General features: G+C 43.5%; 58 protein-coding genes. 32 read left to right on the top strand and 26 right to left on the bottom strand.

What is annotated here, in order from left to right; translation table 11 throughout:
• Positions 1 to 158 precede the first annotated feature (158 nt).
• From ftsY to rpoH, 4 genes are all read left to right on the top strand, one after another.
• The gene (ftsY, locus tag BA1DRAFT_RS03205; RefSeq protein WP_036776030.1) at positions 159 to 1,481 is read left to right on the top strand and encodes a signal recognition particle-docking protein FtsY; all 1,323 of its coding nucleotides are present in this window, start codon (positions 159 to 161) and stop codon (positions 1,479 to 1,481) included.
• A gap of 6 nt (positions 1,482 to 1,487) precedes the next feature.
• Complete coding sequence (gene ftsE / locus BA1DRAFT_RS03200; protein WP_036776029.1) at positions 1,488 to 2,153, top strand: cell division ATP-binding protein FtsE; 666 nt, start codon at positions 1,488 to 1,490, stop codon at positions 2,151 to 2,153.
• Positions 2,146 to 3,120 (top strand): permease-like cell division protein FtsX, encoded by a 975-nt coding sequence (gene ftsX / locus BA1DRAFT_RS03195; protein ID WP_036776027.1) that lies wholly within the window; start codon positions 2,146 to 2,148, stop codon positions 3,118 to 3,120. Before ftsE ends, ftsX begins: the two co-directional genes overlap by 8 nt.
• Positions 3,121 to 3,556: 436 nt before the next feature.
• Complete coding sequence (gene rpoH / locus BA1DRAFT_RS03190) at positions 3,557 to 4,414, top strand: RNA polymerase sigma factor RpoH (protein WP_036776026.1); 858 nt, start codon at positions 3,557 to 3,559, stop codon at positions 4,412 to 4,414.
• 250 nt (positions 4,415 to 4,664) lie between these two features.
• On the opposite strand, the gene BA1DRAFT_RS21175 is transcribed toward rpoH, so the two are convergent.
• Entirely contained in the window at positions 4,665 to 5,045 is a 381-nt protein-coding gene (locus tag BA1DRAFT_RS21175; RefSeq protein ID WP_051560632.1) for a DUF2599 domain-containing protein, read from the bottom strand.
• Between the two features lie 314 nt (positions 5,046 to 5,359).
• On the opposite strand from BA1DRAFT_RS21175, the gene BA1DRAFT_RS03180 reads away from it, so the two are divergent.
• Positions 5,360 to 6,499, top strand: a complete 1,140-nt coding sequence (locus BA1DRAFT_RS03180) for a glycerate kinase (protein ID WP_036776025.1) — start codon at positions 5,360 to 5,362, stop codon at positions 6,497 to 6,499.
• Here the strand turns inward: BA1DRAFT_RS03180 and panM are convergent.
• A complete protein-coding gene (gene panM, locus BA1DRAFT_RS03175) occupies positions 6,487 to 6,885 on the bottom strand; it encodes an aspartate 1-decarboxylase autocleavage activator PanM (RefSeq protein WP_036776024.1) in 399 nt (132 codons plus the stop codon). The two genes, BA1DRAFT_RS03180 and panM, sit on opposite strands and share 13 nt — an antisense overlap.
• 390 nt (positions 6,886 to 7,275) lie before the next feature.
• Between panM and BA1DRAFT_RS03170 the strand changes: the two genes are divergently transcribed.
• From BA1DRAFT_RS03170 to BA1DRAFT_RS03140, 7 genes are all read left to right on the top strand, one after another.
• Positions 7,276 to 8,388, top strand: a complete 1,113-nt coding sequence (locus BA1DRAFT_RS03170; RefSeq protein WP_036776023.1) for a branched-chain amino acid ABC transporter substrate-binding protein — start codon at positions 7,276 to 7,278, stop codon at positions 8,386 to 8,388.
• Between the two features lie 61 nt (positions 8,389 to 8,449).
• Positions 8,450 to 9,376, top strand: coding sequence for a high-affinity branched-chain amino acid ABC transporter permease LivH (gene livH, locus BA1DRAFT_RS03165; protein ID WP_036776022.1), 927 nt, complete (start codon positions 8,450 to 8,452; stop codon positions 9,374 to 9,376).
• Positions 9,373 to 10,650, top strand: coding sequence for a high-affinity branched-chain amino acid ABC transporter permease LivM (locus tag BA1DRAFT_RS03160; protein ID WP_036776020.1), 1,278 nt, complete (start codon positions 9,373 to 9,375; stop codon positions 10,648 to 10,650). The genes livH and BA1DRAFT_RS03160 overlap by 4 nt, the downstream gene beginning before the upstream one ends.
• Positions 10,647 to 11,420 (top strand): high-affinity branched-chain amino acid ABC transporter ATP-binding protein LivG, encoded by a 774-nt coding sequence (gene livG, locus BA1DRAFT_RS03155; RefSeq protein ID WP_036776019.1) that lies wholly within the window; start codon positions 10,647 to 10,649, stop codon positions 11,418 to 11,420. Before BA1DRAFT_RS03160 ends, livG begins: the two co-directional genes overlap by 4 nt.
• Positions 11,421 to 11,422: 2 nt before the next feature.
• Entirely contained in the window at positions 11,423 to 12,124 is a 702-nt protein-coding gene (livF, locus tag BA1DRAFT_RS03150; protein ID WP_036776018.1) for a high-affinity branched-chain amino acid ABC transporter ATP-binding protein LivF, read from the top strand.
• 947 nt (positions 12,125 to 13,071) lie between these two features.
• Positions 13,072 to 13,473 (top strand): hypothetical protein, encoded by a 402-nt coding sequence (locus tag BA1DRAFT_RS03145; RefSeq protein WP_036776017.1) that lies wholly within the window; start codon positions 13,072 to 13,074, stop codon positions 13,471 to 13,473.
• Positions 13,474 to 13,502: 29 nt separating this feature from the next.
• Entirely contained in the window at positions 13,503 to 14,762 is a 1,260-nt protein-coding gene (locus BA1DRAFT_RS03140) for an insecticidal delta-endotoxin Cry8Ea1 family protein (protein WP_051560631.1), read from the top strand.
• Positions 14,763 to 14,909: 147 nt separating this feature from the next.
• On the opposite strand, the gene BA1DRAFT_RS03135 is transcribed toward BA1DRAFT_RS03140, so the two are convergent.
• On the bottom strand, positions 14,910 to 15,689 hold the full coding sequence (locus tag BA1DRAFT_RS03135) for an AraC family transcriptional regulator (RefSeq protein ID WP_036776016.1): 780 nt from the start codon (positions 15,687 to 15,689) through the stop codon (positions 14,910 to 14,912).
• Between the two features lie 102 nt (positions 15,690 to 15,791).
• On the opposite strand from BA1DRAFT_RS03135, the gene BA1DRAFT_RS03130 reads away from it, so the two are divergent.
• Positions 15,792 to 16,955 carry a Bcr/CflA family efflux MFS transporter gene (locus tag BA1DRAFT_RS03130; RefSeq protein WP_036776015.1) on the top strand — a complete coding sequence of 388 codons (1,164 nt, stop codon included), beginning with the start codon at positions 15,792 to 15,794 and terminating at the stop codon, positions 16,953 to 16,955.
• A 204-nt stretch (positions 16,956 to 17,159) separates the two neighbouring features.
• Here the strand turns inward: BA1DRAFT_RS03130 and fis are convergent, their stop codons facing one another.
• From fis to BA1DRAFT_RS03105, 5 genes are all read right to left on the bottom strand, one after another.
• On the bottom strand, positions 17,160 to 17,456 hold the full coding sequence (fis, locus tag BA1DRAFT_RS03125) for a DNA-binding transcriptional regulator Fis (protein ID WP_010847912.1): 297 nt from the start codon (positions 17,454 to 17,456) through the stop codon (positions 17,160 to 17,162).
• A 25-nt stretch (positions 17,457 to 17,481) separates the two neighbouring features.
• Positions 17,482 to 18,447: a tRNA dihydrouridine synthase DusB gene (dusB, locus tag BA1DRAFT_RS03120; protein WP_036776082.1), complete on the bottom strand. Its 966-nt coding sequence runs from the start codon at positions 18,445 to 18,447 to the stop codon at positions 17,482 to 17,484.
• A gap of 283 nt (positions 18,448 to 18,730) precedes the next feature.
• Positions 18,731 to 19,621: a 50S ribosomal protein L11 methyltransferase gene (gene prmA / locus BA1DRAFT_RS03115; protein ID WP_036776014.1), complete on the bottom strand. Its 891-nt coding sequence runs from the start codon at positions 19,619 to 19,621 to the stop codon at positions 18,731 to 18,733.
• A gap of 13 nt (positions 19,622 to 19,634) precedes the next feature.
• Positions 19,635 to 21,080 carry a sodium/pantothenate symporter gene (gene panF, locus BA1DRAFT_RS03110; protein ID WP_036776012.1) on the bottom strand — a complete coding sequence of 482 codons (1,446 nt, stop codon included), beginning with the start codon at positions 21,078 to 21,080 and terminating at the stop codon, positions 19,635 to 19,637.
• A complete protein-coding gene (locus BA1DRAFT_RS03105) occupies positions 21,070 to 21,312 on the bottom strand; it encodes a YhdT family protein (RefSeq protein WP_036776011.1) in 243 nt (80 codons plus the stop codon). Before BA1DRAFT_RS03105 ends, panF begins: the two co-directional genes overlap by 11 nt.
• 897 nt (positions 21,313 to 22,209) lie before the next feature.
• On the opposite strand from BA1DRAFT_RS03105, the gene lhgO reads away from it, so the two are divergent.
• Complete coding sequence (lhgO, locus tag BA1DRAFT_RS03100) at positions 22,210 to 23,397, top strand: L-2-hydroxyglutarate oxidase (protein WP_036776010.1); 1,188 nt, start codon at positions 22,210 to 22,212, stop codon at positions 23,395 to 23,397.
• Positions 23,398 to 23,475: 78 nt separating this feature from the next.
• Here lhgO and accC read toward each other — a convergent pair whose 3' ends face one another.
• From accC to acuI, 4 genes are all read right to left on the bottom strand, one after another.
• Complete coding sequence (gene accC / locus BA1DRAFT_RS03095; RefSeq protein ID WP_011148198.1) at positions 23,476 to 24,825, bottom strand: acetyl-CoA carboxylase biotin carboxylase subunit; 1,350 nt, start codon at positions 24,823 to 24,825, stop codon at positions 23,476 to 23,478.
• A 12-nt stretch (positions 24,826 to 24,837) separates the two neighbouring features.
• Positions 24,838 to 25,308, bottom strand: a complete 471-nt coding sequence (gene accB, locus BA1DRAFT_RS03090; protein WP_036776009.1) for an acetyl-CoA carboxylase biotin carboxyl carrier protein — start codon at positions 25,306 to 25,308, stop codon at positions 24,838 to 24,840.
• 29 nt (positions 25,309 to 25,337) lie between these two features.
• Complete coding sequence (aroQ, locus tag BA1DRAFT_RS03085; RefSeq protein ID WP_036776008.1) at positions 25,338 to 25,790, bottom strand: type II 3-dehydroquinate dehydratase; 453 nt, start codon at positions 25,788 to 25,790, stop codon at positions 25,338 to 25,340.
• A 208-nt stretch (positions 25,791 to 25,998) separates the two neighbouring features.
• A complete protein-coding gene (gene acuI / locus BA1DRAFT_RS03080; protein WP_036776007.1) occupies positions 25,999 to 26,976 on the bottom strand; it encodes an acrylyl-CoA reductase (NADPH) in 978 nt (325 codons plus the stop codon).
• A 684-nt stretch (positions 26,977 to 27,660) separates the two neighbouring features.
• Between acuI and mreB the strand changes: the two genes are divergently transcribed.
• From mreB to BA1DRAFT_RS03030, 10 genes are all read left to right on the top strand, one after another.
• The gene (mreB, locus tag BA1DRAFT_RS03075) at positions 27,661 to 28,704 is read left to right on the top strand and encodes a rod shape-determining protein MreB (RefSeq protein WP_011148194.1); all 1,044 of its coding nucleotides are present in this window, start codon (positions 27,661 to 27,663) and stop codon (positions 28,702 to 28,704) included.
• A 109-nt stretch (positions 28,705 to 28,813) separates the two neighbouring features.
• Positions 28,814 to 29,848, top strand: coding sequence for a rod shape-determining protein MreC (gene mreC, locus BA1DRAFT_RS03070; RefSeq protein ID WP_036776005.1), 1,035 nt, complete (start codon positions 28,814 to 28,816; stop codon positions 29,846 to 29,848).
• Complete coding sequence (gene mreD / locus BA1DRAFT_RS03065) at positions 29,848 to 30,336, top strand: rod shape-determining protein MreD (protein WP_036776004.1); 489 nt, start codon at positions 29,848 to 29,850, stop codon at positions 30,334 to 30,336. The genes mreC and mreD overlap by 1 nt, the downstream gene beginning before the upstream one ends.
• Before the next feature lie 165 nt (positions 30,337 to 30,501).
• Positions 30,502 to 31,089 (top strand): Maf family protein, encoded by a 588-nt coding sequence (locus BA1DRAFT_RS03060; RefSeq protein ID WP_036776003.1) that lies wholly within the window; start codon positions 30,502 to 30,504, stop codon positions 31,087 to 31,089.
• Complete coding sequence (rng, locus tag BA1DRAFT_RS03055) at positions 31,086 to 32,555, top strand: ribonuclease G (RefSeq protein WP_036776002.1); 1,470 nt, start codon at positions 31,086 to 31,088, stop codon at positions 32,553 to 32,555. The genes BA1DRAFT_RS03060 and rng overlap by 4 nt, the downstream gene beginning before the upstream one ends.
• A 48-nt stretch (positions 32,556 to 32,603) precedes the next feature.
• Complete coding sequence (gene yhdP / locus BA1DRAFT_RS03050) at positions 32,604 to 36,401, top strand: AsmA2 domain-containing protein YhdP (RefSeq protein WP_036776001.1); 3,798 nt, start codon at positions 32,604 to 32,606, stop codon at positions 36,399 to 36,401.
• Positions 36,398 to 37,255, top strand: coding sequence for a deaminated glutathione amidase (gene nit1, locus BA1DRAFT_RS03045; protein WP_036776000.1), 858 nt, complete (start codon positions 36,398 to 36,400; stop codon positions 37,253 to 37,255). The genes yhdP and nit1 overlap by 4 nt, the downstream gene beginning before the upstream one ends.
• Positions 37,256 to 37,260: 5 nt before the next feature.
• Entirely contained in the window at positions 37,261 to 38,706 is a 1,446-nt protein-coding gene (gene tldD, locus BA1DRAFT_RS03040) for a metalloprotease TldD (RefSeq protein WP_036775998.1), read from the top strand.
• A gap of 42 nt (positions 38,707 to 38,748) precedes the next feature.
• The gene (locus BA1DRAFT_RS03035) at positions 38,749 to 39,213 is read left to right on the top strand and encodes a ribonuclease domain-containing protein (protein ID WP_036775997.1); all 465 of its coding nucleotides are present in this window, start codon (positions 38,749 to 38,751) and stop codon (positions 39,211 to 39,213) included.
• Between the two features lie 4 nt (positions 39,214 to 39,217).
• On the top strand, positions 39,218 to 39,487 hold the full coding sequence (locus BA1DRAFT_RS03030) for a barstar family protein (RefSeq protein ID WP_011148185.1): 270 nt from the start codon (positions 39,218 to 39,220) through the stop codon (positions 39,485 to 39,487).
• Positions 39,488 to 39,518: 31 nt separating this feature from the next.
• On the opposite strand, the gene yjgA is transcribed toward BA1DRAFT_RS03030, so the two are convergent.
• A complete protein-coding gene (gene yjgA, locus BA1DRAFT_RS03025) occupies positions 39,519 to 40,058 on the bottom strand; it encodes a ribosome biogenesis factor YjgA (RefSeq protein ID WP_036775995.1) in 540 nt (179 codons plus the stop codon).
• A 201-nt stretch (positions 40,059 to 40,259) separates the two neighbouring features.
• Here yjgA and pmbA point away from each other — a divergent pair, with 201 nt between their 5' ends.
• Positions 40,260 to 41,600: a metalloprotease PmbA gene (gene pmbA, locus BA1DRAFT_RS03020; RefSeq protein WP_036775994.1), complete on the top strand. Its 1,341-nt coding sequence runs from the start codon at positions 40,260 to 40,262 to the stop codon at positions 41,598 to 41,600.
• A 53-nt stretch (positions 41,601 to 41,653) separates the two neighbouring features.
• On the opposite strand, the gene rnk is transcribed toward pmbA, so the two are convergent.
• The 12 genes from rnk to BA1DRAFT_RS02960 all read right to left on the bottom strand — a co-directional run bounded on the left by rnk (position 41,654) and on the right by BA1DRAFT_RS02960 (position 50,217).
• Positions 41,654 to 42,064: a nucleoside diphosphate kinase regulator gene (gene rnk, locus BA1DRAFT_RS03015; RefSeq protein WP_036775993.1), complete on the bottom strand. Its 411-nt coding sequence runs from the start codon at positions 42,062 to 42,064 to the stop codon at positions 41,654 to 41,656.
• 188 nt (positions 42,065 to 42,252) lie between these two features.
• On the bottom strand, positions 42,253 to 42,525 hold the full coding sequence (gene npr, locus BA1DRAFT_RS03010) for a PTS phosphocarrier protein NPr (RefSeq protein ID WP_036775992.1): 273 nt from the start codon (positions 42,523 to 42,525) through the stop codon (positions 42,253 to 42,255).
• A gap of 3 nt (positions 42,526 to 42,528) precedes the next feature.
• The gene (gene rapZ / locus BA1DRAFT_RS03005) at positions 42,529 to 43,380 is read right to left on the bottom strand and encodes an RNase adapter RapZ (RefSeq protein ID WP_036775991.1); all 852 of its coding nucleotides are present in this window, start codon (positions 43,378 to 43,380) and stop codon (positions 42,529 to 42,531) included.
• Between the two features lie 74 nt (positions 43,381 to 43,454).
• Positions 43,455 to 43,922, bottom strand: coding sequence for a PTS IIA-like nitrogen regulatory protein PtsN (gene ptsN / locus BA1DRAFT_RS03000; RefSeq protein WP_036775990.1), 468 nt, complete (start codon positions 43,920 to 43,922; stop codon positions 43,455 to 43,457).
• A 125-nt stretch (positions 43,923 to 44,047) separates the two neighbouring features.
• Entirely contained in the window at positions 44,048 to 44,335 is a 288-nt protein-coding gene (gene hpf / locus BA1DRAFT_RS02995) for a ribosome hibernation promoting factor (RefSeq protein WP_036775988.1), read from the bottom strand.
• 23 nt (positions 44,336 to 44,358) lie between these two features.
• On the bottom strand, positions 44,359 to 45,798 hold the full coding sequence (gene rpoN, locus BA1DRAFT_RS02990; RefSeq protein WP_036775987.1) for an RNA polymerase factor sigma-54: 1,440 nt from the start codon (positions 45,796 to 45,798) through the stop codon (positions 44,359 to 44,361).
• Between the two features lie 26 nt (positions 45,799 to 45,824).
• Positions 45,825 to 46,550, bottom strand: coding sequence for an LPS export ABC transporter ATP-binding protein (gene lptB, locus BA1DRAFT_RS02985; RefSeq protein ID WP_036775985.1), 726 nt, complete (start codon positions 46,548 to 46,550; stop codon positions 45,825 to 45,827).
• A 6-nt stretch (positions 46,551 to 46,556) separates the two neighbouring features.
• Positions 46,557 to 47,090, bottom strand: coding sequence for a lipopolysaccharide ABC transporter substrate-binding protein LptA (gene lptA, locus BA1DRAFT_RS02980; RefSeq protein ID WP_036775984.1), 534 nt, complete (start codon positions 47,088 to 47,090; stop codon positions 46,557 to 46,559).
• Positions 47,071 to 47,649 carry an LPS export ABC transporter periplasmic protein LptC gene (gene lptC, locus BA1DRAFT_RS02975; protein WP_036775982.1) on the bottom strand — a complete coding sequence of 193 codons (579 nt, stop codon included), beginning with the start codon at positions 47,647 to 47,649 and terminating at the stop codon, positions 47,071 to 47,073. Before lptC ends, lptA begins: the two co-directional genes overlap by 20 nt.
• 20 nt (positions 47,650 to 47,669) lie before the next feature.
• Positions 47,670 to 48,233, bottom strand: a complete 564-nt coding sequence (kdsC, locus tag BA1DRAFT_RS02970; protein WP_036775980.1) for a 3-deoxy-manno-octulosonate-8-phosphatase KdsC — start codon at positions 48,231 to 48,233, stop codon at positions 47,670 to 47,672.
• A 17-nt stretch (positions 48,234 to 48,250) separates the two neighbouring features.
• The gene (gene kdsD / locus BA1DRAFT_RS02965) at positions 48,251 to 49,219 is read right to left on the bottom strand and encodes an arabinose-5-phosphate isomerase KdsD (protein WP_036775979.1); all 969 of its coding nucleotides are present in this window, start codon (positions 49,217 to 49,219) and stop codon (positions 48,251 to 48,253) included.
• A 23-nt stretch (positions 49,220 to 49,242) separates the two neighbouring features.
• Positions 49,243 to 50,217: a calcium/sodium antiporter gene (locus BA1DRAFT_RS02960; protein WP_036775977.1), complete on the bottom strand. Its 975-nt coding sequence runs from the start codon at positions 50,215 to 50,217 to the stop codon at positions 49,243 to 49,245.
• Between the two features lie 228 nt (positions 50,218 to 50,445).
• On the opposite strand from BA1DRAFT_RS02960, the gene mlaF reads away from it, so the two are divergent.
• From mlaF to murA, 7 genes are all read left to right on the top strand, one after another.
• Positions 50,446 to 51,249, top strand: a complete 804-nt coding sequence (gene mlaF, locus BA1DRAFT_RS02955; RefSeq protein ID WP_036775976.1) for a phospholipid ABC transporter ATP-binding protein MlaF — start codon at positions 50,446 to 50,448, stop codon at positions 51,247 to 51,249.
• Between the two features lie 10 nt (positions 51,250 to 51,259).
• Positions 51,260 to 52,042: a lipid asymmetry maintenance ABC transporter permease subunit MlaE gene (gene mlaE, locus BA1DRAFT_RS02950; RefSeq protein ID WP_036776080.1), complete on the top strand. Its 783-nt coding sequence runs from the start codon at positions 51,260 to 51,262 to the stop codon at positions 52,040 to 52,042.
• 4 nt (positions 52,043 to 52,046) lie between these two features.
• The gene (gene mlaD, locus BA1DRAFT_RS02945; protein WP_036775974.1) at positions 52,047 to 52,553 is read left to right on the top strand and encodes an outer membrane lipid asymmetry maintenance protein MlaD; all 507 of its coding nucleotides are present in this window, start codon (positions 52,047 to 52,049) and stop codon (positions 52,551 to 52,553) included.
• 33 nt (positions 52,554 to 52,586) lie between these two features.
• Positions 52,587 to 53,216 carry a phospholipid-binding protein MlaC gene (gene mlaC, locus BA1DRAFT_RS02940; protein ID WP_036775972.1) on the top strand — a complete coding sequence of 210 codons (630 nt, stop codon included), beginning with the start codon at positions 52,587 to 52,589 and terminating at the stop codon, positions 53,214 to 53,216.
• Position 53,217: 1 nt separating this feature from the next.
• Positions 53,218 to 53,511: a lipid asymmetry maintenance protein MlaB gene (mlaB, locus tag BA1DRAFT_RS02935; protein ID WP_036775971.1), complete on the top strand. Its 294-nt coding sequence runs from the start codon at positions 53,218 to 53,220 to the stop codon at positions 53,509 to 53,511.
• A gap of 398 nt (positions 53,512 to 53,909) precedes the next feature.
• Positions 53,910 to 54,164 (top strand): BolA family iron metabolism protein IbaG, encoded by a 255-nt coding sequence (ibaG, locus tag BA1DRAFT_RS02930; protein WP_011148158.1) that lies wholly within the window; start codon positions 53,910 to 53,912, stop codon positions 54,162 to 54,164.
• 50 nt (positions 54,165 to 54,214) lie between these two features.
• Complete coding sequence (gene murA / locus BA1DRAFT_RS02925; protein WP_036775969.1) at positions 54,215 to 55,474, top strand: UDP-N-acetylglucosamine 1-carboxyvinyltransferase; 1,260 nt, start codon at positions 54,215 to 54,217, stop codon at positions 55,472 to 55,474.
• Positions 55,475 to 55,784: 310 nt separating this feature from the next.
• On the opposite strand, the gene BA1DRAFT_RS02920 is transcribed toward murA, so the two are convergent.
• Positions 55,785 to 56,177, bottom strand: a complete 393-nt coding sequence (locus BA1DRAFT_RS02920) for a hypothetical protein (RefSeq protein WP_036775968.1) — start codon at positions 56,175 to 56,177, stop codon at positions 55,785 to 55,787.
• Positions 56,178 to 56,285 lie beyond the last annotated feature (108 nt).

Here is a 56,285-nt window from a genome sequence, read left to right as displayed (position 1 = left end):
AATTTGCGTAACAGTTGTTAAGACTTACAGGCATTAATTTACCATGAAATTCATGATTGATATGTGTTGAGCTATTACGAAAATGTTAGACTGACTCTAATTTCGTTATTATTCCTTGTTGTAACGCCATGATTTAACCTTGAGGAGTGCAGTGGCTAATGGCAAAAGAGAAAAAAAGAGGCTTTTTCTCCTGGTTCGGGCGTGGCCGTCAGGAAGAGCAGCAAAAAGAAGAACAATTGGCAGCGGAGCAGGCAGAACAACAGCGTTTAGCTGAGGAAGCTGCAAGATTGGCGGCAGAGCAGGCAGAACAGCAACGTTTAGCTGAGGAAGCTGCAAGATTGGCGGCGGAGCAGGCAGAACAACAGCGTTTAGCTGAGGAAGCGGCAAGATTGGCGGCGGAGCAGGCAGAACAACAACGCCTTGCCGAGGAAGCCGCAAGGTTGGCGGAGGAGCAGGCAGAACAACAGCGTGTTGCCGAGGAAGTTGCAAGATTGGCCGCGGAGCAGGTACAAACTGAACAGCCGAAGCCAGTTATATTAAAAGAGCAAGAGCGCCCGACTAAAGAGGGCTTTTTCTCTCGTTTGAAACGCAGTTTGGTTAAAACTCGTCAGAATCTAGGGTCCGGTTTTCTCAGCCTATTCAGTGGTAAAAAGATTGATGATGATCTGTTTGATGAATTGGAAGAGCAGTTATTGATTGCCGATGTTGGTGTCGATACTACCCGTAAAATCATTAGCAGTTTGACAGAGCATGCCAGCCGTAAAGAGCTAAAAGATGCAGAAGCGTTGTATGCCAAACTAAAAGAAGAGATGTCTGATATTCTGACTAAAGTAAATCAGCCCTTGGACATTGAAGGAAAAACACCGTATGTCATTCTGATGGTTGGTGTTAATGGTGTGGGAAAAACGACGACCATTGGTAAATTGGCGCGTCAATTCCAGGCACAAGGTAAATCTGTCATGTTGGCAGCCGGAGATACTTTCCGTGCCGCCGCCGTTGAACAGCTACAGGTGTGGGGGGAACGTAACCATATTCCGGTGGTAGCGCAACATACTGGCGCAGATCCAGCTTCTGTGATTTTCGATGCTATTCAGTCAGCTAAAGCTAAAGGTGTAGATGTACTCATTGCAGATACCGCTGGTCGTTTGCAAAATAAATCTCACCTGATGGAAGAATTGAAGAAGATTGTCCGGGTGATGAGAAAACTGGACGAAAATGCTCCACATGAAATTATGCTGACATTGGATGCCAGTACCGGTCAGAATGCGATAAGTCAGGCTAAACTATTCCATGAAGCTGTTGGATTGACAGGTATCTCATTGACAAAATTGGATGGTACTGCCAAAGGTGGGGTAATTTTCGCCATTGCTGATCAGTTTGAAATTCCTATCCGTTATATTGGTGTTGGTGAAGGAATTGAAGATCTACGGCCATTTAAGGCAGACGACTTTATAGAGGCACTTTTTGCCCGAGAGGATTAATTACCTATGATTCGCTTTGAACAGGTCAGTAAAGCTTATCTGGGGGGACGGCAAGCCCTGCAAGGGGTGGATTTTCATTTGCGCCCTGCGGAAATGGCATTTCTAATCGGTCACTCAGGGGCAGGTAAAAGTACCTTGCTGAAACTCATCTGTGGCATTGAGCGGCCTAGCGCCGGGCATATCTGGTTTGCCGGTCATGATATCAGTCGGTTAAAAAGCCGTGAGGTACCTTTTCTGCGTCGTCAGATTGGTATGATTTTCCAGGATCATCATCTGCTGCTGGATCGGACGGTATACGATAATGTGGCAATGCCGCTGATTATTTCAGGCGCCAGTTCGGAAGATATCCGTCGTCGGACTTCTGCGGCTCTGGATAAGGTTGGTCTGCTGGACAAAGCGAAAAATTTCCCAATTCAGCTTTCAGGGGGAGAACAACAACGTGTCGGCATTGCTCGTGCCGTTGTGAATAAGCCGACTGTTTTATTGGCGGATGAACCTACCGGTAATTTGGATGGTGAGTTGTCAGAGGGGATTTTACGACTATTTGAAGAATTTAATCGGGTAGGGGTGACAGTGCTGATGGCGACCCATGACATGGCACTGATTGAAAGACGGAAGTATCGTATTTTGACTCTGAGCCAAGGCCGTATGGCGGGAGAGCATCATGGTTAAAAATGTGCGTAAGGCAGCGGGGAAAGCAACAAGATCGAAAAGTAAAGTTTTACAAGGCGGATGGCGTGAGCAGTGGCGCTATGCTTGGATGAATACGTTGACAGATATGTCACGTCAGCCGTTGGCAACTTTGTTGACCGTGATGGTGATTGCGATCTCCCTGACATTACCAAGTGTTTGTTACATTGTATGGAAGAATGTCAGCCAGGCTGCGGAAAAATGGTATCCCACCCCTCAACTGACGGTATATCTCGATAAGTCACTCGATGATAGCGGCGCTCAGAAATTAATAAGTGAGCTGAAAGCACTTGATGGTGTGGATAATGTCAACTATCTCTCACGTCAGGAAGCTATGACAGAATTCCGCGCCTGGTCTGGTTTTGGTAACGCGCTGGATATGCTGGAAGAGAATCCGTTGCCCGCGGTGGCTATTATCACACCGAAAATCGATTTTCAGAGTTCACAGACGCTGACCACGCTGCGCGATAGAGTTTCTCAGGTTAAAGGTATTGAAGAAGTTCGGATGGATGATAGCTGGTTTGCTCGCTTGGCGGCGCTGACCGGTCTTATTGGTCAGATTGCGACAGTAATTGGTATTCTGATGATCGTTGCGCTGTTTTTGGTTATTGGTAACAGTGTGCGTCTCACTATTTTCAGTCATCGTGATACGATTAACGTGATGAAGCTTATTGGTGCAACGGATGGCTTTATTTTGCGTCCATTCCTCAATGGTGGTGCTTTGTTAGGGGCTTTGGGGGCAATTTTATCGCTAATTTTGTCTGCGCTGTTAGTGTGGAAACTTTCTGATGTTGTCACCCAGGTTGCCAGCGTGTTTGGCACGACATTTAATTTACATGGGCTTTCATGGGATGAGTCCCTGCTGCTAGTTTTGCTCTCCGCGATGATTGGTTGGGCCGCTGCTTGGTTGGCGACAACTCAGCATTTGCGCCATTTTACGCCAGAATAAAATGGTAATTTTTTCAACAGGCTGAGCGAGATCAGCCTGACAACGCAATAATCATCTCCTTTTTTCCTTAGGTAAGAATTTCTTATTCACTAACTTAAATCCAAAATCATGATTTTCTACTGTGTAGAATTAATTAAAAAGGTGTTTGTACTATCTTAGTGAACCTTACGGGCGCTTTTATGAAATGGAATTAATATTTGTAGGAGATAGTACAAATAAAGTTAGTTGCATAAAGATAAAACTATCTGTTATTTTTTGTTCTGCGATCCCGTTATAGGGATGGTCGGTGCTGAAATTATTACTCTTCCACGGATCTGTAACTTGAATATGCACATTCTGGTGATAGACTGTACCGCTGTATGTTGAATGTTGGTTCATATACACTGATGTAATCTAATCCATACTAACGATTTGAGCCTTATTTGAGAGGATTTGAATGGCCAAAGAAATGCAAACCTTAGCGTTAGTTCCTCAAGGAAGTCTAGAGGGCTATATCCGTGCCTCTAATACCTATCCAATGCTGACAGCAGAGGAAGAGAAGGAACTGGCTGAAAGGCTGCATTACCAGGGAGATCTGGATGCAGCTAAGAAGCTGATTCTGTCTCATCTGCGCTTCGTTGTTCATGTCGCTCGTAGCTATGCTGGTTATGGGCTGCCTCAGGCGGATTTAATTCAGGAAGGGAATATTGGCCTGATGAAAGCAGTACGTCGTTTTAACCCGGAAGTTGGGGTGCGTCTGGTTTCTTTTGCCGTTCACTGGATTAAAGCTGAAATCCATGAATATGTACTGCGTAACTGGCGTATTGTTAAAGTTGCAACAACTAAAGCACAGCGTAAGCTGTTCTTTAACCTGCGTAAAACTAAACAGCGCTTAGGGTGGTTCAATCAGGACGAAGTAGAAATGGTCGCCAAAGAACTTGGTGTGACCAGCAAAGATGTGCGTGAGATGGAATCTCGTATGTCAGCGCAGGATATGGCGTTTGATATGTCTGCCGATGATGATGGTCAGGAAGGTCAACCAGTTGCGCCAGTGCTGTATCTTCAAGATAAAGCTTCTGATTTTGCAGACGGCATTGAAGAGGACAATTGGGAAAACCATGCGGCTGATAAATTATCGGTAGCGATAGAAAGTTTAGACGAGCGCAGTCAGGACATTATCCGTTGCCGCTGGTTAGATGATGACAATAAATCTACCCTGCAAGAGCTGGCGGATAAATATGGTGTTTCTGCGGAGCGTGTACGTCAGCTTGAAAAAAATGCCATGAAAAAATTGCGTGTAGCCATTGAGGCATAAATAGCGTGATTTTGCGTTAACGCATTCACAATGAATAAATTAAAAGGGCGATAATGGTTTATCGCCTTTTTTATTTCATTTTTCACAGTTGTCATCTCACTCAGTTAATTCTATGAAATATGTGTCTTGCAGGCGTTACGATCCCCATTCGCACTGGACGAAGGCTTACGGCGGTTTTTGCTAAATTGGGAGCATCGCCAGAAAAGCAAAGGAGCTGATTCAGCTCCTTTGCTCCTTTTTTACGATATTATTATGGATTGCAGCCAGCTTTTTTCGTTGCGCTATACCCCACATGTTTACGGTAAGGATCGAGATTCCATTTATCTTTGTTACGGGCAATATCCACGTGGCAGTCGAACTGATTACGCATACCTTTCGTATTGTACCAGTGTGGGCTGTTGCTGAACTTACGCTCTAGTTCTTTGAATGCCTCATTGGTTCTACCGAAGTGAAGATTGCGGCCACATTTGGTTGGCACAACCGCCAGTGTCATCTTGCCAAAGCGCTTTATCCACTTGCCCGATTCAATATACGGCCCATGACGGCAGTTATTGTGCCCATTGTTAGCGCTCGCAGGGAAAACAGCCATGCCGAAGAATAACACCAACAATACAAACCCTATTCTTTTCATATCACCTCCTAAATTACCCATAAATTGTGGTCAATGTGTATACCCAGTTATAATGGGAATACCCATTTATGATTATAATATTGAAAAATATTTTTTTACCATATGTACATTATGTACATTAAATGTCACACATGAAACATTGTGGATCACTCTGGTTTTATTGGATCATAATTTATCAGATCCCGCTGGCCAGTATGGTGCCTAGTCTGGCGCCACATAGGCCCAGGGTTTTTTATACACAATCTGTGGGTTTATTTTCAATGCTGGCTTTTTGCGACACTCTCTAAAGTCGAGGGTTTCCTTGCGGAGGATCTATGAAAATTATTATTGCGCCTGATTCATTTAAAGAAAGTCTCAGCGCCTTACAGGCCGCTGAAGCGATAGAGCAAGGATTTAGGGAAATCTATCCACAAGCCGAATACATTAAATTGCCGATGGCAGATGGCGGTGAAGGTACGGTTGAATCGATGGTTGCAGCCACCAATGGGAGAGTTGTACACCTGTCGGTTACTGGTCCGTTAAATCAGCCGGTGGATAGTTTTTTCGGCGTACTAGGTGATGGAGAAACCGCTGTTATTGAAATGGCGGCGGCTTCTGGCTTACATCTGGTGCCGATGGAAAAGCGTAATCCGTTGATAACCACGACTTATGGTACCGGTGAGCTGATGTTGGCCGTTTTAGATCAAGGTGCCAGAAAGGTAATTTTAGGGATTGGCGGTAGCGCGACTAATGATGGCGGTGCCGGTATGATGCAGGCGTTGGGGGCCTGTTTGCTTGATTCTGATGGAAAAGAGCTGGAGCTTGGCGGGGCTGCGTTAAGTCGGCTTGCTAAAATTGATCTTTCTGGTTTGGATGCGCGTTTGAGTCAGACTGAAATTATCGTCGCCTGTGATGTGACTAACCCGTTATGTGGCGAGTTTGGAGCATCTGCTATTTTCGGGCCACAGAAAGGGGCAACACCAGAGATGGTGAAAGAATTGGATGCGGCTCTGCGCCATTATGGTGAAAAAATTGAATTACTGACCGGCATTAAGGTCATTGACGTACCCGGTGCGGGAGCGGCAGGGGGAATGGGCGTTCCTCTACTTGGTTGGCTGGGCGCTAAATTGCAACCGGGCATTGATATTGTTATCTCCACGCTGGAATTGGAAAAGGCAGTCCAAGGCGCTGATCTGGTTATTACTGGTGAAGGCCGAATGGATAGCCAGACTATTTACGGTAAAACGCCGATTGGTGTTGCTCGTATCGCCAAAAAGTATGCTATTTCAACCATCGCATTGGTTGGCAGTATAAGTCAGAACTATAGCATCGTTCATGAGCACGGATTGGATGCTGTTTTCTCAATTATGCCCGGCGTTTGTTCTCTTTCTGACGCTCTTGCTTGCGGGCATGAGAATTTGAGGGTGACTGCCCGCAATGTGGCGGCGGTCTGGAAAATGGGTCAGCTAGAATAAGAACTTGACTTGGGATCGTAGTAAAAACCACAGGCACTCATAAAACCTTTTAATGTTGGTTCGTTAGCATCGGAGAACCCTTCAAGGCTTAATTTCCACTGGTTAACTGTGGGATGCTGAGCTTTTATTTCATTTATCAAATATAAACCCACTCCCCGGCGGCGTGTTATTTCACGGACACATAAATCTTTAAGCAGGCCGGATTGATCATTGAAAGTCACTTTTACTGCGGCTAGTAATCTATCATTAAAACGGGCAGCGAACAGTTTATTGCCGTTTTTTAGATAGATTTGCCACTGTTCAGGTGTTTGCTGAGGCCATATTTTTTTCAGATCAATTGTATCTTGTGTTGATAAAACAGTAAGTTGTTCAATAGTTAGCTTCATGGTTTTTCCATATTAATTTTAGTTGAATAGCTCAATGGAGTGTCGTGTAACCGCTTTTATACATTACTGGAAAAATGTTTTTAACATGATCGATATTTCGAGCGAAAGATTGCTTTACTAATATTTAACCAGAATATCACACTATATTTTGTCTAAATTCCAATCAATTTTGGCGGTATTTTATTCTGTAATTAATGCTTTTAGCTACCTTGTTCATTTGATTTTAAGCATGAAATGCTATTTTAATAACATGAAAAATAAAATCTTATTCATAAAAATTACTTTATCTAATCAGAGATCACAAAAGATCACGGTTATCCCATTAGATAATCGGAGATCTAAAAGGTAAGCACAATAAATTAGATTAATAACAACACGGGGATAAATAAAATGAAAGTCATAACAGGTAAAAGCCTATTAGCAGGTTGTATTGTCATGATGATGAGTCACTCACTGTGGGCGCAAGAGATCAAAGTGGCGATTGTGGGGGCAATGTCTGGTCCAGTTGCGCAATATGGTGATATGGAATTTACTGGCGCCCGTCAGGCAATTGCAGATATCAATGCTAAAGGGGGCATTAATGGCAATAAGCTGGTGGGCGTTGAATATGATGATGCGTGTGACCCGAAACAGGCTGTGGCCGTCGCGAATAAAGTGATTAATGATAACATTCGTTATGTTATCGGCCACTTATGCTCTTCGTCTACTCAACCGGCATCTGACATCTACGAAGATGAAGGTGTCATAATGATTACACCAGCGGCAACCAATGCCGATCTGACAACTCGTGGCTACCAGATGATTCTGCGTACTACCGGGCTGGATTCTGATCAGGGACCAACGGCAGCGAAATATATTGCTGAAAAGATTAAACCTCAGCGTATAGCTATTGTTCATGATAAACAGCAATACGGTGAAGGATTAGCGCGATCTGTTCTCGATAAGTTGAAAAAAGCGGGAGCCAATATTGTCCTGTTTGAAGGCGTCACGGCTGGTGATAAAGATTTTTCGGCTCTGGTTGCCCGCCTGAAAAAAGAAAATGTGGATTTTGTCTATTTTGGCGGCTACTACCCTGAAATGGGGCAAATTCTGCGGCAGGCTAAGCAGTCCGGTCTGAATATTCGTTTTATGGGGCCGGAAGGTGTAGGTAACTCCTCGTTATCCAATATCGCCGGAGCCGCTTCCGAGGGCATGTTAGTCACATTACCTAAGCGTTACGATCAGGTGCCGGTGAACAAAGCTATTGTTGAGGCGATCAAAGGTAAGAAAAGCGATCCGACAGGCCCGTTCGTCTGGACCACCTATGCCGCTCTGCAATCTCTGGCCGCGGCAATGAACCGTACCGGTAGTATGGAACCGACTGATTTGGTGAAAGACTTGAAAGCGAATCCAGTGGATACCGTAATGGGAACACTGAGCTGGAATGCTGTTGGCGATCTAAAAGGATTCGAATTCGGTATTTTTGAATGGCATGCAGATGGTTCTTCCACTTCTGTGAAGTAAAGTCATTAGAACGGTCATCAGCGTCTGTTTGCCAGGCGCTGCTATTCCAGAGGTACAACGTATGTCGGAGCAATTTCTCTATTTTTTACAACAGATGTTAAATGGAGTGACTCTGGGTAGTACTTATGCATTGATTGCCATTGGTTATACGATGGTTTACGGCATTATCGGGATGATTAACTTCGCTCATGGTGAAGTTTACATGATTGGTAGCTATGTCTCCTTTATTGTGATTGCGGCTCTTATCATGATGGGAATTGATTTGGGCTGGTTGCTGATTACTGCCGCTTTTTTAACATCAATTGTCATTGCTGCTGCTTATGGTTGGAGTATTGAACGAGTGGCTTACAGACCTGTTCGCCATTCCAAACGCCTGATTGCCCTGATTTCAGCGATTGGGATGTCTATTTTCTTGCAAAACTATGTCAGCCTGTCACAAAGTTCTCGCGATCTGGCCTTGCCTAGCCTGATTACCGGACAGTGGGTATTAGGTGAAAGCGATGGATTTTCTGCCAGTCTTAGCGCAATGCAACTGACCATCTGGATAGTGACATTTCTTGCCATGCTGATATTGACACTGTTTATTCGCTATTCCCGTATGGGACGTGCCTGCCGTGCTTGTGCGGAAGATCTGAAAATGGCCAGTTTGTTGGGGATCAATACTAACAGAGTGATTTCCTTGACCTTTGTTATCGGAGCGGTAATGGCCGCGGTAGCTGGTGTTTTGTTGGGGCAGTTCTACAGTGTGATAAATCCGTATATCGGTTTTATGGCAGGAATGAAAGCTTTCACCGCAGCGGTATTGGGAGGAATTGGCAGTATCCCGGGAGCGATGATTGGTGGCTTGATCTTGGGAATTTCAGAAGCCCTAACTTCTGCTTATTTGAGCACAGAATATAAAGATGCCGTTTCCTTTGCTTTACTCATTGTTGTGCTGTTGTTTATGCCCACTGGAATTTTAGGCCGTCCAGAGGTAGAAAAAGTATGAAACATGCCAATTGGATGAATGCCGTTATCGCCTCAGTCGTTTTATTTGTGTTGTCTGCCTTTATGATGGGAATGCAGTTGTCGCTGGACGGCACGAAGTTGGTCGTCCATCGTGCTGATGAAGTGCGATGGTTATGGATTGGTATTGGCTGTGCGATTGTTTTTCTGTTCCAGCTATTGCGTCCGGTTGTTCAGCAGACAATGAAGAAAGTGCCAATTAAAAGCTGGTCGTTGCCGGATTTCGATGGCTCAACTAAAAGGCAAAAGTTACTGGCAATATTGGTCATTATTGCTGCAATTGTCTGGCCGTTTATTGTCTCCCGTGGTAGTGTTGATATTGCTACGCTGACGTTAATTTATGTCATGCTAGGGTTGGGTTTGAATGTCGTGGTTGGTTTGTCGGGGTTGCTGGTACTTGGGTATGCAGGTTTTTATGCTATCGGTGCTTATACCTACGCTTTGTTAAGTCACTATTACGGATTAGGATTTTGGCAGAGCTTACCGCTGGCGGGGTTAACGGCGGCTTTATCGGGGCTGTTATTAGGCTTTCCGGTATTGCGATTGCGAGGTGACTATCTGGCAATTGTTACCCTTGGTTTTGGTGAAATTGTTCGCATTCTACTGTTGAATAATACTGAAATAACCGGTGGTCCGAATGGTATCAGCCAAATCCCAAAACCGACTTTCTTCGGATTGGAATTTAACCGCAGTGTGAAAGAGGGAGGTTGGGATACTTTCCACGGCTTCTTTGGCTTGAAATATGATCCCAGTGATCGGGTCATCTTCCTCTATCTGGTGGTGTTACTGTTGGTAATACTGACAGTATTTATTATTAATCGGCTACTGCGTATGCCATTAGGCCGGGCATGGGAAGCGCTGCGTGAAGATGAGATTGCTTGTCGCTCTCTTGGTTTAAGTCCAACCCGAATTAAACTAGCTGCATTTACTATCAGTGCTGCATTTGCCGGTTTTGCTGGTACTTTATTTGCTGCCCGGCAGGGGTTCGTCAGCCCGGAGTCCTTCACGTTTGTTGAATCTGCTTTTGTGCTGGCGATTGTAGTACTTGGAGGGATGGGCTCACAGACTGCGGTGATTCTGGCGGCCGTTTTGTTGGTGGTTTCCCGTGAGATGATGCGTGACCTGAATGCCTACAGTATGTTGCTGCTAGGGGTAATGATGGTATTGATGATGATTTGGCGCCCGCAAGGGTTGCTACCGACAAAACGCCGTCATGTTAAATTGGAACGACCGGTACAGGGAGGAAAGCAAGCATGAGTGCAACGCCATTATTGCAAGTTTCCGATCTGACCATGCGCTTCGGTGGCTTGCTGGCGGTTAACAACATTGCCTTGAGGCTAAATCAGGGGGAAATTGTTTCTCTTATTGGCCCTAATGGTGCTGGGAAAACCACGATCTTTAATTGTCTGACCGGATTTTACTGTCCGACTAGCGGTACCATAAAGTTGCGGGAGAAACATTTGGAAGGGTTATCTGGGCAGGTGATTGCACGTATGGGCATTATCAGAACATTCCAGCATGTGCGGTTGTTCCGAGAGATGACGGTGATTGAAAATCTATTAGTAGCGCAGCATCAGCACCTGAAAAGGGGTCTTTTTGCCGGTCTTTTTAAAACGTCGGCATTCCGCCGGGCAGAATCTAAGGCTGTAGATTGGGCCATAACTTGGTTAGAACGGATTGGTTTATTACCACTGGCAAACAGACAGGCCGGTAATCTAGCATACGGTCAGCAACGGCGTTTGGAGATTGCCCGCTGTATGGTAGCTCGTCCGCAGATTTTGATGCTGGATGAACCTGCTGCGGGGCTGAATCCAAAAGAGACAGCAGAGCTTAATGCTTTAATTGCTGAACTGAGGGAATATCATCAAGTTTCTGTATTGTTGATCGAGCATGATATGAAATTGGTGATGGGAATATCAGATCGTATCTATGTTGTTAATCAGGGAATGTCTTTAGCGCAAGGACGGCCAGAAGAGATTCGTAACAACCCGGATGTTATCCGGGCATATCTGGGTGAGGTGTATTAATTATGTTGGAATTTAATCGGGTATCTGCCCATTATGGAGAAGTTCAGGTATTACATCAGGTCAGCCTGAATATTCAGCAGGGGGAAATCGTCACTCTAATTGGTGCAAATGGCGCAGGAAAAACAACGTTGCTCAGTACCTTATGTAGTGAACCCAGAGCAACCGAAGGTTCCATAATTTTTCGTGGTAAGGAGATCACCCAATGGCCGACATCTCGTATTATGCGTGAGGACATTGCGATTGTTCCCGAGGGGCGCAGAGTGTTTGCTCGTATGACAGTGGAAGAGAATTTGGCAATGGGCGGCTTTTTTGCTGATAGGACTCAGTATCCGAAGAGCCTTGAGCGGGTTTATGATTTATTCCCGCGTTTACAGGAAAGGCGTCACCAGCGGGCTGGAACGATGTCCGGTGGTGAACAGCAAATGTTGGCAATTGGTCGCGCTTTAATGAGCCAGCCACAATTATTGTTGCTGGATGAGCCTTCATTGGGATTGGCGCCGATAGTGATTATTCAGATTTTCGATACTATTCAGCAGTTGAGGGAAGAGGGGATGACAATCTTTTTGGTTGAGCAGAATGCAAATCAGGCGTTGAAATTGGCTGACCGAGGATATGTATTGGAAAACGGTAAGATCGTACTAGAAGACAGTGGATCTGCATTATTGGTTAATGAAGCTGTGAGAAATGCGTATTTGGGAGGATAGAGACATATTCTTTTTCACAGGAAAGGAATTAAGATGGTTGATTATCCTCGTAGTACTGGGAAGGTTGTTTTTCCCAAGGTGAGGACGCCATTAATAATGCTTTAAGTTTGGTATTAGTTGGGGTCGGGGCAACGAGTGTGGTTTCAAATGCCTTGAAACCCGCCCTTATTTTTTCTGGGTTTTTTTGTCATATTTTAAGCGATATAGTTTATTGGTGGAGTAATGAAAGGTCAATTAATTGTATTTAGTATATTTGAGTAGCTAAAATCTACAGTCAAAATTATTTTTCTATTATTAAGCTAACTTTCTTTCATCAGAAAGAGAATGATTTTAAGAATGTTCATCTGTTATCTTGTAGAATATATAATCAATTGGTAATAAAAATATTATTGATGCGGATATGGCAGAAATATATTTTTTTGTCATTTTAACGTTGTGAGTGAATTTGGCGAATTATTATATTTCACCGGATAAAGGTAAATTTGTAAAATAAAGAATAGAATTATATAGCGCTATAGTAACCAATATTAATATTATAAATTCAGGTGAATAACATAATGGTAATAATTTCTATTTAAATTTTTTATATATGTTTTTTATATGTATTTTTTATATATCATATAATTTCAATAACTCTTAAATAATAGTAATTTAATTGAGGCAGAGCGTTGACATGAAATATATATCTGCTATAGTTTTTTATTATTGTGGTTTGTTTCAGATATGTCTTATTAATGACATTAATTATAATATGGATATCTTAATGTTCTGGTGAGTTATTGTGGTATGTCAAGTCCACATAATATATTGGGGAATTAAATTTCAAAGGTAATAGTGGTTCTATAATGGTTAAAGAGTATCTTTAATTAAGTGGTAATACTGTGTTCTGAAAATATTTATATGTAAGTTGAATCAGTCTTATTTAAATTTGAATGAGGAAAATAAATATGTCTAGAATAACTATTGTTGTTGATTCAGATGAACAGAAAGCAGAAGTTTACTCTAATTCCCCTGTTCCAGTACATAAAGACTTAAATGCAGTTGGTCCTTTGAGTGATGTGACTATATCACCTCATGCTAGTGTGGAAGTATTTAGAATAGATACACCAATAATTCCAGAATCCAGAAGATCTCTGAGAGTTGTAAATACCGGGCTAGCAAATAGTGTCACGGCTAAATTTTACTGGTCTCATAGTTTTACCTCTGAATGGTTTGAGTCTGGTTCTATAGATGTAGGATTAGGAGAAGAGAAGGTGTTAAACGTGCCTAATAACTCTTTTTATTATAGTAAATTTGTTATCTATAATAATACGGATAAAGTTGCTTATGTGACGGCAAATTTGGTTTAAACATCTCATTTTAATTGAAGGGTTCCATTATGCATACAGAAAATGTTTTAGACATAAGAACCATTGTGGCTAATGAATATGCCGTAAAAACGAGTGCAGTAGAGTGGGATGTTACTGATATTGTAAAAAATGCAATCATCGGGGGAATATCTTTTATACCTTCAGTTGGCCCTGCTATATCTTTTTTAGTCGGTTTATTCTGGCCTCAATCAAAAGAAAATATATGGGAAGGGATTGTCAAACAAATTGAAAGGATGATAGAGGAGTCTGCATTAAAGACGATTAAAGGTATCCTTGCTGGTGATATTGCATATATACAAGAACGAATGGCAACCGTTGCTGATCTTCTTGATAAGCATCCGGGATCTGAAGAAGCGAGGAGTGCTTTTAATAACCTGGCAGAAAATATAGATGGTTATCACAAAAAATTTAATAATTTTTCCGATGATGTTAACTATCAGATATTACCCATGTTTTCTACTACGGTTATGATGCAGATAACATATTGGGTCGCTGGTTTAGAGAGAAGAAATGAAATCGGGCTTAGTGATATTGATATTGAAAAAGTCCGAGGGTTAATCAAAAAGACGGTAGAACAGGCGAATAGTTATATTAATAATATATATGATAGAGAGCTTAATGATGCTCTTAATAACTCGACGGCTGACACTGTTGCAAATAATGTGATGTCTGTTCATGGTCACTGTCGTTTACATGGGATTGAATATATCAGTATTTGGGATAAATTAAGTGAAGCAGAGTCAGTAAATAATAGAATCTATGTTGATGTTTTAAGTTATTCTACTTTCTTTGACCGTCAAACAGCAAAAGCCAGAATTCAGGCATTGACTCCAGAGAAAGATATGGCTCCACCTCTCAAACCGGCTCTTAATGACGGGAAAAGAAGAAAGATCGATTCGTTAACGGGACATATTGTGCGTATTGGAGGGGCTCCGAGAGTCGGAGGGCTGACAGTTGTATTTGATGATGGTAGTAGCCATCGATTAGGTACAATATCTGGTGAGACGGCATCTATTTCTCTGAATGGCAGTCGAATTACCAGTTTGGAAGTATGGGGCAATGGTGCTGTTGATCAAGCGGTCTTTACTTTGAGTGATGGTCGTTCATTATCATTTGGCGCACCTGGAACATCTCGATATAGGAAATTTTATGTTGGCGAAAGTCACTATATTGCAGGGGTATATTTGTCCAGTGACTACAGCCCATTAGCAGGTCAGGCAGCAAATATCGCTGTATCTTATCAGTTGATAAATGATGATGAAAAATAATAGCTTTTAACAAGTATATTTTATGTACGTAGGATGTTATTAGCTTTTATTTAATTATTTGATGCAATTGCCGATGTCTATATTCATATGGTGAATAATTCCTTTGATGTCGGCAATTTTTGTATATTATTTCAATAGCTATTTACTTTAATAACTGCGTTCCTTATAAGCAGACATATATTCCCTTGGTGAACGCCCAGTCATTTTCTTGAAAAAGATTGCAAAAGCACTATCACTGGCAAATTCTAATTCGCTAGCAACAGATGACAAATTACCCTGTTTTGCCAGTAATTCTATAGATTTGATTAAACGCCATTGTTGTCGCCACTGTTGATAACTGAGTCCTGTTTCTCGGCGAAATATCCGACTGATGGTTTTTTCACTGGCTCCAATATTCATGGCCAATATTTTGAGCGGTGGTGGTAGTGTGGTCAGAGGAATACGGGCCAAACGACGGTCAAAAGGGAGCGGTAATAATGTCGGTTCTCTTTTTGCCAGATGGATTTCATCAAGGCAGACAGCCAACAGGTTAGCCGCAGGTTTATGTAACCAATCTGTATTGAAAGGTGACAGTGCGATTCGCTCTAATACTTCACGTAACAGAGGGGTAACTTCCAATACCTCAACGTTTTCTGCTAAACGTCCGATTTGATTTATATTTAGATAAATCGAGCGGTATCCGACGGATTCTTTTATCTCTGCCCTATGAATAATACGCGGTGGAATCCAGGCAACCCGAGTTGGTGGAAGTATGCATAACTGATCTGCCAGGGTGATATTGATGCATCCTTGCTGAGTGAATAGTAATTGCCCCATCTCATGTTGATGAAATCCTGAGTCATGCTGACCTAGTTCAGCCGCAATTCCCACTACCGGTACTCCAAGGTTATCAGGATCAAAACTGTCATCACGAGAAAGCCATGCCATATTGATGTCCTATTTGATAAATAAATTGTCTTTATTATTATAATACGACAATTAAGAGCATGCTAATTTACGTTTTATTGTCTAATTGATTAAGAAAACACAATGCAACGTAAACTTGGACTTACTTTGGCAACAGTGCTGATGATGTTTCCACAAATTGTAGAAACCATCTATAGCCCGGCGTTAACCGATATCGCAAAGGAATTCAAAGTGAGTGCCGAACAAGCTGCTCAAACTTTATCTTTATATTTTTTTGCTTTCGCCATCGGTGTGGTGATTTGGGGACGTTTGTGTGATCTCATAGGAAGACGGCCAACGATATTGAGTGGATTATTACTCTATAGCGGTGCTTCATTAGTGGCATTACTGAGCCGTCAGTTTGAGTTGTTATTGGCGGCCAGAATGTTATCTGCATTTGGGGCCGCAGTGGGCTCGGTAGGAACTCAAACAATAATGAGAGATTCTTATCAAGGAAGTGAATTAGCTCGCGTGTTTTCTATCGTGGGCGTAGCTTTGGCAGTAAGTCCGGCAATTGGCATGATAAGTGGTTCTATTTTGGTGTACTTCTGGGGATATAAAGGCGTTTTTTTAGGTTTGTCTTTACTCGCGGTATTACTGTCGGGTTGGGGTGCTATTTATCTGCCTGAAACCCGTCCGGTAGCAGTGGCGATAATACCACTCACAAGTACTTTACTTATGATGCTCAAGGATATGGCAATTTGGCGTAATGCCCTGTTGATAGCCCTCTTTAACTTATGTTTGTTCAGTTATTACCAATTAGCTCCATTTAATTTTGAACGGTTAGGATTCTCTCCTGAGATGTTTGGTTACACAGGATTATTTTTGGCATCGGGAGTAGGCATTGGTGCTTGGTTGAATAAACTCTTGCTCAACAAACAGTGGAATTCATCAAATTTAGTGTTTCTTGCTTCTGTTATTGTTCTGATTGGTGGTGGATTGATAATGGTTCTGGAAGATACTTGGTTGTTTATTCTGCCTATGATTTTGATTGTTGTGGCCTACGGAATTGCAATTCCTAACATCCTGGCTTCTGCATTGATTAATTATACGGATAGATTGGGAACAGCAGGAGCATTATTGGGTTTGCTATATTATTTGATGTTAGGCACAGGTCTTGCGCTAGCGGGTTGGAACCAACATCTTGGTGTTGTCTTGATATGTTGTGGTTGTTTTATCTTATTGTTGGCAGTAACCAATTACTTCATTTTAATGAAAGCTGAGAATAACCTATCAGTTACGGAATGACCTGACATTGGGAAGATTTGGAATTATGGTAAACCAATCAGGCAAAAGAAAGGTTCAATGCAGATTTTATAATTGCCAGGGCAACTAAATAATCTGCATTTTATTGCGTAAGGCCCCCAAAATTCGGCATTACTTTTTTTGTTTGGCAAAAAAGGCACTTTACCAAGAGGTACAGCGCCTTTTTTAATGAACTAACTTTAGTAATTAGTTCATGCCATATTTTTTCAATTTCTTACGCAGTGTGCCACGGTTGATGCCCATCATCAGGGCAGCGCGTGTTTGGTTGCCACGGGTGTATTGCATCACCATGTCCAACAATGGCTGTTCCACTTCAGCCAATACCAGCTCATACAGATCATTAACATCTTGACCATTTAATTGAGCAAAATAGTTCTTCAGTGCTTGTTTAACTGAATCACGTAAAGGTTTTTGAGTTACCTGATCTTGTGAATTTACAGTAGCAACGGTTAGTACGTCAGAATTTACGCGTTGTTCGAACATAGTTCTGTCAGCTCTTTTCTTTATATTACGCAAAATTTTCGAAATATGCCCCCAACACCTCCAGCTGTTCGCTGGCATCCTCTATGGTGTTGAATGTGCGCCGGAACTGGTCATCAGGAGCATGTTCCCGGAGATACCAAGATACATGCTTACGTGCGATACGGGCTCCCTTGCCTGGACCATAAAAGTCGTGCAATTCCCGTACATGCTCGTTCATCAAATGCTGTACTTCGCCAATCGGCATCGGTGACAGCAGTTCTCCTGTTTCCAGATAATGCTGGATTTCCCGGAAGATCCAGGGTCTTCCCTGAGCAGCGCGGCCTATCATCAGGGCATCAGCCCCGGTGTATTCAAGCACTGCTCTGGCTTTAAGCGGGTCAGTAATGTCACCATTGGCAATAACCGGAATGGCAACAGTCTGCTTAACTGTCCGAATATTGTCGTACTCTGCCTCTCCGTTAAATAAGCAGGCACGAGTCCTGCCGTGGATCGTCAGAGCTTGAATACCACAATGCTCGGCCAATTGGGCAATCTTTACACAGTTTTGTTCTTCTGGCGACCATCCAGTGCGAATTTTTAGCGTAACAGGAACATCTACTGCGTTTACAACGGTAGAAAGAATTTTTTCCACCAATTCTGGGTAACGCAGTAAAGCTGAACCTGCCAGCTTACGATTCACTTTCTTGGCTGGACACCCCATGTTGATATCAATGATCTGAGCACCATTAGCGACATTAATCTTCGCTGCTGCTGCCATTTCATCAGGATCACTCCCAGCAATTTGCACGGAACGAATGCCCGGTTCGTCACTGTGGACCATACGTAGCCGGGATTTGTCTGTCTTCCAGACCTGTGGGTTGGAAGATAGCATTTCCGATACTGTCATACCTGCACCCATTTTGTAACATAGCGACCGAAACGGACGGTCAGTTATGCCAGCCATTGGGGCCGCAATAAGACAGTTTTTCAGCTGGTATTGTCCGATACGCATAAACGAAGAAAGAGTGGCCATACTGTGACTGCAAGGGCGCGTATATTACGCATTTTTCGCAAAATATGAAAGGCCAAACTTTGAGCAAATCGTCATTTGTTACAACTTTTTTCCAGCTTTTCTTCTGGGATAAATATAATTATTCATAAATAACATGGTGTTATATGTTATTGGTAAAGTTTGTCACTTAGGATTTTTCTATCAGCAAGTTTGCTGATAGCACGGATTACCATCAATAAGTGATCAAAATTCACACTTGAAATTATAACAAAATAAAATAATTTCAATTTGTTGCTATTTTTGTCCCAGATATCCGACACCACTCTTCCTGTTCCGCAACAGGATCGATGACGAATTTATCAGTATAAGCCTGAATAACACTTTCTGCCTGATTTGTTAAAATACCCGATAGACCTAACAGGCCACCCGGTTTTGGTAATGCGCCAATCACAGGGGCGAGTTCACGCAGAGGGCCTGCCAAAATATTAGCAATTACTACATCAGATTCAAGATCGGTTGGTGTATCTTTCGCCAAATATAGCGTTAAACGCTCCAGAACGCCATTACGTTCTGCATTGTCTCGGCTGGCCTGAATAGCTTGTGGGTCGATATCTATGCCAATAGCGTGCGTTGCACCGAGCTTTAGCGCAGCAATTGCTAGTATGCCGGAACCGCAACCAAAATCGATAACCGTTTTACCTTCCAGATTGAGACTGTCCAGCCATTGCAAGCATAATGATGTGGTTGGGTGAGTGCCTGTACCGAAAGCTAGTCCAGGGTCCAGCATAACGTTGACTGCGTTTGGGTCCGGGACATCGCGCCAGCTTGGACAAATCCACAAGCGCTCGCCAAAACGCATTGGGTGGAAGTTATCCATCCATTCACGCTCCCAATCTTTGTCTTCCAATTGTTCTATTTTATGAATAAATCTTTCACCCAACTCAGGAACTTGTTCGAGCTGGCTGATCACAGCTTTCATATCGGTTTCAGCATCATACAATCCGATGACATCGGTATCTCCCCATAAACGGGTCTCGCCCGGTAAGGGTTCGAATACAGGATTATCGTGGCTGTCTTGAAAGGTGACTGAGACTGCGCCATTTTCCATCAGAGTATCTCCAAGGGATTCAGCGAGCTGTCCTGTGGTATTTAATCGAAGTTGTATCCAAGGCATAAAAAATTTTCCTTTAATGAAGTCTGAGCGCTTTTTGCGGTAATCGCTGACCGAGAGTATTGCCCATCCAGAAAGCCAACAGGCTAAGTAGCAATGATGGCACGATCGGGTGGAAGCCCAATAGATTGATATTGAAACTCGCGAGCAAAGTATAGCTTGTTGCCCCTGTAATCATTGAACTGATAGCGCCATAGGCATTGGCTTTTTCCCAATACAGGCCCAGTACTAATGGCCAGAGAAATACGGCTTGTAAGCCACCGAAAGCCAGTAGATTCAGCCAGATAATCATCTCGGGTGGGCGCCAGGCGGCTAAAAGTAGCAACAAACCAAGAATCAGGGTAGAAAAACTGGAAATTCGGGCGAGTCTTTTTTCCTGTGCGATTTGCTGTGGAAACAGGTTTAGGTAGAGATCTTTGACGATGGTTGCAGAAGATTGCAGCAGTTGTGCATTAATTGTGGACATAATGGCGGCCATCGGTGCGGCTAGAAAAATTCCAGCAGCGAATGGCGGCAATACCGTGATCATCAATGTTGGGATCACCTGATCGGGAATGGTCAGATCAGGAATAATGGCTCGACCAATTGCTCCTGCTAAGTGCATACCAAACATGAGGATCGTCATGACGATGGTTCCGATGATGATCCCTCGGTGAACAGCTTTGCTATCGCGGTAGGAGATGCAACGAACGGCAGTATGAGGTAATCCAATTACCCCAAAACAGACCAGTATCCAGAACGATGCCATGAAAGGTCCGCTGAGGATATGGTCTGCGCCCTGTGGGGAAACCAGTTCAGGATTAATTGCGCGTAATGTGGTGACTGCTTCCGACAGACCTCCCGCCTTATGGATAATCGCCACCAGCAGTAGAACAGTGCCTAACAGCATTACCAGCCCTTGTAGGGCATCATTGAGGACACTCGCTCTGAACCCTCCAAATGCGGTATAGAGAGCGATAGAGATACCGAAAATCATTAATCCAGTGCCATAAGGGATACCCGCAGCAGTTTCCAGCAGGCGTGCGCCGCCAATAAATTGAACGGTCATCGCGCCAATAAAAGCGACTAAAAGACTTAGGCTGGCAAACCAAACCAGAAAACGGCTGCCATAACGGGCATATAACATGTCATTAAGAGTAACCGCATTATAGCGACGGGCGAGAATGGCAAATTTTTTACCTAATACGCCCAAGGAAAGCCATATTGCCGGCAACTGAATCAGCGACAGTAATACCCATCCCAGACCATATTTATAGGCTGCTCCTGGCCCGCCGATAAATGAACTGGCACTGATATAGGTGGCAGTAATGGTCATTGCCAATACAAAGCCGCCCATTGAACGGTTGCCAAGGAAATATTCAGTCAGGAAGGGACCTTTCTGGTGGCGTCGATAAGCGTAAACTGACAGGAGAAATACCAGTGCAAGATAGCCAAGCAGAGGTAAGATAACTTCACTTTGCATTCTCATCCTCCAGCGGGACTTCTTTGAAAATAAACTTCACCATTAACCAGCAGAGGATAATGAATACGATGGGTAGTAACAAACATGCCATTTCAAACCAGCGAGGTAAGCCGGTGACACCGGGAGCATCGCTGGGTAAATAGGCTGTCAATAGCCAGCCAATAAGGTAAATAAGCGTTAGGAATACAGCCCAAAGCGCTTCTTTATGGGATTGAACAAATCGTCTGTCCATTCGTTCTTCCGGTAATTAAATAAATTAGGATGGGAAGGGAAGGATTGTACGGCAAGATGCGAATTTATTCAGGAAAAATGTGATATCAAGTAAGTCATTTGAGTTTCGCTTAAAAACTTTTCTATATGAATAGATTATTTCGTATTCTTGTAGCATAACCCATATAAGAAAATGCATTTTCTGAATATGTTGATCACATTTTTATCCTATTTTTCCCACAAGATGATTGGTAATGTTATAGACAAATTTAGGTTGTTTATTTATTGGAGACTAATATTGTGAAAAGAAATATGAAATACAATGAAATTAAATTATTGTCCGATAATAACTTATCTGATATTGGTTATCAGAATTTGCTATTGAGGGGGAAATTAAAAATATCGGCAAAACATTTTTATCGATCGTGACTGTTTCTACTGGAGAAATCCACTGTCCTAATATCTGACGTATTAAGCTGAAAGGCCAATAAATAAGATTCCAAAATAGCGCTACATCTTATGCCACTCATAATCCTATGTATAACAATGGGTTGAAGAAGGCTATGTGTAGCAGAATTATGAAACATTATTTATATGTTGTTCAATATACAAGAGTTTTATCTCAATATATGTTTCTTAACGGGCATTATAATCTTAAGTTTTATACTTTTTATTTTTTTTTCGCGAAAATATGTCACGCTAAAACTTAATTTATTAGATAACTGCCTAATTTCTTTCACGTTATTCAGTTATGGTTATTTCCTTTTTTACTGCACTGATTTGAATGTAATCAGAAAACGTATTTCCAATGCAACGAATTGTGTGCTGACAGCTATTGTTATTAGTGTAGTTTTACTCATTGGAAAAAATCTAGAAAAATGGGCTGAACGGTAGCTGAATCAATAATAGGGAATAAGGTATGTATGATTATATTATTGTCGGTATTGGTATTGTGGGGCTTGGCATTGCTCATGCGTTGCAGGAAGCTCAGCCGAGCATCAAGATATTGATGTTGGATAAAGAGAACACACCAGCCAGCCATCAAAGCGGTCACAATAGCAATGTAGTACATTCAGGCATTTATTATAAACTTGGCAGCTTGAAGGCTCGCCTGGCGACGCGTGGTAATAAAACCATGTTCTCTTTTTGTCGCCAGCATGGTTTGTACCATGATCGTTGTGGCAAAGTCATTGTTGCTACACAACCAAAAGAATTACCGTTACTGGAAAATCTCTATCAGCGCGGATTGCAAAATGGTCTGGAAGTTAGCCGTCTAAACCGTTTGCAACTTAATGAGCGCGAGCCACACGTTAATGGGTTGGAGGCGTTACTTGTGCCCGATGCTGGTATTGTGAACTATAAAGAGGTGGCGGATAAACTGGCGGAAATTATCCAGCTGCGTGGCGCTACCTTGGTTTATGGTCAAATGGTGACTGCCATTAAAGAGAGTAGTGACAGAGTAGAAGTTGTTACGCCACAGAATAGTTATCAGGCAAAATGGTTGATTAACTGCGCCGGATTGCATAGTGATCGTATCGCTCGTTTATCAGGCTATGATATCGGCGTGAAGATTATTCCCTTCCGTGGTGAATATTATGTGTTGAATAGTGAAAAAAATTACCTGGTCAATCATTTAATCTATCCAGTACCTAATCCAGATTTTCCTTTCCTTGGTGTACATTTTACCCGCATGTATAACGGTAAACGTGATATTGGTCCGAATGCTGTATTGGCATTTAAACGTGAAGGCTACAAAAAAACCGATATTAATCTGAAAGATCTGAGTGAAATATTGCTCTACCGTGGTTTTTGGAAAATTGCACGTACCTATTTTGGTGAAGGAATGGCGGAGATATACCGTTCATTGTGTAAAAAACGGTTTGTTGCTAATGCCCGTTGCTTGATTCCTGAACTTAATGCCGAGGATATTGTTCCTGGCCCCGCCGGTGTGCGTGCTCAAGCGCTGACTGCCGATGGCAAGTTGGTTGATGATTTTCATATCATGACCGGTGTGCGCTCACTACACGTTTGTAATGCGCCTTCACCGGCAGCGACCGCTTCAATTGAAATAGGTCGTGAAATTGTTCACCAATATTTGCCTGTGTGAATACCAGATAATATAAAAATAGATGAAAAGGAGCGTTTAAACGCTCCTTTAAAACATATTGATGATATTAAACTGGTTTTAAGTTTCCTGTAATCCCAGTTTTTTCTCCAGATAATGGATATTAGTACCACCATTCTGAAAGTTTTCATCATTCATTATCGCCTGTTGAAGCTCGATATTTGTCTTGATGCCGTCAATGATCAATTCTGCCAATGCGTTTTTCATACGGGCAATGGCATTGTCACGATTTTCACCGTAAGTAATCAGCTTACCAATCATTGAATCATAGTAAGGGGGAACAGTGTAGCCAGCATAAATATGCGATTCCCAACGTACACCAAATCCACCTGGTGAGTGGAAGCGAGTAATTTTACCTGGGCTTGGCAAGAACGTATTCGGATCTTCGGCGTTGATACGACACTCGATCGCGTGACCACGAATGACAACATCTTTCTGCTTAATTGAGAGTGGCATACCTGCGGCAATCCGCAATTGCTCTTTAATCAGGTCAACACCGGTAATCATTTCTGTCACTGGATGTTCGACCTGAATACGGGTGTTCATCTCAATGAAATAGAATTCGCCGTTTTCATACAGGAATTCAAAAGTACCGGCGCCACGATAGCCAATTTCGATACACGCGTTAGCACAGCGTTCACCAATGCTGCGACGCATTTCTGGCGTGATACCCGGTGCAGGGGCTTCTTCGACAACTTTCTGGTGACGGCGTTGCATAGAACAATCACGTTCAGCCAGATAAATTGCCTGACCTTGACCGTCGGCCAATACCTGGATCTCAATATGACGTGGATTTTCAAGGAATTTTTCCATGTAAACCATATCGTTATTGAAAGCAGCTTTTGCTTCCGCACGGGTCATATTGATTGATTGTTCCAGATCTTTATCGCTGCGGACGACGCGCATACCGCGACCGCCGCCGCCGCCAGACGCTTTGATGATGACAGGATAGCCGATGCGCTTAGCGAAAGCTTTGTTTTTCTCTGTGTCATCAGACAATGGGCCATCAGAGCCAGGTACACAAGGAACGCCCGCTTTTTTCATCGCATTGATAGCAGAAACTTTGTCACCCATTAGGCGGATCGTTTCTGCTTTTGGACCGATAAAAATAAAGCCGGAACGTTCAACCTGTTCAGCAAAATCTGCATTTTCAGACAGAAAACCGTAGCCAGGGTGAATGGCTACTGCACCGGTGATTTCTGCCGCAGAAATAATCGCCGGGATATTCAGATAGCTTTTTGCAGAAGCTGCCGGGCCTATACAGATAGTTTCGTCTGCCAGCAGGACGTGTTTTAAGTCACGATCCGCAGAGGAATGTACCGCAACGGTTTTGATCCCCAACTCTTTACAAGCTCGCAGGATACGCAGGGCAATTTCACCACGGTTAGCAATTACAATTTTATCAAGCATGGGAACGCCTCGTTATTCGATGACGACCAATGGCTCGTCAAATTCAACGGGTTGACCGCTTTCCACAAGAATCGCTTTAACCACACCTGCTTTGTCGGCTTCGATCTGATTCATCATTTTCATGGCTTCAACGATGCAGAGGGTATCACCCACATTGACACGTTGACCGATTTCGATAAACGGTTTCGCATCCGGGCTAGGAGTACGATAGAAAGTACCTACCATTGGAGAACGAACAATGTGACCGTCGATTGCAGCCGATCTGTCGCTGATCGTTTCTGGTAAAGCCTGAGAAGGCGCAACAGCACTAGCCAGCGCAGGTTGTTGCGCTGCTATTGGAATATATTGTTGAGCTGCCGGAAAACTCTGGGGGGCTAATGCGCGGCTGATGCGCACTGACTCTTCCCCTTCAGAAATTTCCAGTTCAGAAATGCCAGATTCTTCAACCAGCTCGATCAGTTTTTTTATCTTACGAATATCCATGAGTGTGATTCCGTACTCTTCTGTTTAATTTAGTTGAGTTTTGACAAGCGGTTTACCGCTGCCTGTAATGCAAAGCTATAGCCATCTACCCCTAAACCACAGATTACACCAACGGCAAGATCTGAAAGATATGAGTGATGACGAAATGGCTCGCGCGCGTGAACATTGGAGAGGTGGATCTCAATAAATGGGATCTTCACTGTCAGCAATGCATCACGCAGTGCCACGCTGGTATGCGTGAATGCAGCAGGATTAATCAAGATAAAATCAGTATTACCCTGTGCAGAATGAATTCTATTTATCAGCTCAAATTCTGCGTTGGATTGCAGGTGACTGAATTTAACCCCTGATTGATAGGCTTCTTCAGACAATTTGCTGACGATATCATCAAGCGTTAAGTTGCCATAAATATCAGGCTCCCGGGTTCCTAACATATTTAGGTTAGGGCCATTAAGGAGTAAAATGTGAAACTTGCCTGTCATTGTGCTGGTATCTCCGGCAATTTGTCAACAATGCGCCAACATAATCCGATATTAGCGATTTGTCATCTTTTTGTAACAGCCACAAATTCATTTCGGCGATAAAGCGCGACATTATAATGATATCGTAGCATTTAGCAGCTAAATACTGGTCTTATCAGAAAAAATGTCAAGAATAAAACCACTGTACTTTAGAGGCTAATCACAATTCTTAACGAACTCTTACCAATGTACGTCCTGTAACCTGATTAGCTATCAATTTATTGGCGTATTCCACGGTTTGTTCCAGTGTTATCTCCGTAGTTGCCTGCTGATAAAAAGAATCAGGTAATAGCTTTTGCAGGCGTTGCCATACGGCGGGTCGTTTGGCTGATGGAACAGTGACGGACTCTACGCCTTGCAGACGTACGTTACGTAAAATAAATGGCATCACTGTTGTTGGCAGATTTGCATTACCGGCGAGGCCACAGGCGGCAACGGTACCGTTATAGTGAGTTTGAGCCAGTATTGTCGCCAGTACATTATCGCCTACCGTGTCGATAGCTCCGGCCCAAAGTTGTTTTTCCAGTGGGCGAGGAAGTTGGCTAAATTCATGGCGCGGTAAAACCTTTTTTGCCCCTAGAGATAACAAATATTCATGATTTTCTTGTCTACCGCTAACGGCAACAACGGAATAGCCAAGTTGTGAGAGTAGTGCTATCGCCGTACTGCCTACGCCACCGCTGGCGCCTGTCACAATAACATCACCACTTTCTGGCTTAACGCCGCCTTGTTCCAGAGCGATAACGCACAGCATTGCGGTAAAGCCAGCAGTACCAATGATCATGGCTTGCCTGCTATCCAAACCGGTAGGTAAAGGTGTCAACCATTCGCCTGAAACTCTGGCTTGTTCCGCCAGTCCACCCCAATGATTTTCTCCTACCCCCCAGCCGGTTAATAATACATGTTGACCGATATGAAAACGGGGATCTTCGGTACTGTGTACAATGCCAGAGAAATCAATACCCGGTATCATTGGGAATTGGCGGATAATTTTCCCTTTACCTGTGATGGCTAATGCGTCTTTATAGTTCAGCGTTGACCAGTGAATATCGACGGTAACGTCTCCTACGGGAAGATAAGATGCATCAACTTCTGCTATGGACGCGGATAATTGGTTCTGTTGTTGTTTGAGTAGCAGGGCTTTCATTATTGTTCCGTTCTCTGTAATCGATTTTGTCATTAAATTTTGTCATTAAATAAGGATAGATAAAAATGAGTAATTTACATAAGGTATATAAGAAAAAATAAAGTTTTGGTGAATTCTGAAACAGAATTTATCCGCACTTTTATCTGTAATCTCATTGTCATATTCCAGATTAGTTGCATATGGTGTTCTATTTCAGAAAATTCTGTTTTTTATTATTTTTTAGCAGAAAGTATTGTATTTTAGTCACAGTTTATTACATCATTAATTTGTTCACTACACAGACTACATACTTGTAGTTACGTGTTGGTAATAGTGAGCAGAGGTATGGGTTTGTAGATATAAGTTTGATGTGAACTTACCGGAATAGTTATTGGTCAAAAAGCAGCAGCGGATTTAGCTAGTAGGTACCGATGGCATCATCCAGTAGCGCCATAATGTTGAATTATGCAAAATTAGGTGGTTCTTGCATTTCGTTATGGAACAATTGGTAAAATTAACCCATTTTTATGCAGTTTTTTTCTGCTCCGTTTGGGAGAAGTAACGTAGAATATCGCGCTGTTGATATGAATAACGTAGCCACTTTTTTATTGAAGCAGGTGTTTGTGCGCCTTGTCGCTGCTTCATGTGGTTGGTAGAGTAGACGGGTTTTGTTCCGTCCCCAGCTTGCAGGATTATCCTTTCGCTATGTTTAAAAAATTTCGTGGCATGTTTTCCAACGACTTGTCTATTGACTTGGGTACCGCCAATACCCTTATTTACGTCAAAGGTCAGGGTATTGTATTGAATGAACCTTCTGTCGTCGCAATCCGTCAGGATCGTGCGGGTTCATCGAAAAGTGTTGCTGCCGTTGGGCAGGAAGCAAAGCAAATGCTGGGTCGAACACCGGGTAATATTGCGGCAATTCGTCCGATGAAAGATGGGGTGATTGCCGATTTTTATGTTACGGAGAAGATGCTACAACACTTTATTAAGCAAGTTCATAGCAACAGTTTCATGCGTCCAAGCCCGCGAGTTTTGGTTTGTGTACCTGTTGGCGCAACGCAAGTTGAGCGTCGGGCAATCCGTGAATCGGCGCTCAGTGCCGGCGCTCGTGAAGTATTTTTGATTGAAGAACCGATGGCTGCGGCGATTGGCGCTGGCTTACCTGTTTCTGAAGCTACGGGTTCAATGGTTGTGGATATTGGTGGCGGCACCACGGAAGTGGCGGTTATCTCTTTGAACGGGGTTGTTTATTCTTCTTCTGTACGTATCGGTGGTGATCGCTTTGATGAGGCCATTATCAATTACGTTCGTCGTAATTATGGTTCACTGATTGGTGAAGCAACGGCTGAACGTATTAAGCACACGATCGGTTCTGCTTATCCAGGCGATGAGATGTTGGAGATTGAAGTTCGTGGTCGTAACTTGGCTGAAGGTGTACCACGAGGTTTTACGCTTAACTCCAACGAGATTCTTGAAGCTCTGCAAGAGCCTTTAACCGGTATTGTCAGTGCTGTCATGGTCGCTCTTGAGCAGTGTCCGCCAGAATTGGCTTCTGATATTTCAGAACGGGGCATGATCTTGACTGGTGGTGGTGCATTATTGCGCAATCTTGACCGTTTACTGATAGAGGAAACGGGTATTCCTGTCATTGTTGCGGAAGATCCGTTGACGTGTGTTGCCCGTGGTGGTGGAAAAGCACTTGAAATGATCGACATGCATGGCGGTGAGCTCTTCAGCGAGGAGTGAGTGTTAACTTGCAAGTGAGGGAGGAATGACGGGTAGCTCAGACCTCCTTGCTATTGCTGTCTGGGAATTCCATTGTTTATGAAACATACAGTTTGGAATAGCGCAGCTTATGAAGCCAATTTTTAGCAGGGGGCCTTCCCTGCAATTACGACTTTTCTTTGCTGTTATTGTTGCCATTGCTTTGGTTGTGGCAGACAGCCGTCTTGATGCTCTCAGTAAAGTCCGTAATTATATGGATACGGTAGTCAGTCCATTTTATTTTCTCGCCAATGGCCCGCGTCAAGTGCTTGATGGTGTGTCAGAAACCCTTGCCTCCCGTGAACAACTTCGATTGGAAAATCGTGCTTTACGCCAAGAATTATTGATGAAAAACAGCGATATGCTGTTATTAGGGCAACTTAAACAGGAAAATTCCCGCTTGCGTGAGCTATTGGGGTCGCCTTTACGTCAGGATGAACACATGATGGTGACGCAGGTGATCTCCGGTAGGGCTAATCCTTATAGTGATCAGGTCGTCATCGATAAGGGATCAAGAGAAGGCGTTTATGAAGGGCAACCTGTTATCAGTGATAAAGGCATTGTGGGTCAGGTGGTTGCTGTCAGTCAGTTTACTAGCCGGGTATTACTGATTTGTGATACGACCCATGCTTTGCCAATCCAGGTCTTACGTAATGATATCAGGGCGATTATTGCCGGTACGGGTTGTGCTGATGATTTGCAGTTTGAGTCATTGCCAAGCAACACAGATATTCGGGTTGGGGATGTGCTGGTGACTTCTGGGTTAGGCGGCCGTTTCCCGGAAGGTTATCCGGTGGCGGTGGTTTCGTCAGTTAAAGTCGATAATCAACGGGCTTATACGGTGATTCATGCCCGGCCAACGGCAGAATTACAGCGTTTGCGTTATTTGCTGTTATTGTGGGGAGCGGATAATAATCCATCCGAACCACTGCCTCCCTCAGAGGTTTATCGTGTAGCTAATGAACGTTTAATGCAAATGATGCCTCAGGTATTGCCGCATGCAAATGAAATGGGACCACCAGCGCCATCGTCTGTTTCTGATGAAACAACCAAGACAACAGAAAGAGTGAAAAATGCTGAATCGACAATAACGTCTGCTAAATTTATAAATTCGGGAAATCGTTAATGAATCAATACCGGAGTCATGGGCGTTGGATCATTTGGTTATCTTTCTTGATTGCAATGGTGCTGCAAATTATGCCGTGGCCGGAGCAAATTTATATGTATCGGCCAACCTGGTCGGCACTATTGTTGATTTATTGGGTGATGGCGTTACCTCATAGAGTCAGCGTTGGTACCGGTTTTGTATTGGGGATCATCGTAGATTTGATTCAGGGGGCGACACTGGGTGTTAATGCTTTGTCTTACAGCCTTGTGAGTTATTTGGTGTCATTTAAGTTTCAATTATTCCGCAATATGGCGCTTTGGCAGCAGGCGTTGGTCGTCGTTGCTTTATCGATACTGATGGATTTCAGTGTTTTTTGGGCGGAATTTTTGTTATCAAATGTTGCTTTTCATCCAGAAGTATTCTGGAACAGTTTGGTCAATGGTATTCTTTGGCCGTGGTTGTTCCTGTTAATGCGAAAAATCCGTCGTCAGTTTAATGTACATTAGTGGTCGGATCGCCGTTTTTAATGTCCTGACAGAGCTTATTCCAGCAGGCGTTACTGATGCGGGCCATTCTTTCCAAATAACTTGAGGATATGAGTAGTGTGTATAACCTCACAATGGTAAATGAAATAGCCTAATGAGATAGGTAGTAGTAAGGACAATATCATCATGAAAACCCTTTATCTGGCTTCCGGCTCACCAAGGCGGCGTGAGCTGGTTGAATTATTGGACTTTAAATTTGAAATTCTTTCTCCTCAGGTAAAGGAGCAATGGCAAGAGGGTGAAACTCCGCATCAGTATGTTAGCCGATTAGCAAAAGATAAATCTCTGGCGGGAGTTGCTATTGCACCAGAAGATTTTCTGGTATTGGGAGCGGATACTGTTGTTGTCTTGAATGGTAAGATTCTCGAAAAACCGCGCAGTGAACAACATGCTGTTGAAATGCTTAGTGCACTTTCCGGGCAGTGTCATCAGGTGATTACAGCTATTGCTTTATCAGATAGTCAGCGTACCTTAAGTGATATAGTCGTTACAGATGTAACCTTTCGCCAATTATCCACGCAGGAAATTTTGGATTATGTAGCAACCGGTGAGCCGATGGACAAAGCGGGTGCTTATGGTATTCAGGGAAAAGCGGGTTGCTTTGTTAAAACGCTGAATGGGAGTTATCACTCAGTTGTTGGTCTGCCATTGGTGGAAACGCACGAATTAATCACAAAGTTTTTTGCGTTAGTTGATGGGAAGGGGAACACATGACAGCCGAGTTATTAGTCAACATCACACCGTCCGAAACGCGTGTCGCTTACATTGATGGTGGGATTTTGCAAGAAATCCATATTGAAAGGGAAGCTAAAAGGGGCATTGTTGGCAATATTTATAAAGGTCGTGTAAGCCGGGTATTGCCAGGGATGCAGGCTGCTTTTGTTGATATTGGTCTGGAAAAAGCCGCCTTTCTTCATGCCTCAGATATTGTGCCTCACACGGAATGTATTGCCGGTGAGGAGCAAAAGAACTTTCATGTCAAAGATATTGCTGAGTTGGTTCGCCAGGGGCAAGATTTAATGGTTCAAGTGGTGAAAGATCCCCTTGGTACTAAAGGCGCTCGGCTAACGACCGATATTACTTTACCTTCCCGCTATCTAGTCTTTATGCCCGGCGCATCTCATGTCGGGGTTTCACAACGTATTGAAAGTGAAGGCGAGCGTAATCGGCTGAAAAATATTGTCGCTGACTATTGTGATGAACATGGTGGTTTCATTATTAGGACGGCAGCCGAGGGCGTTGGCGACGAAGAATTAGCTCAGGATGCGGCTTTCTTGAAACGTCTATGGAGTAAGGTGATGGAGCGTAAAAAGCGCAATATCACTAAAAATAAACTTTATGGCGAATTGGCTCTGGCCCATCGTATTTTGCGTGATTTCGCCGGAGCAGCCCTTGATCGTATTCGTGTGGATTCTCGTTTGACGTTTACTCAGTTACAGGAATTTATTCGTGAATATATTCCTAAAATGACAGCCCGATTGGAACTTTATAACGGTAATCAGCCTATTTTCGATCTGTTTGATGTAGAAAATGAAATTCAGCGAGCACTTGATCGCAAAGTTGAATTAAAATCAGGTGGTTATTTAATTATTGACCAAACTGAAGCGATGACCACAATTGATATTAATACCGGCGCATTTGTCGGGCATCGCAATTTGGAAGAAACTATTTTTAATACCAATATTGAGGCGACGCAAGCTATTGCCAGGCAATTAAGGCTGCGTAATCTGGGTGGTATTATTATTATCGATTTTATCGATATGAATAGCGAAGAACATCGTCGACGGGTATTAGCTTCTCTTGAACACGCGTTGAGTAAAGATCGTGTTAAAACGACGATTAATGGTTTTTCCCAACTCGGACTGGTGGAAATGACCCGTAAGCGGACCCGTGAAAGCATAGAGCATATACTTTGCAGCGATTGCCCGACTTGTAAAGGAAGAGGAACCGTAAAATCTGTTGAAACTGTCTGTTATGAGATTCTGCGTGAAATTGTGCGTGTGCACCGGGCAGTTGACGCAGATCGTTTCCTGATTTATGCCTCACCCGCAGTGACCGAAGCGCTGAAAGGGGAGGAATCTCATGCACTGGCGGAAGTGGAGATTTTTGTCGGCAAGCAGGTAAAAGTTCATACAGAACAGCTCTACAGTCAGGAACAGTTTGACGTAGTTATGATGTAACCATTTGATTTTGCTGTCATAACAGCATTGGTAACCAAGGAGATGCGTGTGAGGCGACTGCCGGGAGTATTATTAGCGACAGCCGCAATAGTCATTATCATTGTGGCTTTGCTTGTCAGTGGATTACGTTTTCTACTGCCACATATTAATGATTACCGCCCACAATTATTCGCTAAAATTGAGTCAATTATTGGTGTACCTATTGATGCTGGATATATTGCGGGAGAATGGGAATCTTTCGGGCCTGTTTTTGAATTACGTGATATCAGTGTAAAAACGGCAAATGCAGATGTGAAAGCCAAAAAGATCACGGTTGCATTAGATGTCTGGTTATCTTTGTTAAGAATGCGTTGGAATTTCCGCGATCTTACTTTTTATCAGTTACAAGTAGATTACCATCAACCGCTGTTTAATGATCAGCGCGGTAATATGTTTTCCCAATCGGATCTATTTTCTGATCTGTTTCTGGAGCAGTTTGACCATTTTAATCTGCAAGATAGCCGTTTTACTTTCCTTACTCCCTCTGGTGAACGCGCTAATCTGCTGTTACCACAATTGACTTGGCTAAATAAAGATAATCGTCACCGTGCTCAAGGGAAAATTAGTCTTTCTTCTATCAATAATCAGCATGGGGATATACAAGTTAAATTTGATTTGCATGACACTAATGGCGTACTGGATAACGGTACTATTTATTTGCAGGCAGATAATGTTGATATTCACCCGTGGTTAAGTCATTGGTTGCAGGATAATACTGGGTTGAAGGATGCTGAGTTCAGTTTGTCTAGCTGGATTATGCTTAAAGATGGTCAAATTGATGGCGGCCAACTGCAACTCCGTCAGGGAGAAGCTAATTGGAAAGTTGCTAACAAATCTCACAACCTTTCTGTCAGTGATTTGGTGTTAAGGATGCGCCGCCAAGATGGGGGTTGGTTGTTTGATGCGCCTGAGTTGGCAAATTTAATCACTGATGGTCAGCAATGGCCGTCAGGAAAAGTATCCGTGCTCTATCTGCCGGAAGCCAGGAGAGCTGATGGTCATGATCATTGGCGTATTCGGGCAAAAAACATTGAACTTGAACGGCTAAGTAGCATTTTACCGACTTTTTCTTTTTTGACCCCTGATATTGTGAAGGATTGGCAGCGTCGTCAGCCACAGGGATTAGTAAAGTATCTTGCCCTCGATATTACACCAAAAATGGCAGATGATTCCCGAATCAGCATGCAATGGCAGAATGTCAGTTGGCAACGTTGGCAGGAATTGCCTGCTATTGATAATTTCTCTGGTTCTCTCAATGGCAGTTTGCGGCAAGGCAAACTGAGTTTTGCATTGAAGGATAGTGTCGTTGATTATCAGGATATGTTCCTGGCGCCGTTTGAAATATCCCAAAGTCATGGCGAAATACTCTGGTGGCAAGGTGAGCGGGGTTTACAACTTTGGAGTCAAAGGCTGGATTTGCAAGCGAAATCATTGTGGGTTAATGGTGATTTTCGATATCAGCAGCCGAAAGAACAGCCTCCGGCGCTAAGTATTCTGGCGGGAGTCCGGGTTTATGATGCCGGTGATGCCTGGAGATATTTTCCAGAACCTCTGATGGGGACGCCTCTGACTGACTATCTGACAGCTTCAATTATTAAAGGGCAGATAGAAAACGCGACTTTTGTTTTTCAAGGCAATCCAAAAGATTTCCCATTTGTAAAGAATAATGGGCAGTTTCAGGTTTTTGCTCCATTGCGTCATGCGACTTTCCAGTACCAACCAAACTGGCCGGCACTGTTGGATCTCAATATTGATCTTAATTTCCAGAATAACGGTCTATGGATGCTTGCTCCGCAAACGGCGCTTGGTGAAGTGAAAGCGAGTAATCTTTCAGCAGTTATTCCTAATTATCACAGCAAGAAATTATTAATCGACGCTGATCTTTTGGGAGATGGCAAAGATATTCATGAATATTTTACCCGCAGCCCGTTAGCACATTCTGTTGGTGAAACGCTGGAGACATTGCAGGTTGGTGGTCAGATCGCTGGTAATTTGCATTTGGATATTCCACTCAATGGCGGCAATGTGGATGCTCGCGGTGAGGTGACTTTAAAAAATAATCATTTGTTGATTAAACCCTTAGATAGCGAAATGAAAAATGTGAGTGGCCGGTTTCGCTTTAATAATGGTAATTTACAAAGCGGAAAATTATCGGCCCAATGGCTTGGGCAGCCTGTTACGGTTGATTTTTCTACCGAGAATTTACCCAAAAACTATCGAGTCAATGTTGGTCTGAATGCGCGTTGGGCTATTGAAAAATTATCTGGATTTTCACCGGCGATTGCTAAAGTGTTTTCTGGCTCTGTTGATTGGGAAGGAAAGATCGGTATCAATTTGCCGTTTCAGAGTAAGCCTCAATATGATGTGAAAATCGACGCTGACTTATCACAAGTGGGTAGTCATTTATCTGCCTTGAAAGCGGATGAACTGCGTGCTCTTCATATTCTGGCTGATGGTGATATGGAGCAGTTGCGAGTAAAAGGCATTTTAGATAAACAGTATGCATTTAATACTCAATGGCGTTTGGCAGGGAAAAACACTCAACTATCACGAGGAATTTTACAAAGTAACAGTAACAATATTCCTGATTTACCTGAAAAATCCCTATTGGAATTGAATCTTCCGGCAATTGAGGGTGAAGAGTGGTTAGGGCTGATTGCGCCTCTGACTTCTGGTTCTTCATTGGCAGGTATGTCAATGTTGCCACAGCATCTGTATATATCACTTCCATCACTGGATGTGGGGGGGCAGCGTTGGAATCAGTTATCGTTGGATGTGGAAAAGCAGTTTTGGGGAATGCAGATCACTGCTAATAGCCGGGAAATCAACGGTAAACTTAATATCCGTAAGAGTGGCCCTTGGCAAATGAATTTGAACTATCTTTACTATAATCCTTTGCAATATAGCGCCCAGCAAGCTGAATCCGATTTACCTAAACAATCTCAGACAGGTACAACTCTGCGTTATTCGCTGAACCAATGGCCTTCATTAGATATCATCTGTTCTAAATGTTGGATTATGGGATTGAAGCTTGGGAAGGTGTCTGGTTCTCTGATTCCAGAAGGTAATTCACTGGTCTTAAGAGATGGAATAGTAGAAAACAGTGTCAGTAAACTGAATTTGGCAGGTCGTTGGCAAGAAGATGCTGTAGGGAATAATACGCGTATTATGGGGCAATTTTCTGGTGAAAAGTTTGATGAGATGGCATCTTACCTTGGTATAGTCGTACCGATTGTAAATTCACCGTTTACCTTCCGTTTTGATTTTAATTGGTGGGATACACCGTGGAAACCCAATTTCCAAACGTTGAATGGCAATCTTAAAAGCAACTTAGGCAAAGGCGCTATTGAAAAATTGGGCGGGGGAGGTGCTGGCCAATTACTAAAATTAGTCAGTTTTGATGCTCTATTACGTAAATTACAGCTCGATTTCAGCGATACCTTTAGCCAGGATTTTGAATTTGATTCAATTCGTGGTGATGTTTCAGTAAAAAATGGGATACTCAAGGCTGAAAACTTACGGGTCGATGGGTTGATTGCTGATGTGATAACGAAAGGTGAGATCGATCTTGTTCGCCAACAGATCAATATCGAGGCCATCGTCACGCCAGAGATTTCTGCTACTGTAGGGGTAGCGACGGCTTTTGTCATCAATCCGATGGCTGGCGCTGCGTTATTCGCAGCGACCAAAGTCTTGGGGCCATTATGGAGTAAGATATCCGTTATTCGTTACCGGATTACGGGTAATCTTGAACAACCGAAAATTGATGAAGTTCTGCGTCAGCTTAAGGAGAATAGAGGAACATGAGAAACGTCAATGTTGCACTCTTGCAGTTATGTAGCGGTGAGAATATCAAACATAATTTGGCGCAAATTGAACAACAAATTAAGCAGTTGCCGGATACTATCAAGTTTGTCATGACCCCGGAAAATGCATTGTTGTTTGCTAATGCTGATAGCTATCGTAAGCATGCTGAGCAACAGGGAGATGGGCCTTTACAGCAAGCTGTCAGTGAAATTGCTCGCCGTTATGGTGTCTGGTTATTAATCGGCTCTATGCCGCTTATCAGTCGTGAAAATCCTGAACGGCTCACCAGTAGTAGCCTGTTGTTTGATGATCAGGGTAAGATTTGCGCTCGTTACGACAAAATCCATATGTTTGATGTCAATATTAATGATGAACATGGATCATATAGCGAATCATCTATTTTCCAACGAGGAGAACATCTTACCGTTGTAGATACGCCTGTAGGCCGTCTCGGGATGACCATATGTTATGATCTGCGCTTCCCTGGGTTGTTTCAGGCGCTACGTGAGCAAGGCGCTGAATTGATATCTGTTCCTGCGGCATTTACTCGTTTGACAGGAAAAGCCCATTGGGAGCCACTGCTACGGGCCCGCGCTATTGAAAACCAATGTATTCTGTTAGCGCCGGCTCAGGTTGGTGTACATGGAACCCGTCAGACTTGGGGTCACTCAATGGCAGTGGATGGTTGGGGGAAAGTGATTAAGAAAAACCCCGATGCAGTCAGCGCACTACAACTGAATGTCAGGGCAGATAGCTTGAAGATTATGCGTGAGCAGATGAAAGTGGTGAAACATAACCGCTTCCGGCCTCAGTTGACTTCCTTGATTGAAAAAATACCGCAAATTAAAGAGTAGCAATTATGAGTTTAACTTCTGTCAGTGAATACTTACTGGCTGCAAATAAATTAAGCCACCAAGATCTGTTTTCAGTACTCGGTCAAATGACTGAACGTCGGCTGGATTATGCCGATCTCTATTTTCAGTCCAGTTACCATGAATCTTGGGTGTTGGAAGATCGGATTATTAAGGATGGCTCCTATAATATTGATCAGGGGGTTGGCGTTAGGGCAATCAGTGGTGAAAAAACGGGTTTTGCTTATGCAGACCAGATCACATTGAATGCACTGCAACAAAGCGCACAGGCTGCCCGTAGCATTGTCCATGAAAACGGGAATGGTAAAGTCCATACCTTTGGCGAAGTGGCCTATTCCCCGCTTTATGCAGCAATTGATCCGCTGCAAAGTTTTTCCCGTGAAGAAAAGATTGCATTATTGCAGCGTGTAGATCAGGTGGCTCGTGCGGAAGATCCGAGAGTACAAGAGGTCAATGCCAGTCTGACAGGGATCTATGAACGGGTGTTGGTTGCGGCAACTGATGGGACTTTGGCGGCTGATATTCGTCCTCTCATTCGCTTATCTGTCACGGTGCTGGTGGAAGATAACGGCAAACGTGAACATGGCACCAGCGGTGGTGGTGGCCGTTATGGTTATGAGTATTTTCTGGAAGTGGTTAGTGGTCAGATTCGTGCAGAGCAATTTGCCCGTGAAGCTGTTCGCATGGCTCTGGTGAACCTTTCCGCTGTTGCCGCACCTGCTGGTACGATGCCGGTTGTTCTGGGGGCTGGTTGGCCGGGAGTATTGTTGCATGAAGCTGTTGGTCATGGGCTGGAAGGTGATTTTAACCGCCGTGGTACTTCGGTGTTTTCTGGTCAGATTGGTGAGAAGGTCGCGTCAGAACTCTGTACTGTGGTTGATGATGGCACGATAAAAGGTCGCCGTGGGTCATTGGCAATTGACGATGAAGGCGTTCCTGGACAATACAATGTATTGATTGAAAACGGCATTCTGAAAGGTTACATGCAGGATAAAATGAATGCCCGCCTGATGGGGGTCGCGCCGACTGGCAATGGTCGCCGTGAATCTTATGCCCATCTACCAATGCCTCGTATGACTAATACCTATTTGCTGGCGGGTCATTCCACACCGGAAGAGATCATCGGTAGTGTGAAGAATGGTTTATATGCGCCAAATTTTGGTGGTGGTCAAGTGGATATCACTTCCGGTAAATTCGTGTTCTCGACATCGGAGGCTTATCTGATTGAGAACGGTAAAATTACCAAACCAGTGAAAGGTGCAACTCTTATCGGTTCCGGTATTGAGGCGATGCAGCAGATCTCTATGGTAGGAAACGATCTTGAACTAGATAAAGGTGTCGGGGTTTGTGGCAAAGAGGGCCAGAGCGTACCTGTTGGTGTTGGTCAGCCTACTTTGAAACTGGACAACTTGACCGTTGGAGGAACAGCCTGATTTTTGGCTGTTTTTCCGAGATAGATCATTATAAGGATAGTCATGAAGAAGACTTGGCTAGCAGGTGTGTTACTGACTGTTTTGGCTGTGGCTGGTGGTACTTTTGCTAAAGGTGTTGATAAGACGCTGTTGCAGGCTCCAGAAACAGATGGGGGTACCTCAGCAATACAACGGATTGAAGGGCTAACTGAACAGAATAACGTAGTGGCTTACTTACGACAGAATAATAAATTACCCGATATTTACATTACTAAAAAGCAGGCCCGCGACCTTGGCTGGAATGCAAAACAGGGAAATTTATGTCAGGTTCTGCCGGGTAGAGCAATTGGTGGCGACAAATTTACTAACCGTGAAAAGAGACTACCAATGAAACCGAAACGTCAGTGGTTTGAAGCAGATGTTAACTACCGTTGTGGGCACAGAGGGAGTGACAGATTGCTTTATTCATCTGATGGTCTGATTTATCTGACGTTGGATCATTACAAAAGTTTTACCTTAATGGAGTAATTCTATGCATAAAGTGGAGTTTGATTTTGACCGTATCCCTGATCTGAAAATGTTCTATCAGCAGTTTTCTGAACAATTTGAGTTAGGAGACGAGTTTGGTAGTAATTTGGATGCTTTGTGGGATGTTGTGACAGGAGGAATTGAGTTACCTGTAGAGGTCAATTTCATCCATTTTACGCAGCAGAAAGAACGTGATTTCTCCTCGTTAGTGCTTTTGTTTGAAGAAGCAGAAGAAGAACTGGAAGGGGAATTGAGTTTCAATATTTTCCCCTAACAGAAATCAGAACCTTACAGGTTTTAGGTCGTTAAGCGGATTCAGCCATATCTTTAAGATACTGGAAAATCTGACGATAAGATTTAGGTGGCTTATTTGCCGCCTTTTCTTTTTTGGCGTTGCGGATCAAAGTACGCAATTGCTGGCGATCGGTTTGTGGGAATAACGCCACCACTTCATCAATAACCTCGTCATTGCCATCAATCAATTTATCGCGTAATTCTTCCAGTTTATGGAACAGAGTGATTTGCTGATTATGACGATTTTTTAGTTTATCAAGCGCGGTGGTAATGGGCTCGACATCCCGGGTACGTAGCAGTTTGCCAATAAATTGTAATTGGCGGCGGCGCCCCTCTCTTTTTATCTTCTGTGCAAGTTCAATGGCGGCCAGCAGATCCTCATCTAACGGAACGCGTTCAAGCGCACTTTTGCTGAGTTCAACCAATTCTGTACCCAGCTTTTTCAATGCTTCGGCATCACGTTTAATTTCGCTTTTACTGACCCAAATTATCTCTTCTTCTTCCTCTTCAGCGGGATAATCATTGAGCCAATCTTCAGGCTGCTTTGCCATAGTGGTTTTCCTTTTAAAAAGGCCGGAGCTGGCAGGTTGATTTTTGGTGCATGACCTGTAGCCCGGTGGGTGTTAACATCCTAATATTGTGTATTGTAACTGGGAAAAACGCCTGATTACCACTCGGCATTAATTGTGTGGATAAAAAGGTCCTGTTTTCCCGACAGATTTTCCCTTTATTCATCAAATTACGGGTAAGTAATGAAAATCACGGATCAAATTGCGGAACAACGCAAACAACTGGAAAATGCAGTTTCACAGGCACTAGAGCTGGCAAAAGCGGGTTGTGATGCTGCGGAGGTCGCGGTTAATAAAACAACGGGTATTAGTGTCAGCACCCGCTTTGGTGAAATAGAAAATGTAGAATTCAATAGTGATGGCGCATTGGGGATTACCGTCTACCATCAGCAACGTAAAGGTAGCGCATCATCAACAGATTTAAGCCCGGATGCTATTGCTCGTACTGTTCAGGCTGCGATTGATATCGCTCGTTATACCTCTCAGGACCCATGTGCAGGCCCGGCAGATAAAGCGTTATTGGCGTTTGAAGCGCCAGATCTTGACCTGTTCCATCCAACAGAATTGGATGCTGATAACGCGATTGAACTAGCAGCTCGTGCAGAGCAAGCGGCATTACAGGCCGATAAACGTATTACCAATACCGAAGGCAGCAGTTTTAACAGCCATTATGGCATTAGAGTGTTTGGTAACAGCCACGGTATGTTGCAAAGCTATTGCTCCAGCCGTCATTCTATGTCGAGTTGTGTGATTGCTGAACTTGATGGCGATATGGAACGGGACTATGCGTATACCATTAGTCGTCGTTTTGAAGATTTAAAATCGCCAGAATGGGTTGGGCAGGAGTGTGCTCGTCGTGTGTTATCTCGTTTGTCGCCACGTAAATTACCGACCATGAAAGCGCCGGTGTTGTTTGCTGCGGAGGTTGCAACAGGTCTTTTCGGTCATCTGGTTGGCGCTATCAGTGGTAGCAGTATTTACCGGAAATCCTCTTTCCTGCTTGATCATCTGGGCAAACAAATCCTGCCATCATGGCTGACAATTGAAGAGCGGCCACATTTGCTGGCAGGTTTAGCATCTTCTCCATTTGATAGTGAAGGTGTTTCTACCAGTAATCGGGATATTATCAAGGATGGCGTATTACAGACCTGGCTTCTGACAAGTTATTCTGCCCGTAAGCTAGGAATGGCAAGTACCGGCCATGCAGGTGGAATTCATAATTGGTGCATTGCAGGGCAAGGTCAGGATTTTGCAGATTTGCTGCGTCAGATGGGAACAGGGTTAGTGGTCACTGAACTGATGGGGCAGGGAGTCAGTGCAGTAACCGGCGATTATTCCCGTGGTGCCGCTGGTTTTTGGGTAGAAAATGGTGAGATTCAGTATCCTGTCAGTGAGATTACTATTGCGGGCAATCTGAAAGATATGTGGGCTAATATGGTTACTATCGGGAATGATATTGAAACTCGCAGTAATATCCAGTGCGGTTCAGTCTTACTACCGGAAATGAGTATCGCTGGTCAATAAGAGATACTCGTTTCCGATTATCTTAGTCAGCCCGGACGAATGGGCTGGCTGAATTAACGGTGGAGCTCACCGGCAGCTTCTGGTTGGTAAAGTAATTCTAATACTTTGACTCGGGTTTCTTCGCCGTTTGGCAATGCCCAACTGATTTCGTCGCCGATACGAAGGCCCAATAATGCAGCCCCTAAAGGAGCCATAACAGAAAGCTGATCTGAACTGTCTTGCAGTGACGCTGGATAAACTAAAGTACGTACCCGCTCTTCATTGCTTGTCAGGTCAAGAAAACGAACCCGGCTGTTCATTGTTACAACATCTGATGGAATTTCTGCTGGAGGTACAATCTCTGCACGATCCAGCTCCTCATTCAAAGCGTCAGCGATACTAGTATCTGCAAACGCTGGCTGTTCCAACAGGGAATCTAAACGTTCTGCGTCTAATTCGTTGATGATAATTGCTGGTTTAGTCATACCACACTCCAAATGGACTCCAACACAAAATAACACCCCGCACCATGAGGAGGGGGGTGTTATTTAAAATGATTAACCTGATAGTAGGCTGTTCTTACTGGAAAAGAAAGAGATCATGATCACGAACTGTTTTGCGCTGCTAATGAAAACAGTGAAGGACATGGTAATCCATAGGTGAGTGAGCAACGTTATTCTTCGTCAAATCCCGAATTAAATAGGTTAATAATGGCTGTAAGAGCTTGTTCTTCATCTGGGCCGCTGGCTTCAACTTCAATATAGCTGCCTTTTTCTGAATCCAGCATCAGCATAGCAATTACACTGCTAGCTTCGGCTTCAACATGGCTATCATTGCGTAAAACAACATGAGACTCAAAGAGCTGTACTAAATCATACAGCTTCATTGCTGGCCGGGCGTGCATTCCCAGCCGATTTTTGATTTCAAGCCTCTGCTTGACAGTCATTATTTATTTTCGCTTTTCGAGAGTACGGTGGCGCGACTGTACGTTTTTTCCTCGGGAGCGGAAATAATCGGCCAACTGTTCTGCCACGTAAACGGAACGATGTTTACCACCGGTACAACCAATAGCTACGGTCAGATAGCTGCGGTTATTGGTTTCAAGCATAGGCAGCCAGAGTTCAAGATAACTGCGGGTTTGATAGATAAAGTTATGCACTTCCGTATGACGGTCGAGGAAAGCGGCTACGGGACGATCAAGGCCGGTCATTGGCCGTAATTTAGGGTCCCAGTGTGGGTTTGGTAAGAAACGTACGTCAAAAACATAGTCGGCATCAATTGGAATGCCATGCTTGAAGCCGAAAGACTCAAACACCATTGTCAACTCACGTTCCCGTTTGCCTAGCAGACGCGTTCTTAGCATCTCAGCCAATTCATGAACTGACATTTCGGAAGTGTCGATAATCAGATCTGCTCTTGAACGAAGGGGTTCCAGCAGATCACTTTCTTGATCAATCGCGCTTTCCAGAGAAAGATTTTTGCTTGATAGCGGATGCAGACGGCGGGTGTCGCTATAACGGCGGATCAATGTGTTACGGTCAGCGTCAAGAAACAGTAATTGCGGTGAGAAACTCGCTGGTAGTTTAGTCAAGGCTTCTTCGAAAACCTCAGGGGATTCCGGCATGTTTCTTACATCAATACTCACCGCGGCGGAAATATCGCGGTCAGACAACGTATTTGCTAATTCCGGTAGTAATACTACCGGCAAGTTGTCTACACAATAAAAACCCATGTCTTCCAGTGCGCGCAAGGCAACGGATTTACCTGAACCGGAACGGCCACTGACTATCATCAGCACCATGAGGCGACTCCCCTTAATTTCTCAGTGGTTATTATGAGCCACTCTTATCTGTTGCTCTCCATGCACTGCAACAGTTATTCAGTGATAATTGAGTATAATTCTTCATCACTTTGTGCCGATCTTAAACGGCGGCAGAGGTTTTTATCTGCAAGACGTTTGGCGATCAATGACAATGTGTGTAAGTGCGTCTGGCATTGATCATTTGGAACCAGTAAAGCAAACAGCAAATCAACTGGTTGATTATCAATCGCATCAAAAGCAATGGGCTGTTCCAGATTTAGGAAAACGCCGACTGCTTGATCTGAACTTTCTGCATCTAACTTACCGTGAGGGATAGCAATACCACTGCCAATTCCAGTAGTACCTACTTTTTCTCTGGTTAATATTGCTTCGAATACGACATTTTCTGGTAACTTAAGCTGCTGAGATGCTAGCTCACTGATAATCTCTAAAGCCCGTTTTTTGCTCGAACAATGTACATTATTGCGCGTACATGCGAGAGAAAGCACAGAACTTAGTAGTAAATCTGCTTGATTATTCATTTTTTCTATTCACTTAGGTGCCTCATTGATACCGGATGCCATAGAATATCTGTGACATCCGGTATTTGCGCACTGTTTTACAGCAATATTCTGCTGTTGTTACTACATTCTTTGTTAAATAACTGTTAATGATGTCTCAGTTTGTCTTTATGTTTGGTTAATTGACGCGCTAGTTTATCGACCAGTCCATCAATTGCTGCATACATATCTTCATGTTCTGATGATGCGTGCAACTCACCTCCGTTAATGTGTACAGTAGCTTCGGCGATTTGTTGTACCTTTTCCACTCGGAGGATTACCTGAGTCAGGTTGATCCTGTCGAAATATTGATCCAGCTTGCTGCATTTTGCAGTGATAATGTCGCGTAATGCATCAGTAATTTCAATATTGTGGCCGGTTATTTTGAGTTGCATATTGTCTTCCTTCTCTGTTCATTTCAAACCAGACGCTTACGTTGGTTTGATGGCGGAATGGATAACGACTCTCGATATTTTGTGACAGTCCGTCGGGCAACCATGATGCCTTGATCGGCTAGCATGCTCGTCAGTTTGCTGTCACTTAATGGTTTGGCGGGGTTTTCCGCTGCTACCAGTTTTTTCACCAAAGCCCGTATTGCAGTTGAAGAGGCTTCGCCTCCACTTTCTGTATTGACATGGCTGGAGAAAAAATACTTCAATTCAAAAATACCACGTGAGCTGTGCAGGAATTTTTGGGTAGTCACCCTGGAAATGGTGGATTCATGCATATCAACCTGGAAAGCAATGTCAGCTAAAACCATAGGTTTCATATGTTCTTCACCATGCTCAAAAAATTCCTGTTGCTGTTCTACAATGCAACGCGCAACTTTCAGCAAAGTATCATTCCGGCTTTCCAGGCTTTTGATAAGCCATCTAGCCTCTTGTAGGTTATTACGGATAAACTGACTGTCACTTTCATTGCGTGTATGTTGCCCAAGCTCTGCATAATGCTGATTAATGTGTAAACGGGGGATACTATCTGTATTTAATTCTACTTGCCAGTATTCGCTCTCTTTTCGAACTAGTACATCGGGGATGACGTATTCAGATTCGCTGGTGTTTATTGCCAGACCGGGCTTTGGTTCAAGTGACTGGATTAAACTGATGACTTCTTTCAGAGTATCTTCTTTCAAATGACTCAGACGGATTAAATTGCGGAAATCCCGATGACCTAATAGCTCCAGATGTTCGCAAACGATCAGTTGCGCCTCTTTCAGATAAGGTGTTTCTGGCGGAAGCATTGATAGCTGTACCAGTAGACAATCTTTTAAATCACGAGCGGCGACACCGATAGGATCGAAATGTTGTATCTGTTTTAGCACCGCTTCTACTTCTGCCAGGGTGAGTTGATCGTCGCCAATGCTGGCAAGGATATCTTCTAATGGCACAGTGAGATAGCCAGTGTCATCTACGGCATCAATGATTGATGTCGCAATGGCCGCATCGGTTTCCGTGAAGGAGGTTAGCTCTGCCTGCCACATCAAGTAGTCTTGTAAGGTTTGAACGGTTTCACCTTGGTAAAGCGGCAGTTCGTCGTCGTTATAGTCGTTACGTGTCCCGGAAGGTGTGCCAGCGGTGTAAATTTCATCCCAACTGGCATCCAGGGGTAACTCGTCTGGCATATCCTTTTGTTGCAAGGCATCAAGCGTATCCATCGCTTCCGTTTCATTATCGGGAAGTTCCTGATTGCTGATTTCCTGATGATCTTCATCCTGTTCAAGCAAAGGGTTCATTTCTAGCGCTTGTTGTATTTCCTGCTGGAGTTCAAGCGTAGAAAGTTGCAACAAACGAATAGCTTGTTGGAGCTGTGGTGTCATAGCCAGTTGCTGACTAAGCCTGAGTTGCAAACTTTGCTTCATAGCGTTAAATCAATTCTCCTGGCTAATTAGAGCCGGAAACCTTCGCCTAAATAAACGCGCTTCACCTGTTCATTATTAAGAATATCATTAGGTGTGCCGTGAGCAATCAGATGCCCTTGGCTGACAATATAAGCACGTTCGCATACATCCAATGTTTCACGGACATTGTGGTCTGTGATAAGGACCCCTAGCCCATAATCTCTCAAATGCTGAATGATCTTCTTGATATCGATGACCGAGATAGGATCTACGCCGGCAAAAGGCTCATCCAGCAAAATAAATTTAGGATTGGCTGCGAGCGCTCTGGCAATCTCTACGCGGCGGCGTTCACCTCCAGAAAGCGATTGACCAAGACTGTCACGTAGATGGCTAATATGGAACTCTTCCATCAGCTCTTCGGCACGTTCTTTTCGTTGCTCTTGAGTCAGATCCTGGCGGATCTCCAATACAGCCATCAGGTTATCGAATACGCTTAGGCGACGGAAAATAGAAGCTTCCTGAGGCAAATAACCAATACCACGGCGTGCCCGTTCGTGAAGTGGCAGCAGGCTGATATCTTCATTATCAATGGTGATTGTCCCGGCATCCCGTGAAACGATACCGACGACCATATAGAAAGTCGTCGTTTTCCCGGCGCCGTTCGGACCAAGCAGGCCAACAATTTCGCCGGAATTTACATTTAGGCTGACATTTTCAACGACCTTACGGCCTTTGTAAGCTTTTGCCAGGTTTTCTGCGTTTAGTATTGCCATATATCGTTATTTACTCTTGTTGTTAGCCCCAGGGCCTTCTTCTTGTAACTGAGAAGGGAGTAGGACGGTGGTCACTCGTTTACCTTTATCACTAAACGCTTCCATCTGCTGAGTTGGGACTAGATAGGTGATACGATCGCCTTTTATATTGCTGTCTAGCTGTTCCAAATAGGCATTGCCAGTCAGTGTAACCAGCTCTTTATCCATTTCGTAACGCATTTTGGAACCGCGGCCCTTGATTGGTTTGCCATTGTCCTGCAGCTGATAGAAAGTGACTGGATTACCAAATGCCTCAATAATCATTTTCTTAGAGTCGCCATCTGGACGAGTTACAACAACTTTGTCAGCGCGGATATCGATAGAACCTTGTTTAACGATCACATCTTCTGTAAATGTGGCAGTGTTCCCTGTCATGTCAAGGGCTTGTTTAACAGAATCGATAGAAATAGGTTTCTGGGTGTCATCTTTCAGTGCCAGAGCAGGAAGGCTGACTGCAAAGATGGCGCTGGCAATAAAAGCATTACGGATTCTGTTTTTCATGTTGGATTTCATAGTAGGTGTTAACCTTTTCAATCAGTTCAGCGGTTTTGTTCCGCAGATTGCCACGCATTTTCATACCGACGGATTTTAGCCCGACACCAATCAGTGTGACCTGATTGTCAGATGAAACATCCTGAGTGACCAGGTTGATGATAGCGTTATCTGTGGTAATACGTTGTAATTGTGACGTATTAGTCAGACTGTCAACCTGTACGTCTCCGTAAAGATAGAGCATTTTGTCATTAGTCAGTTTGGCTTTGTTAGCACGAACTGTCCATGTAGCAATGGCATTTGAGTCATAAGTAATTAACACTGGTTTGGTAAACCAGGTAAGTTTTGACTCTGCATAATTTTGGACGTCATCAGCGACCAGTTTATACGTCAGTTTCCCCGTAGGGTCATAAACAAAAGTTATGGCATCCTGACTTTGATAGGTTGGCTGACTGTTATCTGTAGCAGAAGATGATTTAGTCTCATCTGAATCAGACAAGTTCCAGCCAATTAATGCCAGGATGATTAATACCAGAGTTATCACCAACCAGGATTTGATTCTATCCATTCTCGTTTCACTTCAACCTACTATATTGATAATCCTTTGGCCTCTTCCAGCTTATTCTGAGCAAAAAGCACCAAATCACAAAGTTCCCTTACCGCACCGCGTCCCCCGGCAATTTGGGTGACATAATGCGCTTTTGGTAAGAGTAATGGATGTGCATCTGCCACAGCGACAGATAACCCCACTTGTTCCATGACCGGCCAATCAATCAGATCATCACCGATGTAAGCAACCTGTTCTGGTTTTAATCCCAGTTTATCTAACAATTCTTTGTACGCCAAAACCTTATCACTCTGTCCTTGGTAAAGATGTGTAATCCCTAGTGTGTTTGCTCGATCTTCCAGCAATTTCGCTGTACGGCCGGTAATAATAGCGACTTCGATACCTGAAGTAATTAAGCAGCGAATTCCGTAACCATCTCGAACATTAAATGTTTTTAACTCTTCACCGTTATTGCCCATATATATCAGGCCATCGGACAGAACACCGTCAACGTCGCAAATCAACAAGCGGATTTTACGGGCTTTTTCAATAACATCTTTACTAACTGGACCATAACAGGTGTTCAAATAAACTAATTGGCTCATTAAGGCGTTTTCTCCGGTTAAACCACACCAGCTTGTAGCAGGTCATGCATATGTAATACCCCAAGCAATTTATTTTCCTCTGCGACCAGTAAGGAGGTGATATGGTGTGACTGCATTAGATTCAATGCATCAACTGCAAGGGCATGCGGTTTGATACGGATACCACCTGTTGTCATAACATCTGAAATTTTGACAGTGTACAAATCGACTCCCATATCAAACACTCGCCGCAAGTCACCATCAGTAAAAATACCATCAATATACATATTTTCATCGCAAATGACGGTCATACCCAATTTTTGCCGGGTGATTTCGAGTAATGCTTCGCGTAAGGACGCATCACGATGAACTTTTGGAATATTATCGCCTGTATTCATCAAATCACTCACCAGTAGCAAAAGTTTGCGTCCAAGAGTGCCGCCTGGATGTGATAGGGCGAAATCTTCAGCGGTAAAGCCGCGTGCCTGGAGCAATGCGACCGCTAAAGCATCGCCCATAACCAAGGTTGCAGTAGTACTGGTTGTAGGAGCCAAACCTAGCGGACAGGCTTCCTGTGGAACTTTGATACACAGGTGGATATCCGCGGCTTTCCCCATACTACTGTGGTAATTATTAGTCATGCAGATAAGCGGAATTTTTTGGCGTTTTAATGCCGGGATCAGTGACAAAATTTCACTGGACTCACCAGAATTTGAGATAGCTAAAACAATATCTTTAGGTGTAATCATGCCGAGGTCGCCGTGGCTGGCTTCTCCCGGATGAACGAAAAAGGATGGAGTACCGGTGCTGGCGAAAGTTGCAGCAATTTTACACCCAATGTGGCCGGATTTGCCCATCCCCATGACAATCACTTTACCTTCGCAGTTGAACATCAGTTCACAGGTACGGGCAAAATCTTCATTAATATATTGTTCAAGTTCTGCCAATCCATCACGTTCTATATCTAATACTTTTTTACCCGCTTGCTGAAAATCAATCTTAGGCATTTCTTTTTCCTACTTATTCGTGTTTATTCAATGTTGTAATCGGAAATAAACAGTACGATAAAATAAGCGATAAAGCAGCTCAATAACAAGACACCTTTAAATCGGTTTAATCGATGTTTACGACCCAAACAAAATGCAGTAAATATTGTGCTGGCTACCATCATTACCCAAAAGTCACGATGGAAAGATTCAGGCGAAATAGCTGCTGGTGAGAGTAATGCGGGAAGGCCCAAAACAATTGATATATTGAATATATTTGAACCTATAATATTCCCGAATGCAATGTCATCTTCTCCTTTGAATGCGGCGGCGATCGAGGTTGCTAATTCTGGCAGGCTGGTACCGACCGCAAGTACAGTAAGCCCGATAACTAATTCACTAATACCATAAATGCGGGCAATAACAGTTGCATTATCAATGACCATGCGAGTTGCCATAGGTAAAATAAGTAACCCTAATAGAATCCAAAGTAGGGCAATGTGTTTATTGCCTTCTACCGGTAATTCGGCGGCCTGTTCCTGCGTGTAAATATCCGTTTCGGCACGGCGTGGTAGAGCAACCATTTTGATCATCAGGAAAATATACACTATGGCGGAAGTGAGCAATACCAATCCATCCATCCGGCTGAGATAGTTATCACTCATCAAATAACCACAGAAGGCGGTGAGCAGCAGCATCAACAGCAGCTCCTGCCGCAAAATATCTGATTTTACTATCATTGGGCGAATAAATGCGGCAGCACCGGTTATCAGCAGCAGATTAGTAATGTTGGAACCAATAACATTACCCACCGCCATATCAGGTTGACTATCTAGCATTGCAGTAACTGAAACCATTAATTCGGGCAGGGAAGTTCCAATGCCAACAATGGTAATACCAATAATAAATGGAGGCAGCCCCAGAGTACGGGCAAAAATTGCAGCACCATATACTAATCTATCGGAACCATATACCAGTAAAATCAATCCGGTAATTAAAAGTAAAAAGGTCAGAAGCATGAAGCGTCCCTTGTAAGGTATATTCCGAATTAATGTTAACGCTGGTTGATTTTCTAAACAAAAATTGCCTGCCCAGTTAGATGGGGTATATTCTGACGGCGGCGGATAGAAAAGTAAAATTTGTCATCACATTAATGGCGAAAATTCTCCAGTTTTTTTGTAGTATATGTGATTAATATGTGAACCAAATATTAAAGCCAATTTATTAACCGTTAAGGGCTATCAATAATGAACCAACAGACAGCAAATCTCATCGAGATCCGTGGTATGTATTTTACCCGTGGTAACCGTTCGATTTTTGCTGATATTAATCTAGTTGTGCCTAGAGGGAAAGTCACTGCAATTATGGGGCCTTCTGGGATAGGGAAAACGACACTATTACGATTGATTGGCGGTCAGTTACGTCCTGAACGCGGAGAAATCTGGTTTGATGGCGACAATATTCCTGTTTTATCCCGTTCGCGCCTGTATGTTGCTCGCAAGAAGATGAGTATGCTGTTTCAATCTGGGGCATTATTCACTGATCTCAGTGTCTTTGAGAACGTCGCTTTTCCGCTGCGTGAACATACGAATCTGCCTGAGGAAATTATACAGACTACTGTAATGATGAAATTAGAGGCTGTAGGGTTACGTGGCGCCGCCAATTTGATGCCTTCCGAACTTTCCGGTGGTATGGCAAGGCGAGCGGCTCTGGCTCGTGCGATTGCACTTGATCCTGATCTGATTATGTTTGATGAGCCTTTTGTTGGCCAGGACCCAATTACGATGGGGGTTTTGGTGAAGTTGATTGATGAACTGAATAAGGCGCTTGGTGTGACTTGTGTAGTGGTTTCCCACGATGTACCGGAAGTTCTGAGCATTGCAGATTACGCTTATATTATCGCTGAACAACAGGTTATTGCTGAGGGTACTGCGCAGCAGTTGCGGTCTAATTCTGATAGACGAGTACGGCAATTTCTTGATGGTATTGCTGACGGGCCGGTACCTTTCCGTTTCCCGGCCGGGGATTATAAAACTGAGTTATTAGGATAATGGGATGTTAATGTTAACACAGGCGCTGGCGGCACTTGGCCGACGAGCCATTGAGGTATTTGCCTCTTTTGGTCGTGCAGGTTTTATGCTTTTCCGCGCAATAATTGGCAGGCCAGAACCCGCCAAACAATGGCCGTTACTCCGACAGCAACTTTACAGCGTGGGTGTTCGGTCATTGTTGATTATTATCGTTTCGGGTCTGTTTATTGGCATGGTGCTTGGCCTACAGGGGTATCTGGTACTGACGACATACAGCGCAGAAGCCAGTCTTGGTATGATGGTGGCGATATCTCTGTTGCGTGAATTGGGGCCGGTGGTAACGGCACTGTTGTTTGCTGGCCGTGCCGGATCAGCCTTGACCGCAGAAATCGGTTTGATGAAAGCCACGGAACAAATTTCCAGCCTGGAGATGATGGCGGTAGATCCATTACGGCGAGTGATAGCTCCCCGTTTCTGGGCAGGGTTTATCAGTATGCCGCTATTATCCTTGATTTTTGTGGCGGTAGGCATTTGGGGAGGAGCGATAGTTGGTGTTGATTGGAAGGGGATTGACAGTGGCTTCTTCTGGTCTTCAATGCAGTCTGCTATCGAGTGGCAGAAAGATTTGCTGAATTGTTTTATTAAAAGTGTCGTTTTCGCCATTACTGTGACCTGGATCGCTCTATTCAATGGTTATGATGCAATCCCTACTTCAGAAGGGATCAGCCGAGCAACGACCAGAACGGTGGTTCATGCGTCGTTAGCGGTTTTAGGTTTGGATTTTGTGCTGACAGCACTCATGTTCGGGAACTAAGTCAATGCAAAGCAAAAAAAGTGAAATTTGGGTTGGATTTTTTGTCTTGATTGCACTGGCTGCAATCATCTTTTTATGCCTAAAAGTGGCAGACATTAAATCGGTAGGCAACCAGCCAACTTACCGTTTGTACGCAACTTTTGACAATATCGGTGGTCTGAAAGTGCGCTCACCGGTAAAAATTGGGGGAGTGGTGATTGGCCGAGTTGCAAGTATCTCTCTTGATGAAAAAACTTATACGCCGCAAGTAGCACTGGATATTATGAAGCAGTATGACCGTATCCCTGATACCAGTTCTCTTTCCATCCGTACTTCTGGCCTATTAGGTGAACAATATATTGCCCTGAATATAGGGTTTGAAGATCCCGATATGGACACCCGTATTTTGAAAGAGGGTGACCGCATACAGGATACTAAATCAGCAATGGTACTTGAGGATCTCATCGGCCAATTCTTTTATAAGAGTGGCGATAATGCTCAAAGTGGGGCTGAACATAAACCGACACCCTAGCCAGCAACTGAATATCATTAAGAGGAACCAATTATGTTGAAGAGATTATTAATGGTGGCGCTGTTGATTGTTGCGCCACTGGCGAGCGCGGTTGATCAAACGAACCCTTATAAGTTGATGCAGGACGCGGCGGAAAAGACTTTCACTCGTTTAAAAAATAGTCAGTCGCAAATTCGTCAAAATCCAGATTATCTGCGTCAAGTGGTGAAGGAAGAACTATTGCCCTATGTCCACATCAAATATGCCGGCGCGTTAGTTCTGGGGAAATACTATAAAGATACGACTCCAGAGCAGCGCAAGGCTTATTTTGCTGCATTTGAATCTTATCTGGAACAGGCTTATGGGCAGGCTCTAGCAATGTATCACAATCAAACTTACCAGATTGACACTGAAAAGCCGTTGGGGGACAGCAATGTTGTTGCTATTCGTGTCAATATTATCGATCCGAATGGCCGTCCTCCTGTCCGTCTTGATTTCCAGTGGCGCAAAAACAGCAAAACTGGCGACTGGCAGGCATTCGATATGATTGCTGAGGGCGTCAGTATGATCACGACTAAACAGGGTGAATGGGCTTCTATCTTGCGTCAGCAAGGTGTTGAGGGACTGACTAAGCAGCTTAAAATCAGCGCCCGACAGCCAATCACACTGGAAGAGAAAAAATAAGATGGGTGAGAGTCTGATCTGGGAAAAAACAGGGCAAACACTGATTCTCAAGGGCACTTTGGATCGTGATAGTTTGCTTCCTCTCTGGCAGCAAAAAGAGAAATTATTGGCTGATATTGACAGCATCAATGTGTCACAACTTGGATATGTGGATTCTACCGGGTTAGCTCTTTTAGTTCGTTTCAAACATCATATGCAAAAGAGAGGGGATAAATTGCGCTTTTCTGGCATTGATGAACGGCTTAACACCCTGATTACGCTCTATGATCTGCAAGACATAATCATGGATAGCTAACCGATAATCTCATTAATTATCTGTACATACCCTATGGATTTCAAGATGCATCGCGACGGCAAGGGAACGAATCCCCGGGAGCATAGATAACTATGTGACTGGGGTGAGTGAGCGCAGCCAACAAAGAGGCAACTTGAAAGATGACGGGTATAATCAGCGCCCTTGTAAGCAGAAATATTACAAGGGCGTTTTCATAGTTTAAGAATAAGCAGGATTCTATTAGGATAGATGGCTGTCTATTATTTATTTCTAACTACATACCCTATGGATTTCAAGATGCATCGCGGCGGCAAGGGAGCGAATCCCCGGGAGCATAGAGAACTATGTGACCGGGGTGAGAGAGTGCAGCCAACAAAGAGGCAACTTGAAAGATGACGGGTACAGAACATTGAGCAATTATGGATACTAATGAGATTAAACAAGTGTTGATGGATAAATTAGCACTGGATGAAGTCATCGTTAACGGCGATGGCAGCCATTTCCAGGTTATTGTGGTTGGTGAAATGTTTGCTGGCATGAGCCGGGTAAAACAGCAGCAAGCCGTTTATGCGCCTTTAATGGAATACATTGCTGATAATCGCATTCATGCCTTGTCAATTAAAGCCTATACGCCGGATGATTGGAAACGGGATCGCAAGCTCAACGGTTTTTAATATGTTTGCCTTGCTGCGAACAGCAAATTATATAAAGAGAGTCGTCACAGATGGATAAATTTCGTGTGAAAGGGCCTACTCGTCTGTCGGGTGAGGTTACTATTTCCGGGGCAAAAAACGCTGCATTGCCAATCCTGTTCGCCGCGTTGTTGGCTGAAGAGCCTGTTGAGTTGCAAAATGTTCCAGAATTGAAAGATATTGATACCACTATCAAATTATTGAATCGCCTTGGAACCAAAGTTGAACGTAATGGTTCTGTATTTGTGGATGCTCGCAGTGTGAATCAATATTGTGCGCCTTACGAGCTAGTGAAAACCATGCGTGCATCTATTTGGGCGTTAGGTCCTTTGGTGGCGCGTTTTGGTCAGGGACAAGTTTCTTTGCCGGGTGGTTGTGCGATTGGCGCCCGCCCGGTTGATCTGCATATCAGTGGTTTGGAACAGTTAGGTGCTGAAATTGTTCTGGAAGAGGGCTACGTCAAGGCTTCCGTTAATGGACGTCTGAAAGGGGCTTGCATTGTGATGGATAAAGTCAGCGTTGGAGCGACAGTCACGATTATGACCGCGGCAACGTTGGCAGAAGGGACAACAGTTATTGAGAACGCAGCACGTGAACCTGAAATCGAAGATACGGCTAATTTCCTCAATACCTTGGGTGCAAAAATTACAGGGGCGGGCACAGACCATATCACCATTGAAGGCGTAGAACGTCTAGGTGGTGGTGTATATCGTGTACTACCTGATCGGATTGAAACGGGGACATTTCTTGTTGCGGCGGCGATATCCGGTGGCAAAGTGGTTTGCCGTCATGCTCAGCCTAATACGCTGGATGCGGTATTGGCTAAATTACGTGAGGCGGGTGCTGATATTGAAATTGGTAAAGATTGGATAAGCCTCGATATGCACGGTAAACGCCCTAAAGCGGTGACATTACGTACTGCTCCGCACCCAGGTTTCCCGACCGACATGCAGGCACAGTTCAGCTTACTGAATTTGGTTGCGGAAGGTGCTGGGATGATCACCGAAACTATTTTCGAAAACCGTTTCATGCATATCCCTGAATTAATTCGAATGGGTGCGCATGCGGAAATTGAAAGTAACACCGTGCTTTGTCATGGTGTTAAAAAATTATCTGGTGCTCAGGTCATGGCGACGGATTTACGCGCATCGGCGAGCTTAGTTCTGGCGGGTTGTATTGCGGAAGGCGTGACGGTTGTTGACCGTATTTATCATATTGACCGGGGTTATGAACATATTGAAGATAAGTTGCGCGGACTTGGCGCAAACATTGAACGAGTGAAATCGACGTAGGCTTACTGTGGGTATGTACCACGGTAAGAAAGAAACCAGCCGGAAGCGATTCCGGCTTTTTGCTGTTTCAGAGAGAAAACAGAATAAAATAGCTAAAATATAGCTTATGTATATATTTATCATTAATATTATATTTTCCTGTATTATTCCTTTGTTTATCTTATTATTTATTTTATATTTTTGAGATTTTAATCTATATATTTAATATATAAATTCAACCCTGTAAAATATTTATTTTAAGTATAAAAATAACAAAGCCGAAAGATCACGGGGATCTTTCCGGCTTTTTCATGAGAATATGTTTTCTATATCAACCAGTTTTTAATATCATTGGATTAAAGGTGACTATTTTTTCATCCTTAGTCATTCCGCATGGATATAACCCTTCTTTATATATCTCAAAGATCTTTTCCAAGATTGATTCCTCTTGTAAATCACTGTATTCTTCGTCAATATCTTCTAAGTAATCTTCAGCTTCAGAATAGTTATTTTTTAAAGAAAATTCACCAACGCTATTTTCTATAAGATCTTGCCAGACTAAATATCCATCTGGTAAATCTTGACTTAATGATAATCTAAGGAATTTGTCTTTATCTTCCAATAGGATAATATCAGAAGGTGCTTTTACTCCCCCTGATAAAAGATTATCTGAAAATAAAAAATTCATTGGTTCAGTTATAAACCTCTTATTTTCGCTTTTCATTGTTATACCTCTAAAATTTTATTCCACATTTCTAAAGCACGTTGATTGCCTATTTGGGCTTTTCCTTTCGAGCTATCTTTAGCTCTTATTGGTGTTCCATTCATCATT

The sequence above is a fragment of the Photorhabdus aegyptia genome, from assembly GCF_000612035.1.
GTDB classification, from domain to species: Bacteria; Pseudomonadota; Gammaproteobacteria; order Enterobacterales; family Enterobacteriaceae; genus Photorhabdus; species Photorhabdus akhurstii.
Note: the sequence above shows the minus strand (reverse complement) of the source record. Positions and strands in the feature narration are given on the sequence as shown.

What these genes read in the sequence shown, in the direction of transcription:
- BA1DRAFT_RS03140 (WP_051560631.1), top strand. Translation starts at nt 13,503, where the DNA reads ATGCATACAGAAAATGTTTTAGACATAAGAACCATTGTGGCTAATGAA.
- BA1DRAFT_RS21175 (WP_051560632.1), bottom strand. Translation starts at nt 5,045, where the DNA reads ATGAAAAGAATAGGGTTTGTATTGTTGGTGTTATTCTTCGGCATGGCT.
- ftsE (WP_036776029.1), top strand. Translation starts at nt 1,488, where the DNA reads ATGATTCGCTTTGAACAGGTCAGTAAAGCTTATCTGGGGGGACGGCAA.
- lhgO (WP_036776010.1), top strand. Translation starts at nt 22,210, where the DNA reads ATGTATGATTATATTATTGTCGGTATTGGTATTGTGGGGCTTGGCATT.
- panM (WP_036776024.1), bottom strand. Translation starts at nt 6,885, where the DNA reads ATGAAGCTAACTATTGAACAACTTACTGTTTTATCAACACAAGATACA.
- aroQ (WP_036776008.1), bottom strand. Translation starts at nt 25,790, where the DNA reads ATGACAGGCAAGTTTCACATTTTACTCCTTAATGGCCCTAACCTAAAT.
- pmbA (WP_036775994.1), top strand. Translation starts at nt 40,260, where the DNA reads ATGAAAATCACGGATCAAATTGCGGAACAACGCAAACAACTGGAAAAT.
- mreB (WP_011148194.1), top strand. Translation starts at nt 27,661, where the DNA reads ATGTTTAAAAAATTTCGTGGCATGTTTTCCAACGACTTGTCTATTGAC.
- npr (WP_036775992.1), bottom strand. Translation starts at nt 42,525, where the DNA reads ATGACTGTCAAGCAGAGGCTTGAAATCAAAAATCGGCTGGGAATGCAC.
- nit1 (WP_036776000.1), top strand. Translation starts at nt 36,398, where the DNA reads ATGAGAAACGTCAATGTTGCACTCTTGCAGTTATGTAGCGGTGAGAAT.
- BA1DRAFT_RS03030 (WP_011148185.1), top strand. Translation starts at nt 39,218, where the DNA reads ATGCATAAAGTGGAGTTTGATTTTGACCGTATCCCTGATCTGAAAATG.
- mreC (WP_036776005.1), top strand. Translation starts at nt 28,814, where the DNA reads ATGAAGCCAATTTTTAGCAGGGGGCCTTCCCTGCAATTACGACTTTTC.
- dusB (WP_036776082.1), bottom strand. Translation starts at nt 18,447, where the DNA reads ATGCGTATCGGACAATACCAGCTGAAAAACTGTCTTATTGCGGCCCCA.
- BA1DRAFT_RS03145 (WP_036776017.1), top strand. Translation starts at nt 13,072, where the DNA reads ATGTCTAGAATAACTATTGTTGTTGATTCAGATGAACAGAAAGCAGAA.
- BA1DRAFT_RS02920 (WP_036775968.1), bottom strand. Translation starts at nt 56,177, where the DNA reads ATGAAAAGCGAAAATAAGAGGTTTATAACTGAACCAATGAATTTTTTA.
- livF (WP_036776018.1), top strand. Translation starts at nt 11,423, where the DNA reads ATGTTGGAATTTAATCGGGTATCTGCCCATTATGGAGAAGTTCAGGTA.
- rpoH (WP_036776026.1), top strand. Translation starts at nt 3,557, where the DNA reads ATGGCCAAAGAAATGCAAACCTTAGCGTTAGTTCCTCAAGGAAGTCTA.
- ptsN (WP_036775990.1), bottom strand. Translation starts at nt 43,922, where the DNA reads ATGAATAATCAAGCAGATTTACTACTAAGTTCTGTGCTTTCTCTCGCA.
- acuI (WP_036776007.1), bottom strand. Translation starts at nt 26,976, where the DNA reads ATGAAAGCCCTGCTACTCAAACAACAACAGAACCAATTATCCGCGTCC.
- BA1DRAFT_RS03035 (WP_036775997.1), top strand. Translation starts at nt 38,749, where the DNA reads ATGAAGAAGACTTGGCTAGCAGGTGTGTTACTGACTGTTTTGGCTGTG.
- BA1DRAFT_RS03170 (WP_036776023.1), top strand. Translation starts at nt 7,276, where the DNA reads ATGAAAGTCATAACAGGTAAAAGCCTATTAGCAGGTTGTATTGTCATG.
- kdsD (WP_036775979.1), bottom strand. Translation starts at nt 49,219, where the DNA reads ATGCCTAAGATTGATTTTCAGCAAGCGGGTAAAAAAGTATTAGATATA.
- BA1DRAFT_RS03105 (WP_036776011.1), bottom strand. Translation starts at nt 21,312, where the DNA reads ATGGACAGACGATTTGTTCAATCCCATAAAGAAGCGCTTTGGGCTGTA.
- prmA (WP_036776014.1), bottom strand. Translation starts at nt 19,621, where the DNA reads ATGCCTTGGATACAACTTCGATTAAATACCACAGGACAGCTCGCTGAA.
- mlaD (WP_036775974.1), top strand. Translation starts at nt 52,047, where the DNA reads ATGCAAAGCAAAAAAAGTGAAATTTGGGTTGGATTTTTTGTCTTGATT.
- rnk (WP_036775993.1), bottom strand. Translation starts at nt 42,064, where the DNA reads ATGACTAAACCAGCAATTATCATCAACGAATTAGACGCAGAACGTTTA.
- panF (WP_036776012.1), bottom strand. Translation starts at nt 21,080, where the DNA reads ATGCAAAGTGAAGTTATCTTACCTCTGCTTGGCTATCTTGCACTGGTA.
- ibaG (WP_011148158.1), top strand. Translation starts at nt 53,910, where the DNA reads ATGGATACTAATGAGATTAAACAAGTGTTGATGGATAAATTAGCACTG.
- BA1DRAFT_RS03130 (WP_036776015.1), top strand. Translation starts at nt 15,792, where the DNA reads ATGCAACGTAAACTTGGACTTACTTTGGCAACAGTGCTGATGATGTTT.
- BA1DRAFT_RS03060 (WP_036776003.1), top strand. Translation starts at nt 30,502, where the DNA reads ATGAAAACCCTTTATCTGGCTTCCGGCTCACCAAGGCGGCGTGAGCTG.
- accB (WP_036776009.1), bottom strand. Translation starts at nt 25,308, where the DNA reads ATGGATATTCGTAAGATAAAAAAACTGATCGAGCTGGTTGAAGAATCT.
- mlaE (WP_036776080.1), top strand. Translation starts at nt 51,260, where the DNA reads ATGTTAACACAGGCGCTGGCGGCACTTGGCCGACGAGCCATTGAGGTA.
- murA (WP_036775969.1), top strand. Translation starts at nt 54,215, where the DNA reads ATGGATAAATTTCGTGTGAAAGGGCCTACTCGTCTGTCGGGTGAGGTT.
- mlaC (WP_036775972.1), top strand. Translation starts at nt 52,587, where the DNA reads ATGTTGAAGAGATTATTAATGGTGGCGCTGTTGATTGTTGCGCCACTG.
- fis (WP_010847912.1), bottom strand. Translation starts at nt 17,456, where the DNA reads ATGTTCGAACAACGCGTAAATTCTGACGTACTAACCGTTGCTACTGTA.
- mreD (WP_036776004.1), top strand. Translation starts at nt 29,848, where the DNA reads ATGAATCAATACCGGAGTCATGGGCGTTGGATCATTTGGTTATCTTTC.
- lptC (WP_036775982.1), bottom strand. Translation starts at nt 47,649, where the DNA reads ATGGATAGAATCAAATCCTGGTTGGTGATAACTCTGGTATTAATCATC.
- ftsY (WP_036776030.1), top strand. Translation starts at nt 159, where the DNA reads ATGGCAAAAGAGAAAAAAAGAGGCTTTTTCTCCTGGTTCGGGCGTGGC.
- BA1DRAFT_RS03160 (WP_036776020.1), top strand. Translation starts at nt 9,373, where the DNA reads ATGAAACATGCCAATTGGATGAATGCCGTTATCGCCTCAGTCGTTTTA.
- mlaB (WP_036775971.1), top strand. Translation starts at nt 53,218, where the DNA reads ATGGGTGAGAGTCTGATCTGGGAAAAAACAGGGCAAACACTGATTCTC.
- BA1DRAFT_RS02960 (WP_036775977.1), bottom strand. Translation starts at nt 50,217, where the DNA reads ATGCTTCTGACCTTTTTACTTTTAATTACCGGATTGATTTTACTGGTA.
- lptA (WP_036775984.1), bottom strand. Translation starts at nt 47,090, where the DNA reads ATGAAAAACAGAATCCGTAATGCTTTTATTGCCAGCGCCATCTTTGCA.
- yjgA (WP_036775995.1), bottom strand. Translation starts at nt 40,058, where the DNA reads ATGGCAAAGCAGCCTGAAGATTGGCTCAATGATTATCCCGCTGAAGAG.
- tldD (WP_036775998.1), top strand. Translation starts at nt 37,261, where the DNA reads ATGAGTTTAACTTCTGTCAGTGAATACTTACTGGCTGCAAATAAATTA.
- BA1DRAFT_RS03180 (WP_036776025.1), top strand. Translation starts at nt 5,360, where the DNA reads ATGAAAATTATTATTGCGCCTGATTCATTTAAAGAAAGTCTCAGCGCC.
- rpoN (WP_036775987.1), bottom strand. Translation starts at nt 45,798, where the DNA reads ATGAAGCAAAGTTTGCAACTCAGGCTTAGTCAGCAACTGGCTATGACA.
- mlaF (WP_036775976.1), top strand. Translation starts at nt 50,446, where the DNA reads ATGAACCAACAGACAGCAAATCTCATCGAGATCCGTGGTATGTATTTT.
- kdsC (WP_036775980.1), bottom strand. Translation starts at nt 48,233, where the DNA reads ATGAGCCAATTAGTTTATTTGAACACCTGTTATGGTCCAGTTAGTAAA.
- rapZ (WP_036775991.1), bottom strand. Translation starts at nt 43,380, where the DNA reads ATGGTGCTGATGATAGTCAGTGGCCGTTCCGGTTCAGGTAAATCCGTT.
- lptB (WP_036775985.1), bottom strand. Translation starts at nt 46,550, where the DNA reads ATGGCAATACTAAACGCAGAAAACCTGGCAAAAGCTTACAAAGGCCGT.
- livH (WP_036776022.1), top strand. Translation starts at nt 8,450, where the DNA reads ATGTCGGAGCAATTTCTCTATTTTTTACAACAGATGTTAAATGGAGTG.
- BA1DRAFT_RS03135 (WP_036776016.1), bottom strand. Translation starts at nt 15,689, where the DNA reads ATGGCATGGCTTTCTCGTGATGACAGTTTTGATCCTGATAACCTTGGA.
- ftsX (WP_036776027.1), top strand. Translation starts at nt 2,146, where the DNA reads ATGGTTAAAAATGTGCGTAAGGCAGCGGGGAAAGCAACAAGATCGAAA.
- rng (WP_036776002.1), top strand. Translation starts at nt 31,086, where the DNA reads ATGACAGCCGAGTTATTAGTCAACATCACACCGTCCGAAACGCGTGTC.
- livG (WP_036776019.1), top strand. Translation starts at nt 10,647, where the DNA reads ATGAGTGCAACGCCATTATTGCAAGTTTCCGATCTGACCATGCGCTTC.
- accC (WP_011148198.1), bottom strand. Translation starts at nt 24,825, where the DNA reads ATGCTTGATAAAATTGTAATTGCTAACCGTGGTGAAATTGCCCTGCGT.
- hpf (WP_036775988.1), bottom strand. Translation starts at nt 44,335, where the DNA reads ATGCAACTCAAAATAACCGGCCACAATATTGAAATTACTGATGCATTA.